General features: G+C 69.8%; 46 protein-coding genes and 5 pseudogenes. 32 read left to right on the forward strand and 19 right to left on the reverse strand.

The features are described from left to right. Window positions 1–257 (forward strand): annotated as a pseudogene (locus ACH4EB_RS35600) (hypothetical protein); the annotation flags it as partial. Between the two features lie 135 nt (window positions 258–392). Here the strand turns inward: ACH4EB_RS35600 and ACH4EB_RS35605 are convergent. Further along, window positions 393–1,748, reverse strand: coding sequence for a hypothetical protein (locus tag ACH4EB_RS35605; protein WP_398352509.1), 1,356 nt, complete (start codon window positions 1,746–1,748; stop codon window positions 393–395). Between the two features lie 409 nt (window positions 1,749–2,157). Here ACH4EB_RS35605 and ACH4EB_RS35610 point away from each other — a divergent pair, with 409 nt between their 5' ends. The 7 genes from ACH4EB_RS35610 to ACH4EB_RS35640 all read left to right on the forward strand — a co-directional run bounded on the left by ACH4EB_RS35610 (window position 2,158) and on the right by ACH4EB_RS35640 (window position 13,931). Then, the gene (locus tag ACH4EB_RS35610) at window positions 2,158–8,430 is read left to right on the forward strand and encodes an acyltransferase domain-containing protein (RefSeq protein ID WP_398352510.1); all 6,273 of its coding nucleotides are present in this window, start codon (window positions 2,158–2,160) and stop codon (window positions 8,428–8,430) included. A 5-nt stretch (window positions 8,431–8,435) separates the two neighbouring features. Further along, a complete protein-coding gene (locus tag ACH4EB_RS35615) occupies window positions 8,436–8,645 on the forward strand; it encodes a DUF5988 family protein (protein ID WP_030602955.1) in 210 nt (69 codons plus the stop codon). Window positions 8,646–8,702: 57 nt separating this feature from the next. Next, the gene (locus ACH4EB_RS35620; RefSeq protein WP_398352512.1) at window positions 8,703–9,554 is read left to right on the forward strand and encodes an SDR family NAD(P)-dependent oxidoreductase; all 852 of its coding nucleotides are present in this window, start codon (window positions 8,703–8,705) and stop codon (window positions 9,552–9,554) included. A 151-nt stretch (window positions 9,555–9,705) separates the two neighbouring features. After that, entirely contained in the window at window positions 9,706–9,957 is a 252-nt protein-coding gene (locus tag ACH4EB_RS35625) for a hypothetical protein (RefSeq protein ID WP_398352513.1), read from the forward strand. A 181-nt stretch (window positions 9,958–10,138) separates the two neighbouring features. Next, window positions 10,139–11,542 carry an ABC1 kinase family protein gene (locus tag ACH4EB_RS35630; protein ID WP_398352514.1) on the forward strand — a complete coding sequence of 468 codons (1,404 nt, stop codon included), beginning with the start codon at window positions 10,139–10,141 and terminating at the stop codon, window positions 11,540–11,542. Window positions 11,543–11,613: 71 nt separating this feature from the next. Continuing rightward, window positions 11,614–12,984 carry a wax ester/triacylglycerol synthase domain-containing protein gene (locus ACH4EB_RS35635; protein WP_398352515.1) on the forward strand — a complete coding sequence of 457 codons (1,371 nt, stop codon included), beginning with the start codon at window positions 11,614–11,616 and terminating at the stop codon, window positions 12,982–12,984. Between the two features lie 83 nt (window positions 12,985–13,067). Continuing rightward, complete coding sequence (locus tag ACH4EB_RS35640) at window positions 13,068–13,931, forward strand: alpha/beta fold hydrolase (protein WP_398352516.1); 864 nt, start codon at window positions 13,068–13,070, stop codon at window positions 13,929–13,931. A 772-nt stretch (window positions 13,932–14,703) separates the two neighbouring features. Here the strand turns inward: ACH4EB_RS35640 and ACH4EB_RS35645 are convergent. From ACH4EB_RS35645 to ACH4EB_RS35655, 3 genes are all read right to left on the reverse strand, one after another. Continuing rightward, window positions 14,704–15,117, reverse strand: coding sequence for a hypothetical protein (locus tag ACH4EB_RS35645; protein WP_398352518.1), 414 nt, complete (start codon window positions 15,115–15,117; stop codon window positions 14,704–14,706). Next, entirely contained in the window at window positions 15,036–15,353 is a 318-nt protein-coding gene (locus ACH4EB_RS35650; RefSeq protein ID WP_398352519.1) for a DnaB-like helicase N-terminal domain-containing protein, read from the reverse strand. The genes ACH4EB_RS35645 and ACH4EB_RS35650 overlap by 82 nt, the downstream gene beginning before the upstream one ends. Before the next feature lie 691 nt (window positions 15,354–16,044). Beyond that, window positions 16,045–16,983: a GlxA family transcriptional regulator gene (locus tag ACH4EB_RS35655; protein ID WP_398352520.1), complete on the reverse strand. Its 939-nt coding sequence runs from the start codon at window positions 16,981–16,983 to the stop codon at window positions 16,045–16,047. Window positions 16,984–17,190: 207 nt separating this feature from the next. On the opposite strand from ACH4EB_RS35655, the gene ACH4EB_RS35660 reads away from it, so the two are divergent. Both ACH4EB_RS35660 and ACH4EB_RS35665 read left to right on the forward strand, forming a co-directional pair. Continuing rightward, entirely contained in the window at window positions 17,191–17,880 is a 690-nt protein-coding gene (locus tag ACH4EB_RS35660) for a DJ-1/PfpI family protein (protein WP_398352522.1), read from the forward strand. 58 nt (window positions 17,881–17,938) lie between these two features. Beyond that, window positions 17,939–18,259 (forward strand): hypothetical protein, encoded by a 321-nt coding sequence (locus ACH4EB_RS35665; protein WP_398352523.1) that lies wholly within the window; start codon window positions 17,939–17,941, stop codon window positions 18,257–18,259. 118 nt (window positions 18,260–18,377) lie between these two features. Here ACH4EB_RS35665 and ACH4EB_RS35670 read toward each other — a convergent pair whose 3' ends face one another. Together ACH4EB_RS35670 and ACH4EB_RS35675 are read right to left on the reverse strand one after the other, a co-directional pair. Beyond that, window positions 18,378–18,878 carry a hypothetical protein gene (locus tag ACH4EB_RS35670; protein WP_398352524.1) on the reverse strand — a complete coding sequence of 167 codons (501 nt, stop codon included), beginning with the start codon at window positions 18,876–18,878 and terminating at the stop codon, window positions 18,378–18,380. Between the two features lie 497 nt (window positions 18,879–19,375). Beyond that, the gene (locus tag ACH4EB_RS35675; protein WP_398352526.1) at window positions 19,376–20,224 is read right to left on the reverse strand and encodes a helix-turn-helix transcriptional regulator; all 849 of its coding nucleotides are present in this window, start codon (window positions 20,222–20,224) and stop codon (window positions 19,376–19,378) included. Between the two features lie 139 nt (window positions 20,225–20,363). Between ACH4EB_RS35675 and ACH4EB_RS35680 the strand changes: the two genes are divergently transcribed. The 5 genes from ACH4EB_RS35680 to ACH4EB_RS35700 all read left to right on the forward strand — a co-directional run bounded on the left by ACH4EB_RS35680 (window position 20,364) and on the right by ACH4EB_RS35700 (window position 24,089). Continuing rightward, window positions 20,364–20,630: an Atu4866 domain-containing protein gene (locus ACH4EB_RS35680; protein WP_398352528.1), complete on the forward strand. Its 267-nt coding sequence runs from the start codon at window positions 20,364–20,366 to the stop codon at window positions 20,628–20,630. Between the two features lie 120 nt (window positions 20,631–20,750). Continuing rightward, window positions 20,751–21,509, forward strand: coding sequence for an SDR family NAD(P)-dependent oxidoreductase (locus ACH4EB_RS35685; RefSeq protein WP_398352529.1), 759 nt, complete (start codon window positions 20,751–20,753; stop codon window positions 21,507–21,509). A 468-nt stretch (window positions 21,510–21,977) separates the two neighbouring features. Continuing rightward, on the forward strand, window positions 21,978–22,712 hold the full coding sequence (locus ACH4EB_RS35690) for an alpha/beta hydrolase (protein WP_398352530.1): 735 nt from the start codon (window positions 21,978–21,980) through the stop codon (window positions 22,710–22,712). A 488-nt stretch (window positions 22,713–23,200) separates the two neighbouring features. After that, window positions 23,201–23,443 carry a hypothetical protein gene (locus tag ACH4EB_RS35695; protein WP_398352532.1) on the forward strand — a complete coding sequence of 81 codons (243 nt, stop codon included), beginning with the start codon at window positions 23,201–23,203 and terminating at the stop codon, window positions 23,441–23,443. A gap of 112 nt (window positions 23,444–23,555) precedes the next feature. Next, entirely contained in the window at window positions 23,556–24,089 is a 534-nt protein-coding gene (locus ACH4EB_RS35700; RefSeq protein WP_398352534.1) for a transposase family protein, read from the forward strand. 363 nt (window positions 24,090–24,452) lie between these two features. Here ACH4EB_RS35700 and ACH4EB_RS35705 read toward each other — a convergent pair whose 3' ends face one another. Next, window positions 24,453–24,941, reverse strand: a complete 489-nt coding sequence (locus ACH4EB_RS35705) for an NUDIX hydrolase (RefSeq protein ID WP_398352535.1) — start codon at window positions 24,939–24,941, stop codon at window positions 24,453–24,455. Window positions 24,942–25,137: 196 nt separating this feature from the next. Between ACH4EB_RS35705 and ACH4EB_RS35710 the strand changes: the two genes are divergently transcribed. The 6 genes and pseudogenes from ACH4EB_RS35710 (at window position 25,138) to ACH4EB_RS35735 (ending at window position 30,467) form a co-directional block, all read left to right on the forward strand. Next, on the forward strand, window positions 25,138–25,380 hold the full coding sequence (locus ACH4EB_RS35710; RefSeq protein ID WP_398352536.1) for a hypothetical protein: 243 nt from the start codon (window positions 25,138–25,140) through the stop codon (window positions 25,378–25,380). 333 nt (window positions 25,381–25,713) lie between these two features. After that, window positions 25,714–26,442, forward strand: a complete 729-nt coding sequence (locus ACH4EB_RS35715) for a DJ-1/PfpI family protein (RefSeq protein WP_398352538.1) — start codon at window positions 25,714–25,716, stop codon at window positions 26,440–26,442. A gap of 151 nt (window positions 26,443–26,593) precedes the next feature. Further along, complete coding sequence (locus ACH4EB_RS35720; RefSeq protein WP_398352539.1) at window positions 26,594–27,295, forward strand: DUF3159 domain-containing protein; 702 nt, start codon at window positions 26,594–26,596, stop codon at window positions 27,293–27,295. A 206-nt stretch (window positions 27,296–27,501) separates the two neighbouring features. After that, a pseudogene (locus tag ACH4EB_RS35725) lies at window positions 27,502–27,672 on the forward strand (transposase); the annotation flags it as partial. Between the two features lie 440 nt (window positions 27,673–28,112). Beyond that, on the forward strand, window positions 28,113–28,886 hold the full coding sequence (locus tag ACH4EB_RS35730; RefSeq protein WP_398352565.1) for a tannase/feruloyl esterase family alpha/beta hydrolase: 774 nt from the start codon (window positions 28,113–28,115) through the stop codon (window positions 28,884–28,886). Between the two features lie 204 nt (window positions 28,887–29,090). Further along, entirely contained in the window at window positions 29,091–30,467 is a 1,377-nt protein-coding gene (locus ACH4EB_RS35735; protein ID WP_398352541.1) for an MFS transporter, read from the forward strand. 207 nt (window positions 30,468–30,674) lie between these two features. On the opposite strand, the gene ACH4EB_RS35740 is transcribed toward ACH4EB_RS35735, so the two are convergent. The 7 genes from ACH4EB_RS35740 to ACH4EB_RS35770 form a co-directional block, all read right to left on the reverse strand. Then, window positions 30,675–30,980: a hypothetical protein gene (locus ACH4EB_RS35740; protein WP_398352542.1), complete on the reverse strand. Its 306-nt coding sequence runs from the start codon at window positions 30,978–30,980 to the stop codon at window positions 30,675–30,677. Window positions 30,981–31,070: 90 nt separating this feature from the next. Continuing rightward, window positions 31,071–31,607 (reverse strand): hypothetical protein, encoded by a 537-nt coding sequence (locus ACH4EB_RS35745; RefSeq protein ID WP_398352543.1) that lies wholly within the window; start codon window positions 31,605–31,607, stop codon window positions 31,071–31,073. Window positions 31,608–31,627: 20 nt separating this feature from the next. After that, window positions 31,628–31,948 carry a hypothetical protein gene (locus ACH4EB_RS35750; protein WP_398352544.1) on the reverse strand — a complete coding sequence of 107 codons (321 nt, stop codon included), beginning with the start codon at window positions 31,946–31,948 and terminating at the stop codon, window positions 31,628–31,630. Then, the gene (locus tag ACH4EB_RS35755; RefSeq protein ID WP_398352545.1) at window positions 31,885–33,009 is read right to left on the reverse strand and encodes a hypothetical protein; all 1,125 of its coding nucleotides are present in this window, start codon (window positions 33,007–33,009) and stop codon (window positions 31,885–31,887) included. Before ACH4EB_RS35755 ends, ACH4EB_RS35750 begins: the two co-directional genes overlap by 64 nt. Further along, window positions 33,006–33,164: a hypothetical protein gene (locus ACH4EB_RS35760; RefSeq protein ID WP_398352546.1), complete on the reverse strand. Its 159-nt coding sequence runs from the start codon at window positions 33,162–33,164 to the stop codon at window positions 33,006–33,008. The genes ACH4EB_RS35755 and ACH4EB_RS35760 overlap by 4 nt, the downstream gene beginning before the upstream one ends. Continuing rightward, complete coding sequence (locus ACH4EB_RS35765; RefSeq protein ID WP_398352548.1) at window positions 33,157–33,483, reverse strand: hypothetical protein; 327 nt, start codon at window positions 33,481–33,483, stop codon at window positions 33,157–33,159. The genes ACH4EB_RS35760 and ACH4EB_RS35765 overlap by 8 nt, the downstream gene beginning before the upstream one ends. A gap of 485 nt (window positions 33,484–33,968) precedes the next feature. Then, window positions 33,969–34,706 (reverse strand): GAF and ANTAR domain-containing protein, encoded by a 738-nt coding sequence (locus ACH4EB_RS35770; protein WP_398352550.1) that lies wholly within the window; start codon window positions 34,704–34,706, stop codon window positions 33,969–33,971. A 328-nt stretch (window positions 34,707–35,034) separates the two neighbouring features. Between ACH4EB_RS35770 and ACH4EB_RS35775 the strand changes: the two genes are divergently transcribed. The 3 genes from ACH4EB_RS35775 (at window position 35,035) to ACH4EB_RS35785 (ending at window position 37,312) form a co-directional block, all read left to right on the forward strand. Further along, window positions 35,035–35,778, forward strand: coding sequence for a GAF domain-containing protein (locus tag ACH4EB_RS35775; RefSeq protein WP_398352551.1), 744 nt, complete (start codon window positions 35,035–35,037; stop codon window positions 35,776–35,778). After that, window positions 35,775–36,503, forward strand: a complete 729-nt coding sequence (locus ACH4EB_RS35780) for an ANTAR domain-containing protein (protein WP_398352553.1) — start codon at window positions 35,775–35,777, stop codon at window positions 36,501–36,503. Before ACH4EB_RS35775 ends, ACH4EB_RS35780 begins: the two co-directional genes overlap by 4 nt. Window positions 36,504–37,183: 680 nt before the next feature. After that, window positions 37,184–37,312, forward strand: coding sequence for an ANTAR domain-containing protein (locus ACH4EB_RS35785; protein WP_398352566.1), 129 nt, complete (start codon window positions 37,184–37,186; stop codon window positions 37,310–37,312). 403 nt (window positions 37,313–37,715) lie between these two features. Here ACH4EB_RS35785 and ACH4EB_RS35790 read toward each other — a convergent pair whose 3' ends face one another. Then, entirely contained in the window at window positions 37,716–38,585 is an 870-nt protein-coding gene (locus ACH4EB_RS35790; protein ID WP_398352554.1) for an alpha/beta fold hydrolase, read from the reverse strand. 151 nt (window positions 38,586–38,736) lie between these two features. Between ACH4EB_RS35790 and ACH4EB_RS35795 the strand changes: the two genes are divergently transcribed. The 5 genes and pseudogenes from ACH4EB_RS35795 to ACH4EB_RS35815 all read left to right on the forward strand — a co-directional run bounded on the left by ACH4EB_RS35795 (window position 38,737) and on the right by ACH4EB_RS35815 (window position 42,902). After that, window positions 38,737–39,600, forward strand: a complete 864-nt coding sequence (locus tag ACH4EB_RS35795; RefSeq protein WP_398352555.1) for a helix-turn-helix domain-containing protein — start codon at window positions 38,737–38,739, stop codon at window positions 39,598–39,600. Window positions 39,601–39,618: 18 nt separating this feature from the next. After that, window positions 39,619–39,993: a cupin domain-containing protein gene (locus ACH4EB_RS35800; RefSeq protein ID WP_398352556.1), complete on the forward strand. Its 375-nt coding sequence runs from the start codon at window positions 39,619–39,621 to the stop codon at window positions 39,991–39,993. A gap of 272 nt (window positions 39,994–40,265) precedes the next feature. Continuing rightward, window positions 40,266–40,498 (forward strand): annotated as a pseudogene (locus ACH4EB_RS35805) (IS5/IS1182 family transposase); the annotation flags it as partial. A 640-nt stretch (window positions 40,499–41,138) separates the two neighbouring features. Beyond that, on the forward strand, window positions 41,139–42,212 hold the full coding sequence (locus tag ACH4EB_RS35810; protein WP_398352558.1) for a fatty acid desaturase family protein: 1,074 nt from the start codon (window positions 41,139–41,141) through the stop codon (window positions 42,210–42,212). A 201-nt stretch (window positions 42,213–42,413) separates the two neighbouring features. After that, window positions 42,414–42,902, forward strand: coding sequence for an Asp23/Gls24 family envelope stress response protein (locus ACH4EB_RS35815; RefSeq protein WP_398352559.1), 489 nt, complete (start codon window positions 42,414–42,416; stop codon window positions 42,900–42,902). Window positions 42,903–43,979: 1,077 nt separating this feature from the next. On the opposite strand, the pseudogene ACH4EB_RS35820 reads toward ACH4EB_RS35815, so the two are convergent. Next, window positions 43,980–44,426: pseudogene (locus tag ACH4EB_RS35820) on the reverse strand (transposase family protein); the annotation flags it as partial. Between the two features lie 296 nt (window positions 44,427–44,722). Between ACH4EB_RS35820 and ACH4EB_RS35825 the strand changes: the two are divergent. Next, window positions 44,723–44,851, forward strand: a complete 129-nt coding sequence (locus ACH4EB_RS35825; RefSeq protein WP_398352560.1) for a hypothetical protein — start codon at window positions 44,723–44,725, stop codon at window positions 44,849–44,851. Between the two features lie 10 nt (window positions 44,852–44,861). Here ACH4EB_RS35825 and ACH4EB_RS35830 read toward each other — a convergent pair whose 3' ends face one another. Both ACH4EB_RS35830 and ACH4EB_RS35835 read right to left on the reverse strand, forming a co-directional pair. Then, window positions 44,862–45,302, reverse strand: coding sequence for a VOC family protein (locus ACH4EB_RS35830; protein WP_398352561.1), 441 nt, complete (start codon window positions 45,300–45,302; stop codon window positions 44,862–44,864). A 219-nt stretch (window positions 45,303–45,521) separates the two neighbouring features. Next, entirely contained in the window at window positions 45,522–46,373 is an 852-nt protein-coding gene (locus ACH4EB_RS35835; RefSeq protein ID WP_398352562.1) for an oxidoreductase, read from the reverse strand. Between the two features lie 204 nt (window positions 46,374–46,577). Here ACH4EB_RS35835 and ACH4EB_RS35840 point away from each other — a divergent pair, with 204 nt between their 5' ends. Then, window positions 46,578–47,450: a helix-turn-helix transcriptional regulator gene (locus tag ACH4EB_RS35840; protein ID WP_398352563.1), complete on the forward strand. Its 873-nt coding sequence runs from the start codon at window positions 46,578–46,580 to the stop codon at window positions 47,448–47,450. Window positions 47,451–48,564: 1,114 nt separating this feature from the next. Then, window positions 48,565–50,102, forward strand: a pseudogene (locus tag ACH4EB_RS35845) (ISKra4 family transposase). 79 nt (window positions 50,103–50,181) lie between these two features. Here the strand turns inward: ACH4EB_RS35845 and ACH4EB_RS35850 are convergent. Beyond that, window positions 50,182–53,535: hypothetical protein (locus ACH4EB_RS35850; protein WP_398352564.1), on the reverse strand; the 3,354-nt coding region annotated here is incomplete at its 5' end.

A 53,535-nucleotide genomic window follows, 5' to 3' on the forward strand; every position in this document is an offset into this window, starting at 1 on the left:
AGTTCGACCAGGACGACGACAAGCAGCGGCACGCGGTCGAGTGCGGGAGCAACCGCCTCAAGCGCCACCGGGCTGTAGCCACGAGGTGGGACAAGCTCGCGGTCCGCTACGAGGCGAGCGTGCTGGTCGCAGTCCGCAACGAGTGGCTGCGACCAGCACTTTCACAACAGACCCGCGTCGATCACGCCATCGGCCGGTCCCGCGGTGGACTGCCACGCAGGTCCATCTCCCAGCCGATGACCGCTGCTGGCCCTTGACGGAAGGACAACGCACGAATGAGTTCCCAAAGTTTCTCAGGTCCAGCACACCGGTCTTTCCCGCTTGGGCTGCGGAGGCGACGAGGGCCTGCGACGAGGTAAATGGGTGGGCATCGGGAGGGTGTTGCGGGTGGTCTATGGGCGGCGTTCACGGGACAGGGACTGCGTACGATCCAGTAGGGCTTTGGCCGGCGGATAGGCGCGATGCGGCAGCAGGCTTTGACGAAGACGAAGCAGGTGCTGGTCGGCGCGCCCTGATTGCAAAGGCCGGTAGAAGGAGAGGAATGTGTGCCAGTGCAGGCATGCGGCGTCCACATCGGCGATGCGTAGCTGAGTGGCGGCGATGTGCGCATGGGTGAGGGCGAGAGAACGGCGGTCGCCGGGGTCTCGGTGTCGCGCGGAGACTTGGAGAGCTGTGAGGGCTTCGGTGCGCTGTTCCAGTGCCTGGAAGACGGCGGCTCGTTGGTAATGCAAAGCGGCGAGCGGGTACTCGTCGAAAGGTTCGGATGGTGCCGAGGGTTCTTCGTGGCTGTTCTCCGCGGCGTGCATCAGTTTGCGTGCCAATGAGGGCTGCCCGTCGTGGGCGGCTGTGAGGGCTTGCTGGATGCGGATATACGCGGTCAGTGCGGGGTGGGCAGGGAGTTCCGCGATGTGGGTGGAGCTTTCGGCGAGAGTGTGGGCGTGGTGCAGGTGTCCGAGCCGGAGAGCCTGGGAGCTCATGGTGCGCAGGGTGATGGCGTAGGTTTTGCGGCATCCCGCGTAGTGGGCGAGGCTCAGGGCGGTCGTGAAGTAGCGGTGGGCCAGGTGGTGGTAACCGGCGTCGTCGGTCATCACTGCCAGGTGGTGCGTGAGTTGGGCGGCGCAGGTGAAAATCCGGTGCCGGTCGGGATGATTGGCGCGGCGATCCAGCAGGGTGCAGATGTCCTCGGCGAGGTAGGCGGCCAAGGCGGTGCGCGCACAACGGCCGCCGTATTGCTGTGCCAGGTTGGTGAACGTATGCAAGATGCTCTGCAGGGCAGCGGTCTCGTTGGTGACGAGGGGGCTGGTATGCGGTGGGGCTGGCGCGGCGGGGAATGTGGTGGGGGTCGTGGCTGCCGGTCGGACCGGTGCGTAGGCGGCGCGCTGTAGCGCTGTGCGCTGCAGGGGGTCGATGTCGCTTCGGGCGAGGGCGAGCAGTTGTCGTACCGGTGTACGGGATGTGGCCTGCTGCGGCAGCTCGGCAGTCTGGGTGATGCTGAGCGGGGTGAGGCCGGTGTCGTAAGGGGTGATTGGGCGGCCGACGCGGCGGCTGAGGGCTTCAGCGGCCAGGGCGGGGACGGGGGCCGGGGGGCGGGATCCGCGGCGCCAGTGGGCGACGGATGCCCGGGAGTAGTTCAGCCCCAGTCCCTGGGCGGTGCCCAGGGCATTGACGGCCCTGGCCAAGGAGGCGTCGGACCAGTCCGCTTCGGCCAGCAAGGCGGTCAGGCGGCGATTGGGCCCATAGGCTGGCATGTCCCCTCCCTGCCCCAGAGCGTGTTCACATGCTCACAAGCGCTGTCCGCTTGATACACGAAGGCGCGTTACGACGTACGCGGGCTGGTGAGTCGTAAGCCTATGCCCACCGCTGACAGGTGCCTGCCCGGGTGTTCCGCCGGAGCTGAGGCATTCGCCGGGGCAGTGCAGCACAGCTCGGGCCCGGAGGGATGGAACAAGCACGGTCGCGTGCCGTCGTGCGCCGGGGCTTGCCTCGCTGTCCGGCAAGGCCACCGAACGACGTGTGCGGCTGGAGCCGTGCAGCGTTCCTGCGTGGAGTGAGCTGAAGCGGCGGGTGTGCGCAGGCGTCGACGGTGAACTAGGAGGCCCAGTGAGTGCAGCGTTGTGCAGGCGCAATGAGGGGACAGGTCCGGAGGAACCGGTGGCGGTGGTGGGAGCAGGTTGCCGTCTGCCCGGTGGTGTCGTGTCCCTGGAGGGGCTGTGGCGCTTGCTGGAGGGCGAGAGGGAGGCCGTGACCGAGGTGCCACCAGGCCGCTGGGATACCAGGCGACTGCATGCAGAGCTGCCGCCGGGCACTGTGGAACGGGTGCGCCGCGGCGGTTTCCTGACTGAGGACATCACTGCCTTCGACCCGGGTTTCTTCGGAATCAGCGGGCCGGAGGCGCGTTGGCTGGACCCGCAGCACCGGCTGCTGCTGGAGGTTGCCTGGGAAGCGTGCGAACACGCCGGGATTCCGGTGGATGCGTTGCGGGGAACGGCCACCGGGGTGTTCACCGGCATGTACGTACCGGACCACCTGGTGCGCTCCCACCGCACACCGCAGGAGACCGGCCCGTACTGGATGACCGGCGCGATGCACGGTGTAGGAGCGGGGCGGCTGTCGTTCCTCATGGACTTGCACGGGCCAAGCCTGGCGACGGACACAGCCTGCTCCTCCTCGCTGGTCGCCGTGCACCTGGCGTGCCAGAGCCTGCGGGCCGGGGAGTGCGATGCGGCGCTGGCCGCCGGGGTGTCGGTGGTCCTCAGCCCAGAGGCGATGATCTCCGAGGCCCGGTGGGACATGTTCTCGCCCACCGGTCACTGCCATTCCTTCGATGCGGCCGCGGACGGCTATGTGCGCTCCGAGGGCTGCGGTGTAGTGCTGCTCAAGCGTCTGAAGGACGCGATACGCGACGGAGACCGGGTGCTGGCGGTCTTACGCGGCTCGGCGGTCAACCAGGACGGACGTTCGGTCCGGCTGACAGCTCCCTCCCAACAGGCACAGCAGGAGGCCGGAGAGATCGCGTTGGCTCGGGCCGGGGTGGAGCCGGCCCAGGTCGGCATGGTCGAGGCGCACGGTGCCGGTACCGCGGTCGGTGACCCCATCGAGTTCGCGGCTTTGAACGCGGTGTACGGCGGGGGCCGGGGCCGGTGCGCACTCGGGTCGTTGAAGTCCAACATCGGGCACACCGAGCCCGCTTCGGGCATCGCCGGGCTGCTGAAGACCATCGTGAGCCTGCGGCACGGCCGCGTCCCGGCCACGCTGCACTTTCGCCGGTGGAATCCGCAGATCGATGCCGACGGTTCCCGGCTGTTCGTGCCCACCGGGTGCCGGCCCTGGCCGGTCGAGGACGGCCCCCGGCTCGCGGCGGTGACCTCCTATGGAGTAGGTGGCACCAATGCGCATGTCATCGTCGAGCAGGCTCCGGCCCCCGTGTCCGCACGGGCCACCGGGCCGGCACGGGAAAACGGGCACCAGGGCGCAGCCTCGGTGCGGCGCACGTTCCTGCTCAGCGGTGGCTCCGGCCCGGCGCTGCGGGCCGCTGCCGGCCGGCTGGCCGACTGGCTGGAGGACGAAGGGGCACGGGTACCGCTGCGCGATGTCGCCCACACGCTGGCGGTGCGCCGCTCGCACGCCGAACAGCGCCTTGGCGTGGTAGCGGGTTATCGTCGCACGTTGGTGCGGCGGCTGCGGGCCCACGCGGCCGGGGAACCGGCGCCGGGCATCGCCGAGGGAAACGTGGGGGGCCTGGGCGCCGGGGCGGTGTTCGTCTATTCGGGCCACGGCTCCCAGTGGGCCGGTATGGGGCAATGCCTTCTGGACACGGATGAACACTTCACGGCGGCGGTGGAGGAACTGGAGCCGTTGCTGCGGGCGGAAGGCGGATTCTCCCTGCGGGAAGTCCTGACCGCGCCAGAAGTGGTCAGCGGGGTGGACCGGGTCCAGCCGGTGATCTTCGCGTACCAGATCGCGCTGACCGCGATGTGGCAGGCCCACGGTGTGCAGCCGGCCGCGGTCATCGGGCATTCCATGGGCGAGGTGGCCGCCGCGGTGGTCGCCGGAGGCTTGAGCTTGGCCGACGGCGTCCGTGTGATCTGCCGCCGGGCCCGTCTGCTGCGGCGCACCGCCGGGCACGGGGCCATGGCGTCGGTCCAGCTCGGCGCGGCCGAGGTGGAACGCGATGTGCGGCGAGCCGGGGCGGATGCAGTCTCGGTGGCCGTGGTGGCCGCACCCCACAACACTGTGTTGTCCGGCGACGCGGAACAAGTCGAACAGATGCTGGAGGTCTGGGAGGAGCGCGGTGTCGGTCTGGCGCGGGTCCGGGTGGACGTGGCCTCGCACTCGGCACAGATGGACCCGATCCTCGACGATCTGTGCGCTGCCCTGAAAGAGCTGTCCCCCCGCAGGCCGAAGCTGCGCTTTTACAGCACCGTGCTTGAGGACCCGCGGGCCGAGGCCGCCTTTGATGCTGCCTACTGGTGCGCCAACCAGCGCCGGCCGGTGCTGTTCTCCTCAACGGTCGCCGCGGCCGCCGGCGACGGCCACGGCCTGTTCCTGGAGGTCAACGCGCACCCGCTGCTGACCCGGGCGACGGAGGCGACGCTGGCCGGTGCGGGCATCACGCACGCACGGACCGTACCGGCCCTGAACCGGGACGAGGATGAGCGCCTGACCTTCGCCACCCGGCTTGCAGCCGCGCACTGCGCCGGCTACCCCGTCGCCTGGCAGCGCTGGCTTGGTGCCGGTCAGCTCGCCGAGGCCCCACCCACCACCTGGGAGCGTCGTCCCCACCGGATCGAGCCCTCGGCACTGACGCAAGGCGCCCCCGAGCGGCCCCACCCGCTGCTGGGTGAGCATGTGACGGACCCGGAAGACGAAGGGCGCCATCTTTGGCAGGGGGCCATCAGCATCGGCCGCCTGCCCTGGCTGGCCGACCACCGGCTTGAGGGACTGGCGGTGCTGCCCGCTGCTTGCTACGGCGAGATGGCCCTCGCCGCAGCCCGCGCTCTGTTCCCCGACCCGACGCATCGGGCCGAGGTCCACGACCTCGACTTCCAGCTCATGCTGGAAGTCGACGAGCACGAGATGCCGGTCGCAGTGACGTGTGAACCGGTCGATGACCACCGGGCCAGTTGGCAGATGCGTTCGCGCCCGGCCAACGAGCCCTGGCAGCTCCACAGCACAGCCCAGCTCGGTCCCTGCGGCCCGGCACCCGAAAAGACAACCGACCTGGCTGCTGTGCGTGCACAACACCCGCACTCAGTGGACCTCACCGCTCTCAGGGACCGCTGGCGCACCTTCCATGCTCTGGAATACGGTCCGGGCTGCCACAGCCTGACGGCCCTCTACCTTGAGGAACAGGGCAGGCGCAGTGGTCTGGCAGAAGTGACGATTCCCGATCCGGCCCGGCCGGGCGCGTCCGGCTACCAATGGCATCCGGTGCTGCTGGACGCCTGCCTGCAGGCGATGCTCGCGCTGTGGCATCACGCCGAAGCCGTGGACGACGGGCACACCTTCCCCCGCGGCATCGGCACCCTGCGCACCTACGGCGGCACCACGGGGGCCCGCTGGTGCCGCGTCCGGCTCGATGACGTCCAGCCGCGGTCGGCCACCGGACGCTTCCAGCTTCTGGACGATGATGGGCTCCTGATCGCCGAAGCCCGTGACGTACGGTTCGCGCACGGCGCCGCAGCCCCGGCGGAGGAACGTTTCAACGCACCGTTGTTGCAACAGCAGTGGGAGCCGGCCCCACTGGCCGCTGCCGTCGGCACCGGTGGCAACTGGCTGCTGGCCGGCGTCCGTGAGGGCGACCCGCAGGCTGTCTCCTTGGCGAGGGCCCTCGAAACCTGCGGCGCCACCGTGCACCAGTTGGCGGCTCCCCCCTCCACGCGCTCTTGGGACCGGCTTCTGAGCGCGTTCCTGCGGGACACCGGCGGCGGCCTTGACGGCATCGTCTTGTGGCTGCCGACCCCGCAGCCAGTGCCAGACGTGCTGGGGGCCGAGCATGCCCAGCAGCACGTGCTGCGCCTGGTGCAGAGCCTGCACGCACTCACTGAGCAGGAAGAAGACGCCCGGCCCCGCCTGACGGTGATCACCCGTGCCGCCCAATGGGCCCAGCCCGACGACTGCCCGCGGCTGGACCAGGCCGGAGTGCGCGGCCTGATGCGGGTACTGACCTACGAGCATCCGGAGTTGCTGCCCACCCTCATCGACGCGGATGACGGCACTCCCGTGATGCGTCTGGCGGCCGAAGTGCTGGCCAGGCCCGAGGAGCGCGCCGACGAAGTCGCCTGGCGCGGCACCACCCGCTATGTCGCCCGCCTCGCGCACGCTCCCCTGGAACCCCACGAGCGACGACACGCCACCTGCCGCTTCGAAACCGATGCTCTGGCGGTGCACTGCCAGCGGGCTCACGACACCGGCTCCACCGAACTGGTGCATGGTGCCCGCTGCGCCCCGGGCCCCGGCCAGGTGCAGATTCACATACAGGCCACGGGGACTGCCGTACCTGCTTCCGCGGGCGGGCGCCCGGGCCCGGTCGCCGTGGAGTGTGCGGGTACGGTCAGCGCCCTGGGGCCCGGCGTGGACACAGTCGGTGTGGGACAGCCGGTGATGGCCGTGCTGCCGCCCGGGGAGCTGAGCAACTATGCCGTCACTCGCGCCGACTGGGTCATGCCCGTGCCCGACGGCACCCGGCCTGCCGAGGCCGCCTGCCTGCCAGTGCCCTACCTGACCGCCTGGTATGCCCTGCGGCACCTGGCCCGCCTCGCCGCCCACGAACACGTCCTGATCCACGACGCCGGGCACGGCGCCGGCCTGGCCGCCATACACATAGCCCGCGCCCGCAACGCCCGCGTCTGGGCCACCTCCGCCACCGACGCCCAACGCCGCTACCTGCACGGAATCGGCGTCACCTGCCTGCCCGATCCGGGCCCGCACGGCTTCTCCGACGTGGCACGGCAGGCCACCGGGGAGGCCGGCTTCCACGTCGTCTTCACCCCCTCGGCCACCGCAGCTCAGACGCTACGGGCCTGCCTGGACACGCTCGCCCCCGCGGGACGATACGTGGCAGTCACCACCCCCGCCGACACGGACGCGAAGCGGTTGGCGTGGTCGGCCTTCGGCAAGGGCATCACCGTCAGCTCTTTCGCCCCCGACCATCTGCTGACGGGCGCCCCCGAGACCGTCGCCGCCCTACTGGCCGAAGTCGGCCACGCCCTGGGCGGCGACCTGCCGGCCTGGCCATGCACCGTCTACCCGATCACCGATGCTGCCGCGGCGCTACGCGCCGCCCCGCACGGCCGGCACACCGGCGCCCTGGCGCTGGCCTGGCCCGGTACCGGGCCGGCCGTCACCGTCGTACCGCCGAAGGACGTACCGATCGTCCGCACGGACGGCAGCTACCTGATCACCGGCGGGCTGGGCGGCCTGGGCATGCTGGTGTGCCGCTGGCTCGCCGAACGGGGGGCGGGCACCATCGTCGTCAACAGCCGCTCGGCGCCCTCCGCCAAGGCCGCGGACATCCTGGACGAGCTGCGCGCAGCCGGCACCCGCATCGAGGTGGTGCGCGGTGACATCGCCGCCGCCGGCACAGCCGAGAAACTGGTGGTGGCCGCCGAGGCCGGCGGGCTGCCGCTGCGCGGGGCTGTGCACGCCGCCATGGACCTCAAGGACGCCACCGCGGCGGGCATCGACGCACCGCTCCTGCAGCGGGTCTGGCGCCCCAAGGCCCTCGGCGCGTGGCGGCTGCACGAGGCCACCTGCGACCGCGAACTGGACTGGTGGGTGTTGTTTTCCTCCTTCACCTCCACCGTCGGCTCGCCCGGCCAGGGCGCCTACGGCGCAGCCAACGCCTGGCTGGACGAATTCGCCTCCTGGCGCCGCGCCCACGGCCTGCCCGCCACCGCGATCAACTGGGGGCCCTGGGCCGAGGTCGGGCGCGGTGCGCAGACCCGGGACCGCGGTTTCGACATGATCAACCCCGACGAGGGCATCGCGGCTCTGGAGCACCTCCTGCGCCATGACCGCCACCGCACCGCATACATCGCCTTGCACCCGCACGACTGGCTGGCGGCCTACCCCGCCACGGCATCGTCCACCTTCTTCAAGTGGCTGCTGGCATCCCCGAACAACACCGACATCCCCGGCGACCTGCTGGACGACCTCACTCGCACACAGGCGCACCAGCGCCTCGACCGCCTACGCGACCACATCGTCGGTGAACTCGCCGACGTGCTGGGCCGCGACGCCGAGCGCATCGATCCCGGGGCCTCCCTGGTCGCCCTGGGCCTGGACTCCCTGCTGACCATCGAGCTGCGCAACCGGCTCCAGCGCACCCTGCGCTGCGACATCCCACGCACCACCCTGTGGACCAAACCCACCCTGACCGCCCTGGCCGACGATCTGCTCGACCGTCTCGCCCTGCCGCAGAAGGGATGACCGCCATGCCCCACACCACCGAAGCCCTGCTGGAAGGGGGCCCGGACCACCTGGCCGGACGCCGGTCCGTGACGCAGACCGACAGCGGCGCCGACCTCAAGATCCCCCACCTCAACCGCTACGAGCACTACACCTTCAGCGGCACCCTCCAGGACAGCGACGGCACCGCCGTACAGGTCTTCCGCTGGACACATCACACCTTCATCGCCGAGTAACCCCCACCGCGCCGGGCGGCCCGGCACTCGCCGCCCGGCCCCGGCCCCAGGAGAGACATGCCGTCGACTTCCCCGCTCCCGACACTGGACGGTGCCAAGATCCTGCTCACCGGCGCTTCCTGCGGCATCGGCCGGGCCACAGCCCAGACCCTCGCCCAGGCCGGAGCCGACCTGGCCCTCAACGGCCGTCAGACAGAGAGCCTGCAGGACGTCGCCGCACTGGTCGGAGCCGAAGGCCGCTCCGCACACCTGCTTCCCGACGATCTCAGGGACCCCGACGCGCCTCGGCGGCTCGTCGAAGCCGCGGCAACCGGCCTCGAAGGGCTCGACGCTCTGATCCACATCGCCGGAGCCTATACAGCCGACAGCGCCGGGCAGTTCCGGCTTGCCCCCTTGCTCACCAGCGAAGGCGAGGACTGGTCCGCAGCCATCGCCGTCAACTTCACCGCGGCTCTGCACCTGTGCCGCAACGCCCATCCCTACCTGACCAAGTCAACGAACCCATCCGTCTTACTGATGTCCTCCGCCGTGGGCCTGATGGGCGCGCCCGCCGGCGAGGCATACGCCATGACCAAGGCCGCGCAGGTCTCCCTCGTCCGCAGTCTCGCCGTGGCCTGGGGCCCGCAGAGCATCCGTGTCAACGCCCTGTGTCCCGGGATCGTGGACACCGGCGCATTCGAAACCCTCGAAGACGACGAGGAGCTGTCCCGCTGGCTGCGCAGCCGCATCCCGTTGGGCCGGTGGGCCACCGTGCAAGACATCGCCCAGGCGGTGCTGTTCCTGACCTCCCCGGCAGCCGGGTTCATCACCGGCCAGGCCCTCGCCGTCGACGGCGGCATGTCCGTGCCCGGCAGTGGCTTCACCGCCCCTGACACCACCGCGACACACACACCATCCCCCTCCCGCTGACCGCACCAGCCAGAGCTTGACCGTGGCGGCCGGCCCTGCCCTGCTCCGGACGGATCCTGACAGTGGCGCCGCACCCGAGATGCACCAAGCGGTCAGTGCCTGATGTTCGCTTTTGAGACCCCCGACAGGTTTGACCGGCAAGGAGACCGATATGGCCAAGAAGAGGATCACTGCGGGCATGGTGCTCGACCAGGTGCTCGACTACGGCAAGGACGCCACCAAGGCGGCGATCGACGCCGTCACCGGAGATCGACGGCGCAAGGCGAACAACAAGACGGACAAACAGCAGCAGCAAGCCCTCGCTGCCCTCACCGCAGAAGTCCGCCACCTGGCACAGCGCCTTGCGGCGGCCGAGACCGGCAAAGCCTCCGGCACCTCGGGCAACCGGCGGGACGGCGAGTAACCGCACCACATCGAGAGCGAAGGAGGGCCGTATGCCACGGGGACGCGCGCGCCGTACGGCGGGCATTGTCGGCCGGACCCTCCGCGCGCAGGCTCTCGATGCCGTTCGGACACCCTCTGGTGACTCCCCGCCTGCGGTACATGACAAGCATCGGCAACGGGCCCGTACCGTCCGCGCCACCTTGGAAGAACTGGGCCCGCTGTATGTCAAGGTCGGCCAGATCCTCGCCACCCGCCCCGACTTCGTACCGCACCATGTACGCCAAGAACTCGCTCAACTCAACGACGAGGCCACCGTCGAGCCATTCACCGCCTTCGAGCCGGTCCTGGAAGAGGAACTCGGGCCCGGCTGGCGTGACCGGTTCCAGGCCGTTGACACCGGTGAACCTCTCGGTTCGGCCTCGCTGGCCCAGGTCTACAAAGCCGTTACCGCCGACGGCACACCGTGCGTCATCAAGGTCCAGCGCCCCGGAGCCCGGACGGCCGTGCGCGACGACATGAAGGTCCTGCGCACAGCCGCCCGTCTGCTGGGCCTGGCCGCTCCCCGCTTCAAAGAAGTCGTCGCCCCTGACGCGCTGCTTGAAGCTCTGTTCACCGTCATGGAACCCGAGCTGGACTTCACCCGCGAAGCCAAAAACATGAACGCGGCTCGCATCCATGTCGCGCGGTTCACGAGGCTGTCGGTGCCCGTGGTCATCGACGCCACCCCCCGCGTCCTGGTGCAGACCCTGGCCGACGGTGTCCCCATCAACAAGGTGAAGCCCGACACGCTGACCAACGAACAGCGCACCGCCCTGGCAGGCGACTTGATCGCCTTCATGCTGCGGTCCTATTTCGTCGAGCGTACCTTCCACGCCGACCCTCACCCGGGCAACATCCTGATCAGCGACACCGGCACGGCCCACCTCATCGACTGGGGCATGGTCGGACGCATCGACCGCAACGCTGGTACCGCCTTCCTGGGGGCCTTCCTGTCCCTCGTGCGCAACGACGGGGCAGGCATGGCCCGGCAATGGATCAATCTCGGTTACGCGACCCCGTGGAGCAACATCAGCGGCTTCATCGCAGACGTATCCAACGCCGTGCCGCACTGGGCCGACGCCTCCCTGGACGAACTGAACTTCGGCGTCGCCCTCACCGCAGTCCTGCGCTTCTCCACCAGCCGCGGCATCCGGATCACTCCGCTGGCCTCCGTCGTCGGCAAATCCGTGGCCAACATCGAAGGATCCGTACGCTGCATCTGCCCCGACCTCAAACTCTCCGACGCACTGCGCGATGCCCTGCCCGACATCGTCAAAGACCTGCTGGGTGAAATATTCAGCGCCGAACAGGTTGCCCAGTCGGCCATCGACGGCCTCACCGCTGCGGCCAAGGTACCCACCCAGGTGGAAGCGCTCCTGGACGACATGGCCGGGCGGCAATTCACCATCCAGTCCCGCGCCGGCCTGACCGATGCGCGGTGGCAGCCACGCACCTTTCTGCGCGGAGTGCTGACCACCAGCCTGGTAACCGCGGCGGCCGTCGCACTGACCCGAAACCGCACCCGGCAAGAGCGTGAAGCCATGCGCCGCACACCGTCGGCTTGATCACGGCGACCACCGCCCGCCTGGCGCCTTCGCTCGCACTGACACCACAGCCGAGACACCGAGGAGTCCTCATGGCCACATCCACACCGCGCCCAACGCTGACAGCAGCACCCGGCACGGACCTCATGAACTGCAAAGACCACCTGACCTGGCGCGTGGAGGGCGGAACCCGCGCCCGGCCCATCATCGTGACCATCATGTTCCTGGAAGACAGGCTGCCATGGGAGCGGTTCGTCGCCTGGCACCAGCAGCTATGCGCAGGTATGCCCCGCATGCGTGCGCACGTCCAGGAATCTTCCTCACCTCTCCGCCGTCCCCACTGGGCAGCGGACCCCGACTTCCGCCTCGGACAACACCTGCAACATGTCACCGTCAGCGGCAAAGGCACCCGCCGAGACGTTCTGGAAACGGCCGCGGCTCTGGCCGAAGTACCCTTCTGCCAGAGCCGCTCCCCCTGGAACGGCTATCTGATCGACGGGTTGGACGACGGCTGTTCCGCCTACCTTCTCAAGATTTCCCACAGCATCGCCGACGGTGTCCGACTGCGCGAGATGTTCCTGCGCCAAGTCGCCGCTGACCGGCCGACCGCCCCCAGCACACCGTCGCCAACAGCCGAATCACCCGCCCCCGCGGCGCACCACCGCCCCCGCCGCAGGAATGCAGTACGGCGCCTGGGCAAAGCCGTCCAGTTCATCACCCAGGCCCTGAACGACATCCGCGACCGGCCCTACCCCATACCGCCGATGAAGACGCGCTTCGCCCGGCGTTACTACACCACCAAGGTCCCCACCGACCCGTTCAAGAGCGCCGCTGTCGCCTGCGGCGGGACCGTGCACGACGCACTCGTCGCCGCGGTCGCCCAAGGCTGCCACCGATACCATCGGTCCCGTGGAACGCAACGCGAGCGTCTGCGCGTCTTTTCCCCCTATGCCGAGCCCCCGCTCACCGCACGCGTCCCCTTCTCCCCAATGGGCAACCACTGGTTCATCGTCCGCTTCCCCCTGCGCGCCGACCAGCCCGATCCACGCCGACGCATTCGTGAAGTCCGCAGCGCCGTCCAAGTGGCCTACCACCGCGACGCCGCCGATTGGATGGGCGCCGTCGCCCGTATCAGCCCTCTCATCCCCTTGCGCTGGTTCGAGGCCGGCTTCCTGCGTCTGTGTGCCTCCCACGACTTCGGCATCAGCAACATGCCCGGCCCCCGCGCGCCGCTGTCCATAGGCGGGACCCACGCCCGGGAGATTTACGCCATCGCGCCGGTCATGGGCTTCGCCGTAGCCGTCACCCTGTTGTCCTACCGCGACCACTGCCACGTCACGGTGAACATCGACCCTGACGTCATCGCGGACCCTGACCTGTTCGCCCGGTACATCCATGACAGCCTCCACGAGATAGGTGAGCTCCACGCCCCGGCACAGCCGGCATCCGGCGATCACACCTGACCGACCACGGCGGGCCCGTCCGGTACCGGTACGGGCCCGCTCTCGTCTCACCGAACACCAGGGCGCGGAAGGAGCCCGCCTCCGTGACTGAACAGTTCGCCCACGCCAACGGCATAAGCATCTGTTACGAGACCATAGGGGCCCCGAGCAACCGTCCCCTTCTCCTGATCTTCGGCATGTACGGCCAGCTCATCTGGTGGGACGACGCCCTGTGCCATCAACTGGCAGCAGAAGGCTTCTACGTCGTCCGCTTCGACAACCGCGACAGCGGTCGCTCCCAGCATCTGCCCAGCCCGCCCCACCTCCTGCGCACCGCACTGCGCCTCACCCGGCCGGCCTACACCCTCGCCGACATGGCCGAAGACGCACTCGGCCTTCTCGACCACCTCCGCCTGCCAGCAGCTCACATCGTGGGTGCCTCCATGGGCGGCATGATCGCCCAAGTGCTGGCCCTCAGACATCCCAGCCGCGCGCTGTCCCTGACATCGATGATGTCGACACCCGGACGCCTCAGGATCAGCCGCTGCACCAAACCTTCGCTCCTGCCCTACCTCCTGCGCCGCTACCCCTCCGACCTCGACGGTTACATCAGCACCAGCACGGCCATGCTGCGTAAGCTGTCCTCCCCTGGCCGGCCCTTCGATGAGCGCGGTACCCAGACTCTGCTTCGCCGCAGCCACGCCCGAAGCGTCGACCCCGACGGCACCCACCGTCAGATGGCCGCCGTCCTGTCCGCAGCCGACCGCACCCAGGCGCTTCGGAACCTGGACCTCCCGGCCCAAGTTCTGCACGGAACCCGTGATCCCCTCCTACCTCTGGCGTGCGCCCGGGCAACGGCGCGCGCCATACCCGGCGCACAACTACGGACCATTCCCGGAATGGGACACCACTTTCCTCCCGAAGGGTGGCCACACTTAATAGAGGGGCTCCATGCGGTAGCGCAATGATCCGGAAGTGGCTCGCCACCTTGCGAAAACCCGTAGGACACTCGACCGATGCCGCCCGCGTTCGCCGATATCGTCCGCTGCACGACGCTCACCGCGCCGGCGCTCATCGGACGAAAGCGCTGAATCCGCGTGCCTCGGCCTCGGAGACAATTGAGGCCGGAAGCATCGGCCTGTCACCGGATCGCCGGCCCCACGCCTCGATAGCACGACTGGCTGGCGCACGGGTCTGCGCCAATAGGTTCTCCTTCGGCCTCCGACAGAACAAGTGCGTCTCGGCCACCAGCAAAGGATCATTCATGCGTCGGTTGTAGCGCACGCAAGGCTTCACCGAAAGCCAACGTGGCCCGCTAATCGGTGAGAAAATGACGGCCGGGCCCTCGGTCCCGCAGTTGTCACCCACGGCGGCGTGCCCCGCCGACTCCGGCGTCGCATCGGCCGCGATCAACACCTCCCAGCAGGTCGTCGGCGCGCTGCGCCAGGTCTTCGTTGTCCCCGCCCGTCAGAGGAGCGACGTCAAGGGCGCGCAGCGCGGCCCGGACAGTTCATTCGTGTGCCCCCCATACGACGCAGGGCCTGCTGGGCAGCGGTCGCGGTCATGGCCGGTGATGTGTCCGCAGTGTCCCGAGGCGGTGTGCGCCTCTTGGCGGGCCGACTATACGGAGTCGCGCAGTCGCGTGAATTTCGCGAGGGGCCCAGTTCTGACATGACCTCCCTGACAAGACCTCCTCGAAGGTTCGCGCGGCCACGGTTCGGCCTGGCCGGGCAGGGTGGGCTATCGGGATACGCGGGTGGTCGGTGAGGCAGCGTTGACCTGCAGGCGGGGCCCGGCGCGGGGAGCGGCCGGGGTGCGAGGCGTGGTGGGAGCGTGGGTGGCGCGCTGCCAGCGGGTGCGCAAGGCGGTCAAGTCGACCAGGGCGCGGCGGCTGCCGGTGGCGAGCTGGTGCGGGGTGTTGGCCGCATCGTCGGTGAACGCCTGAATGCGCACAGCGGTGGTGTGGGCCTGGGCGAGCAGGGCGCGCCGGAGGATTTTCTCGCCCCAGTGTTCGGATGTGCCGGCCGGGGTGGCGAGCAGGCCGATCAGGTCGGCGGGGGAGAAGTCGGCGGTCAGCAGGGCCTGGTGCTGGGCTTCCCACAGACGGTGACCGCGTCGATGGGCTCGCGGCGGTGTACCAGCGAGGTCAGGCACGTAAAGAGCTGGCCGTTCCGGGGCAGGGCGAAGTTGTCGGGTTGCAGCCGGCGCATCTCCCGCAGCCTGGAGGGGAACGCGGTCGCGCACGCGAGCAGGGTCCGTTCCTCCTCCAGGACCTCCTCGTCGGCGGCGCGTCGTGCGGGTGGGGGCTCCGGGGGGGGGAGGGCAGGGAGCCGGGGTGCGGGGCGAACTGGCCGGACAGTGTCTGAAGGAAGTCGGTCAGAGTGTCGCACTGGGCCAGGACGGTGGCGGCCGGGTCGGGCAGCGACATGTCGGTGGCGGCCTGGGCAAGGCGCTCGGCGTGCTCGCGCAGGGTGTGGCGGGCGTGGTCGGCCTGGATCATGCGGGCGTATGCCGTCGCATGACCGGACCAGGGGGATCGTTGCACGAGGGTGTGCAGGTAGGAGGCGGTCATCCCGGGGGCCCGGGGCCGGGCGGCTTCACGCCCCGGCGGGCGGGACCGGTCGGCGCCGGTCCGCCGGTGAGCATCCGTCCCCACGTCGTCAGCGAGATCCGTTAGATCCGTACAGAGGACTTCGCGATGCCTGTGCCGGTGAGTGATGCCTGCGCCGGTGAGGTAGCGCTCGACCGCCGCAGTGTGCGACGCGGGCGGGGCGGACAGAGGTACGACCCGAGCGCGCGGCAACCGAAGCTCCCGAGTTCGGTCACCGGTTCGCTCGTCGTGCCCGCCCCGCCCTTTCGGCACTGCCGCAACAAATGCGTACACCTCGCCCCGGCGCGGCCGGAATGTCCCGCCGCAGGTCACGGTGATCACGGTAGGGGCTCTGCCGCAGTAAATCCGGCACTTACTGCGGCAGCCCTTGACGGGGCATCGGACGACGGGAGTCCGATGAGCCGGCGTCAAAGCGGAACCACTGCTACCGCTACCGCTGTTCGCCGTAGCTGCCGGAGCACAGGGCACAGTCAGATGAAGGAGCGGCGGTAGGTGTGGGGGCTGACGCCGACGGTGCGTTTGAAGCGGTCGCGGAAGGCTGTGGATGAGCCGAAGCCAACCTGGGCGGCGATGCGCTCGATGGAGTGGTGGGTGGTCTCCAGGAGGTGTTGGGCCTGGCGGATGCGTGCGCGATGGAGCCACTGGAGCGGGGTGGTGCCGGTCTGTTCGCTGAAGCGACGGATCAGGGTCCGGGTGCTGACGCCGGCCTGGGTGGAAATGTCGGCGAGGGTGAGGGGGTGAGCGAGGTTGTCCTGCATCCAGAGGAGCAGTGGTTCGAGGGCGGAGCCCTGAGGGGTTGGCGCGTAGTCGTGGACGATGAACTGTGCTTGCCCGCCTTCGCGTTCGAGCGGCATGACGGACAGGCGGGCGGCGTCGGCGGCGACGGCCGAGCCGTAGTCGCGGCGGATCATGTGCAGGCACAGATCCAGGCCCGCGGCCGCGCCCGCTGAGGTGAGGATCTGCCCGTTGTCGACGTACAGCACGTCCGGGTCGACCTCGATGTCCGGGTGGGCGGTGGCCAGGAGACTCGCGGCGGCCCAGTGGGTCGTGGCCCGCAGGCCGGTGAGCAGGCCGGCAGCGGCCAGGGGGAAGGTGCCCGAACAGATGGAGGCGATGCGCGTGCCGTCCGCGGCGGCTGCTCGCAGCGCGTCGCGGACGTTCGGGGAGAGCGGGGCTTCCGGTGCGGCGGTGCCGGGCACGATGATCGTGTCCGCGCCCCGGAGCCCGTCGAGGCCCCAGGGAGCGTGCAGGGCGAAGGCCCCGGTATCGATCTCCCGTCGCTCGGCACACACGCGTATCTGGTAGCCGGGGCGCCCATCCGGGAGGCGGGTGCGGGTGAAGACCTCGATCGGGGTGGAGAGGTCGAACGGGATCACCTGGTCCAGAGCGAGAACGGCGACGGTGTGCATGGCCAGAAAGTACCCCGCCGCCGGACCACGGCTCCGGTTCCGGTTTCCGGATATCTCGACTTCACCGCGGTTCAGTGGCCTCTTCTCAGGCTTGGCTCTATCCCGTTGATATCTGTCACTCCTGCCGCTGGGAGGCGAGGCGGCAGCCGGTTACGTTCGGGGCGTACTCAGCGCAGGCCGCCACTTCCCGAAGCCGAAGGATCCTTCATGCATGCCCAGATCGTCTTGTTCGACGACTTCGATCCGCTCGACGTCATCGCTCCCTATGAGGTGCTGTACGCCGGCGGTACTGCCTCCGCAGGCGCGGTGAGCGTGGAACTGGTCTCCGCCGAAGGGCCACGCGAGGTGGTCAGCGGCACTGGCGGGCTGGCGCTGCGCGCCACTGCCGTCCTCGACCCCGGGCGTGCCGGCCTCATCCTGGTTCCCGGCGCCTCGGGCCGGGTCGGAGAACCCGGCGAGGTTCCTGACCACGATGCGGGGGCCGGGGAGTGGCAGCAGGACGCATTCATCCCCGTACGGCTGGGCCGCACCCTGGCCACCGAGTTGCCCGCGCTGTTGAAGGCAGCGATGGAACATCCCGAGGTGACAGTCAGCGCCGTGTGCGGCGGCTCACTCGTCCTGGCCATGGCGGGCCTGCTGGAGGGACGCCATGCCACCACCCACCACATGGGCCTGGACATGCTCGACGCTACGGGCGTCCACGCGGTGAGCGCCCGCGTCGTCGATGACGGTGACCTCGTCACCGGTGCCGGCGTCACCTCAGGACTCGACCTGGGCCTGTATTTGCTGGAGCGCGAGGTGGGCCCCCGGATCGCTCATGCCGTCGAGGAGCTGTTCGCCTATGAGCGTCGCGGCACCGTCTGGCGACACAGGGGTCCGGAGCCCGTCCGATTCTGACCGTTGCCCCGCCCGTTGCACTGCCCACTGGCACCCCACCGTTAGGAAGAACAACAGCATGCCCGTCGAAGGCACGTGGGACCTGTTCATCTCCACCCCCATCGGTAAGATCAAGGCCGTAGCCGAGTTCCGGCGCAAGGAGGGTGCCCTCGTCGGAACCGCTCACGGGGCGGGAGAGGAAGTACCGCTCAGCGACGTTGTCCTCGACGGTGACCGGCTCACGTGGAAGCAGGCCATCACCAAGCCCATACGGCTGAACCTGGCCTTCGCCATGAGAATCGACGGCGACACTCTGACAGGTACCTCCAAGGCCGGACGCCTCCCAGCCTCGAAGGTCACCGGCGAGCGCCGCACCCTTCAGGCGGCCCCAGAGCACTGACTCTCAGGCGGCCTGGCCGCAGCCGGGTCCTGGCCGCGCAGCAGAGTGAAGTCGACATCGAGTCTGGGGTCGTACGCCTCCGACTGGATGCCGAGCTCGTGCGCGCGGCGATCCCCCCTCAAGGGGCTGGGTGCGCGGAGGTCGTCTCCTGGCGGGCGAGGAGTCCGGAGGCGGTCACCTCTGCTGTGCGGCGCACCAGGTCGGTGAAGCCCATCCGCAGGGCGGCCAGTGCCGGGTCGGAGTCGTAGGCGGCCCGCAGCGCCTTCGAGGGGCGACTGCACGGCCAGGCTGCCATGGCCGTGAGCACGGTCGTCTCCACCAGTCCGGCCGCGCCTTCGGTTCCGAGTTCGGGGAGGTGCCGCTGGACCGGTTCGATCAGGGGCTGCGTGTTCTGCCAGGCCGCGTGCTTGTGCCGTACGGCGGCCTCGGTGGAGATGTGTTCCAGCACCGCGCCCTGCGCGCTCAGCAGGTCACACAGCACCGGTCGCCCGGCCAGGGAGGCGGCCAGAGTCTGTGCCAGCCGGTCCCCGCGCTCGCGCGGTGTGCCGCCGCCCGGAGGAACACTGCGCCCCAGTTCGGCGGCCCAGTCGCGCATCTCGGCCTGCAGCAGCTCCAGCAAGACTGCTTCGCGTGATGCGAAATAGCGCAGCACATTGGATGTGGCCGGCTCTATTCGGCGGCTCAGCTCATTGAGGCCCCGGCCAAAGGCGAGCAGGCGCAAGCGGAGATCCGTGCCGCACACCCCGCCGCCCGGGTGGAGGTCCTGGTGGCGCGGGTGGAGATCCCTTCCGAGAACACCCGGGTCGCCCCGGCCCGGCGAGAGAGTCGAGCCGCGTGTCCGGGGATTGCCGCGCGGTCGAGGCGCGGGCGTACCCAAGCCGGATGTGCAACGGGACTTCGGTGTCTCAGCAGTGATCTTGAAGGATCACCCTGGTCCGCCAGGTCCCGCTGCTGCTCCGGTCCGCTTCCATCTGTCAACGGACCGGAAAACCCAAGGGCCTTGACAGCTACCTGCTGATCCTTGACTTCGTGGCATTGAGTGACCACCAAGGAAACACGCGGGGGCGAAATCGTCCGGGCACTATTGCCGACCCACCTCCATGTTCCGTCGGCTGATCAGCGGTGGGGCCGGGGGTCGGGCCGACGCCGGGTGGCGTGGATGCAACCGAGCAGATTGAGGGACTGGGCACTGGGACTGCCCGGTTCGGCGTGGTAGATGACGAGCTGCTGGCCGGGGGCGTCGCGTACGTCGAAAGCCTGGTAGGTGAGGGTGAGGAGGCCGACGTCCGGGTGGAGGAAGTGTTTGGCGTCCTGGGTCTTGCCGCGCACGGTGTGGGCGTTCCAGAGGCGGGTGAAGTCCGTGCTGTGCTCAGTGAGGGTGCGGACGAGTTCGCGTAGCCGTGGGTTGTCCGGGGCGAATCCGGTTGCCTCGCGAAGGTTGGCGACGGTGGCCTGTGCTGCCCGGTCCCAGTCCGTGTAGAAGTTTCGGCCCGCGGGGTCGAGGAAGGTCATGCGGGCCAAGTTGTCCGCCGGCTCGAACGGGGCGTAGAGGGCGTCGGCCAGGGCGTTGACGGCGAGGAAGTCCAGGGTCCGGCTCATCACGAACGCTGGAGTGTTCGGGTAGCCGTCCAAGAGCTGTCGCAGCGAAGGGCTGACCCGCTCGGCGGCGTGGACGGAGGGCTGGTCGTTCGGCGTGGCCCCGGCCAGCCGGTACAAGTGTGCGCGTGCGTCCGCGTCGAGGCGCAGCGCGCGGCTGAGCGCGTCGACCATCTGGGGTGAGGGGTTGCGCTCGCGGCCTTGTTCCAGGCGGGTGTAGTAGTCGGCGTTCACTCCGGCCAGGACGGCGACCTCCTCGCGGCGCAGTCCGGCGACTCTGCGGGTTCCGTAGCTCGCCATGCCGACGTCCTCCGGCCGCAGGCCGTCGCGGCGTGTGCGCAGGAAGTCTCCCAGGTGGTTGTCGTCCATGTGTTCAGGCTAGGCGGCGGCCCGGTGCGCAGCCTGGGTGTGCCACACCCAGGCAGTACGCGTCCTGGTTGAAAGACGCTGACCTGCCCAGACTCGGTGGAGCAGGAAGGACCACACCATTCGAGGAGAGGAGTCCGCCATGGCCGGGACCGTTGAGGGCGACCACGTCGACGTGGTCGGGATGTGGGTGACCGCGGATGGTCACATCCGTCAGGAGCTGCTGCCGGACGGCCGCTACGACGAAGCCCGCGGCGAGCGGCGCAGCGCGTACACCGGCCGGTACACGGTGGCCGGCAGCCACCTGGACTACGTCGACGACACCGGGTTCACCGCCACGGGCGACATCCGGGGCGGGGTGCTCTATCACGAGCACCTCGTGCTCTACCGGGAGCGGAAGTCCTCGTAGAGGAGGCCGGGCCACGGCCGTCCTGGGCACCGGGGGCGAACCCGCCGTCGGCGGACGAAGAAGTCCCGGCACAGCAGTCAGCCAGTCGGTCAGCAGCAACGAGAACCAGGGACCATATCCATGACAGGACAACGACTTGACGGCAAGATCGCGCTGATCACGGGCGCGACCGGCGGCCTCGGCACAGCGACCGCCGAACTCTTCGCCCGGGAAGGCGCCAGGCTAGTGATCACCGATATCGCCGAAGGCCCCCTGCGGGACCTGTCCCACCGGATCGGGGCACGCGGCGCGGAGGTCGTCGCTGCTCGCCTCGATGTCTCCTCCGCGCGGGAGTGGGATGAAGTGATCACCGTCGTACGCGACCGGTTCGGAACGCTGGACGTGCTCGTGAACCTCGCCGGCATCCTGGACTGGCCAGGTATCGAGGACACACGGGAAGAGGCTTGGGACCGCGTCATCGACGTGAACCAGAAAGGCACATGGCTCGGCATGAAGGCGGCGATGCCGCTCCTGCGTGCGAGCGGCAACGCGTCGGTGATCAATACGTCGTCAGTACTCGGCTTGGTGGGAAGCGGTGCGGCTGCGGCCTACCAGGCGTCCAAGGGGGCCGTGCGCCTGTTGAGCAAGACCGCCGCGGTCGAGTACGCCCGGCAGGGAGTACGGATCAACTCGGTGCATCCCGGGGTGGTCGCCACGCCGATGATCCAGGAACTCCTGGACGACCAGGGCGACCAGCAGCCGGACATCCAACGCACCCCCATGCGCCGAGCCGGCCACGCCGACGAGATCGCACCCGCGATCCTCTTCCTGGCCTGCGACGACTCCTCGTTCGTCACCGGCGCGGAGCTGGTGGTCGACGGCGGGCTCACCGCGCACTGAACAACCCAGCCGTGCGACCTCCACATGGGCCTGCCGCGAATGCGTCAACGGCGCGGCCCACTCGGTCCGCGCACCGCACCACTGGGCCTCTGCCAACTCGAAGACGCAGGTCAAAGGGCTGGTGTGATCGTTGCTCAGGGTGCTCACGCTGGTCATGGGCGGCTGTCTGCGCAGTAGATCGTCCGTCAACGGTTGGTTGCCGGTTTTCCGGCGCTCGAATCGGTGGCGGACGTGCGCTTCCCGACCAGTGACAGGCGTGGCTCCGACGCCGTGGTGTGAGGCCACAGAGCCTCCGCACAAACCCGTTGGCGGAACCACGGCAGCCACTGCTACGTTTCCGGTGGCCGTGCAAGAGAGCGAGGAGGTGGTGCCCGTGAACGTATCGACATGGGTGCTCCCCTCCGGGGTCACGGTCGGGCGATAGGTCGTCCGGGAGCGCCGTTCCATGGCACTCCGAAAGGCACGACCATGCGATTCACTTCTGAACGGCGTCTCGACGACGCTGTCCTTGAGCGCGAATTCACCCTCGGCGAGATCCCCGGCATCCTGTGGACGCCCGCATCCACGTCCGCACCGGCGCCGCTGATCCTGCTCAGCCCCCCTCCTCTCGGGCTGCGCAAGGCGTACCCCCGGCTGGTGGCCCGAGCCCGGTACTCCGCGGCGGACGGCTTCGCCACGGCCACCATCGAGCTCCCCGGAAGCGGCGACCGGCCCCGTTGGCCCGCCGCCGAGCAGGCCCTCGCCGACCTGCGCCGGGCCAGGGAGGCCGGCGAACCGGTCAGCGACGAGATCATCGACGCCCTCATCCTCCCCCTGGTCGACAAGGCGGTCCCGGAATGGCAGGCCGCCCTGGACGCCCTCCTGCCGCTGCCCGAGATCGGCGGCCCGGTCGGGTACTCGGGGGGAGTGATCTCCATCGGGACCCGGCTGGCTGTGGTCGAGCCGCGCATCTCGGCCGCTGTTCTGTTCGCCGGGAGTTTCGTGCCTCGCGCCATCATCGAGGAGGCCCGCCAGGTCACCATTCCTCTGCACGTCCTGCTGCAGTGGGACGACGAAGGCAACGACCGGCAGGCGGCCCTGGCCCTGTTCGACGCCTTCGGCTCCAAGGAGAAAACGCTGCACGCCAATATGGGCGGGCACACCGGCGTCCCGCAGTTCGCGGGGGACGCCGCGGCCCAGTTCTTCACCCGACACCTGAAATGACGCCGGGCCGTCAGGCCACCAGCAGACGGTAGCCGTGTTGGCCAGGATGCTGCTCATCCAGGGACGGGTCCCGGCCCTCCTCGGCTCTCTGCACCACGGGCCCTGCCAGACTCTTGGCAGGGGTCCGTGCTGCCCGAAGCCATGAATTGCTCGACGTCTGCGGAGCTTCGAGTGCTGCCCGAACTCGTGTACAGGTGCTGTCGGCTCGTGAACAAAGCCACTCGATCGCACCCTTTTCCGAAAGACCCCATCAACGGGCTTCTGCGATCTGTGCATGCTGGATCCCGAGCTGCTGGAACGGATCACCGCGCGGCGCGCGGAACTGGACGACATTGAAGAACGGCTGGCCAAGGAGTTGGCGGAGGCGCGGGCTGAGTGGGATGAGCTCGCTGTCGCCGAGCGGGTCCTTCAGCGGGTGTCCGGGCAGCTCGCCGAGGAACGCGCCTCGGACCTGCCGGCGCCCCGGGCAGGTGGCCGGACGAGCGGTGATGCCGATCCCGTGCCGCGAACCGGGCCTGGAGGAGAGCACGCTGCCGTCGGACTATCAGCGCATTCTCACCGTTGTGCGGCAGGCCGCGGGACCGGTCATGGCCCGCGAGGCCGGCGAGGCGGTGGGCGTCGACATCAGAGTGCGGGCCAAGCCGGAACCGCTATGCGGCAAGCTGGTCAGACTCGTCGATCGCGGCTGGCTGCGGAAACTCCCCGACGGCCGGTACACCGCGCGCCTGTGACCAGGGGCACCGCCGCCCGGAGGGTTGCGGCGCGGGCGTAACCAGGGTGCCCACGGCGGCCGTTGGAATTGTATGACCAATATCAAGAAGTGCGCCGAGGACACCTGCCGGCTTGTCTACCAGCGCCGTCTGTCGCTGTCCACGCGCACCGTCAACGATCGACGGCACCCTCATCCGCACCCAGCGCCGCACCGGACCGGCCGACCGGCGCAACTACTCCGGCAAGCACCGCAGCCACGGCCTGCACTTCCTCGCTCTGACCGACGGGAAGGGCCGCCTGATCTGGATCTCCGCCGCCCGGTCCGGCCGCACCCACGACAACACCGCCGCCCGCCACGACCACATCCTGACCCACCTACGCGCCGCCGGCCTCGGTGCTCCGGCCGACCTCGGCTTCCGCGGCCTGGACAACGACATCCGCAACCTCGTGATCATCACCGGCTACACCGCCAACCGTATCCACAAACCCACCGCCGGTCAGAAGGAAGCCAACCGCGTCCTAGCTGTCGGACGCGCAGCGGTCGAGTACGGCTTCGCCCACCTCACGAACTGGCGGATCCTCACCGAACTCCGTACCGATCCCGCCCACGCCACCCGACTCCTGCGTGCCCTGCTCGTCCTGACAAACCTCGAAGTCGACCGCTGACGGACGATCTTGTCCGCAGACTTCCGCCCGCGACCAGCACGAGCACCACGAGAACCGATCACACCAGCCCTATGACCTGCGACCTCAAGTTGGCGGGGGCTCAGTGGCCCGATCACGCCACACTGCGCGACTTGCGCGAACCGCGCATGGTCACGACCAATGCTCGGAAGACAGCCCACGCTCCGGGGAGCCTGGCTGAGGTCGAGAGGCGTGTGGAAGGTCTACGACACGACGACACCGAACTCCTCCGGTGGACCTGGTGACCGTATCGGCCTACTCAGGGTTGGCGGGGACGCCCTGCACCCATTTCACGGCCGTGGTGGAAGCAGTAGCGGTGCCGAAGACCGTGTACTGAAAGCCGATTCACTCGTCCAGGGACCTGCGGCTCCCAAGGGCGCCGCCGGGGGCGGCTCGGCCGTACGTCTCGCGTTCGGCCGGCATCTGGGCGAGCGGTCCAGATGGCAGGAGGAAGCGGCCTTCGGCTGCGGCGGTGAGGGCGTCGTCCATCGGCCACCAGCTCAGCTCGAAGTCGACTACGGTCGGAGTGAGTTCCTGTGGGCCCGGGGTGAGGTCGCGTGCCGCGTACAGGTGGACGCGGGCGGTGCTGCTCAGGATGATGGCGTAGAAGTCGAGGGGGCGCCAGGTGCGGGTGGTGACGCCGGCCTCTTCCCGCAGCTCGCGGCGGGGGCATTCCTCGGGGCTCTCACCGTCCTCGCGGCGGCCGCCGGGCCGGAAGAGGTAGTCGCCGCCGTGCCGGGGGAAGCGTGCGTTGAGTAGCGCGACGTGCCCCGCCGCGTCCTGAGCGGCGACTGCGGAGGCATCGCGGGTCGGCCCACCGTCTGCGCGGCTCACGGCAGGAGCGTAGCGGGCTGACGTGTGGCAAAGGCAGGCGACGACCAGCAGGGGACCCAGTCGCTCCTCTTTCGGTGCCGGCAAAATGCGTGCGTTCACATGGGCGAATCCGGCCCGCTTGAGGTGGTCGCCCCTGGTCTCGGGAGGGTACTGCCACCGCGGGATGGTCAACTCTCGCTCCCGGCCCTCCAGCCACTTGCCCCGCATAACCTGCGGGCCGCCCGAGCGCAAGGCGCGGATGCACACCGACCTGGCGCGCCTGGGGGCGATGTCCAAGCCCGAGCCGGCCGCCGAGGCGCTGCTGCACGCCGTACGGGCCTCGCGCGGCGAAGTCCACGACCGGCCTGCCATCCGCCAGATCGTCACCGACCTGGCCCAGCGCCACCCGCGCGTGACTGGAGTCCGCGAACTGGCGGCTGCCGTCACCCCTTCGCGATAAGGCCCTGGGCAGTCGTACGGGCGGGCTCCAGCTTCGTGTCCGCCGAGTCACGCCCGTGACTGCGGAGCGTCCTGGATATCCTCGCCGCCCCCCGACCCGGCTGACGAACTTCGCCTCGTCGAAGCCCACGGCAAGGCCGCCGCTGTGCTCGGCGCCAGTTCCCACGGTCTCCCGACGTGGCAACGTCGGCCAGCAGGAAGAACCCGCAGCTCATAGCGTTGGCGAGATCCCGTTGGAGACTGTCGATCCAGCCCATGGCCCGCCCCTGCCGCGCTGCTTAGCGTGAGGGGCGCGGTCAAGAGACCGGCAGCCCCAGAAGAAATGAGAAGCGCCATGCTCGCCCAGTTCGTCCTCTTCGACGGCTTCGACCCGCTGGATGTCATCGCCCCGTACGAGGTATTCAGCGCCGCGGGGAATTTCACCGACCAGGTGCGGGTCGAGCTGGTCAGCGCCGAGGGGGCCAGGGAGGTTCCCAGTGGGATTCCCGGCGTTTCCCTGACGGCCGCTGCCCCGCTGGACCCGGGCCGCGCGGACCTGATCGTCGTACCCGGCGCGGCGGGCACGCTGACCCCGGGGACGGACGACCCCGCCGGGGGACCGTCCGGCGCGACCATCCCCGTCCTCCTCGGCAACTCCCTCGCCACGGAGCTTCCGGGGCTGCTGGCCAAGGCTCTCGCCACGCCCGGCACCACGGTGGCCACGGTCTGCGGGGGTTCGCTGGTTCTGGCGATGGCCGGGCTCATCAAAGGCCGTAACGCGATGACCCACCATCAGGGCGTGGACCTGCTCGCCCGGAACGGCGTCACCGTCGTCCGCGCCCGCGTCGTGGACGACGGTGACCTGGTGACCGCCGGAGGCGTCACTTCCGGTCTCGACCTGGCCCTGCACCTGCTGGACCGGGAGATCGGCCCGAAGATCGCTCTGGCCGTCGAGCACCTCTTCGCGCACGAACGCCGGGGTGTCGTGTGGCGTGACCAGGGAGCGGTACCGCAGCCCAGCCCCATCGACACGGCGCAGGGCGCCGCCGCCGGCATGCCGTCGTCCGTGTCCGCTTCGGCCTGACACCTCGCACGCATAGGCGTCCCGCCGTACGTTGCCTGCCACGGCGGGTACGGCGGGGCGCGCCATCCTCCGGCGCGGACCGGGAACCGAGCACGTGCCGTCCCCGGCGGCCCGGGCTGCCCGCCGCCACTGTGGCGAACGGAAGGAAGCCATGAACACACCACACAGCGAGGTCTCGACGGGGAGCGCCCCCCACAGTCTCCTCCCGGGCTCCGGCCTCAGCCCTGGAAAGGCGGTGATCAAACGGTTCGGCGGCGTCTCGGGGCTGGTGGCCACCGCGGCTCCCACCCTCGTGTTCGTCGTCGCCGACCGCCTCGGCGGCCTGCGGCTCGCCCTGGTGTCCACGACGGTGGTGGTGATCGTCGCCCTCGCCTGGCGTCTGCGCGCCAAGGAGCAGGTACGGCACGCCGTCATCGGCGCGCTGGTGGCGGTGGCCTGTGCGGCCGTGGCAGCCGGCACCGGGGAGGCCAAAGGATTCTTCCTGCTGCCGATCCTGGTACCGGCCGTGGCGACGGTGGTCTGTGTCGGGTCGGTGGCCGTCGGCCGCCCGCTGGCCGGTCTGGTCGCGAACCGGTTGGTCGGCGGCCCGCCGCAGTGGCGCTCGTACCGGCCCCTTCGGCGCTTCTACGGGGCGACGACGCTGCTCATCTCGGTGGTGAGCCTCGCGAGCCTGGTGGCGCAGGTGATTCTCTACCGCCAGGCCGAGATCGCCTGGCTCGGAGTCCTGCACATCCTCATGGGGCCGCTGTGGCTCGCCGTCACGGCCGCCTCCATCCTCCTGTCCCGCATGGCCGTGACCCGCTATCGCGCGGCGGTCACGCAGGAGTCGGAGTACGCGGGGGCCGAGGCGTGACTGGATAGGACGCCGCTCTGCTGTACGTCTACAGCCTCCTCGCACCCGCCACCGCCTCGCGCGTGAAGCACGAGTTCGCCGACGTTGTCGACTCACCACAGGGCCGAGCTGCCCAGATGATCGTGGCCACGGAACTGCTCCAGTCCGCCTCCCGCGGCGACCACCCGGAACTCGTACCGCCGCTGCGAGCGGTCATCAAGAAGATCAGCGAACGATTGGGACGCCGCCGGTGGGTCATCGAGCGCACCCTGTCCTGGTTGTCCGGCTACCGCCGCCTCAGCCCCCGCTACGAGCGCAACCCCCGCAACCACCTGGCCTTCCTCGGCCTCGCCGCCGCCCTGTGCTGCTACAAACGCCTTGTCCGCCTCACCACGTAGGACACGGTCTGAGAGGTCCTAACGCAACGTGGGACGCAGGCGTCGCCAGCAGATGAGTGAGCAGGCGGGTTTCAGGAGTGCCTCGTGGATGTCGTCGCGAGTTTCCAGCGGATGCGCAGGCGGCCGAACCAGTGCAGCAGCGCGACGGTGCATGGGTGTGGGCACGGGCCGACTACGACGAGAACCCGGCCTGGTACGGAAGTACCGAGTGCGCGGTATCCCCACGCTGCTCAACATCCAGAAGGGCTGGGAAGCCGGCAGCCGACTCGTGGGCTTCGACGGCCCCGGCCTCGCTGCGCAACTGGCCGAACAGGCTGTAGGTCCGCAGTGCCGCCGCCGTGACAGCGGCGGCGGCACCCCCGGGGCTGACAAACCCCTGAGCTCCCACAATGCCGGAGAGACGAAAGGCTCATCTCCAATGAGGAGGTTCTTGTTGGGGGCTGCGCTGCCCGGGCGGCAAGGACACCGCAGACATCTGTCTGTCGGATCAACAGATCCACGCCGCCGAGATGCTCTCCTCTCCACTGCGATGGAAATACCGCCTGGCCAGCGGCGAAAACAGCTATCCCGGCTTCCCCTTCCTCTCCGGCGCCGACATGACCACCCCACTGCTGGGCATGGGCACCCGCGCCCCCGGCCACCCGATGGCGAAGAACAGCGGCTACGGCCTCCAGTTCTGGGACCAGTGGGTGCGGTACTTCGTCAGCCGCGCCCCGGCGCACAATTCACTGGACATCGACCCCCGCCGTCCCGGCGCCTGGCAGCAACGCATCAGCCGTCTCTCCGCCCTGCAGGACGTCAACGACCCCGACCTGCACCGCTTCGCCGAGGCAGGCGGAAAACTCCTTCTCCTGCACGGCACCGCGGACGAACTCGTCAGCCACCGCTCCACCATCGACTACTTCCAGCGCGTCCAGCAACGTATGGGCCTCCATGCCACCGGCGCCTTCGCCCGTCTCTATCTCATCCCCGGCGCCAACCACGTCAACGTCGACGCGTCCTTCGCGGCGAGCTACGACTCGCTGAGTGCCCTGGAAGACTGGGCGGAAGACGGCAAGGCGCCCTCACGGCCTGTCGTCACCGACGCCGGCCCCGCCGAAAACGCCCGCACCCGGCCGCTGTGCGCCTTCCCCTCCTGGCCGGAATACCGCGGCCACGGCAACCCCGCCTCCGCACACAACTTCACCTGTCACGGCGCGCGGCCACGGGCATGATCCCGTCCGGTCGCCCCTTGACCACGGGGCGCTCAGCGGCACAGTGCGCTGCGCAGCGACCACGCACGATCCGGTATGGCTGCGGTGAGGACATCATCGCAGGACCAATGTTCGCTCCGCACATGACGGATGGCGGGGCGCGGGTCCCACTCTGGTGCAAGACCGCAGACAACTTCGGCCACCGTCCCGAAAGTGGTGCTTCACATGCCGTCTCCACCTCCAGTACAGTCCCCGGCCCCCAGGGACCTGAAGAAGATTGTGGCCGCCAGCCTCATCGGCACCACCATTGAGTGGTACGACTTCTTCCTCTACGGCGCCGCCTCCGCACTCGTGTTCAACAAGCTTTTCTTCCCCGATTCCGACCCTCTGGTCGGCACGCTCCTGTCATTCCTGACCTACGCCGTCGGCTTTGCCGCCCGCCCCATCGGCGCCCTCGTCTTCGGCCACTTCGGCGACCGCCTGGGCCGCAAGAAACTCCTGGTGTACAGCCTGCTGATGATGGGCGGCGCGACCTTCCTGATCGGTCTGCTCCCCATCCACGCCATGGTCGGCTCGGCCGCCCCCCTCCTGCTCACCGTGCTGCGCCTGGCCCAGGGCTTCGCCCTGGGAGGTGAATGGGGCGGCGCGGTGCTGTTGGTGGCGGAGCACGGAGACGCCCGACGGCGCGGCTTTTGGGCCTCGTGGCCGCAGACGGGGGCGCCGGCCGGGCAACTGCTGGCCACGGGCGTCCTCGCCGTGCTGACGGCGACACTGTCAGACGCGGCGTTCCATTCCTGGGGATGGCGGGTGCCGTTCCTGCTGTCCGGCGTGCTGGTACTCGTCGGACTGTGGATCCGGCTCTCCGTCGATGAATCGCCCGTGTTCACCTCCGCCCGTGCAGCAGCCGAACGCCGTAAGGCCGAACGAGCCACCCGCGAGAAGCCGCCCATACTCGCCGTCCTGCGCGACCACTGGCGCGATGTCCTCATTGCCATGGGCACCCGCATGGCGGAGAACATCTCCTACTACGTCGTCACCGCATTCATCCTCGTGTACGCAACCGAGCACGCCGACACAAGCAAACAGACCGCACTCAACGCCGTCCTGATCGCATCCGCCATCCACTTCGTGACCATCCCCCTGTGGGGCGCCCTCTCCGACGAGATCGGACGTCGCCCCGTCTGCCTCATCGGCGCCCTCGGCATGGGAATCTGGATCCACCCGTTCTTCACCCTGGTCGACCGGCAGTCCTTCACGGCGATGACCACAGCCGTCACCGTGGCCCTGCTCTTCCACGGCGCGATGTACGCCCCGCAGGCGGCATTCTTCTCCGAACTGTTCGCCACCCGCATGCGCTACTCCGGAGCATCGATCGGCGCTCAGTTCTCGTCCGTGGCCGCCGGCGCCCCGGCGCCGCTCATCGCCACCGCCCTGCTCGCCGAGTACGACAGCGCCGCGCCCATCGCCCTCTACGTCATGGCCGCTGTTCTGCTCACCGTGATCGCCCTCGGCTGCGCCAACGAGACCCGTCACCGAGATCTCTCGGACCCGTACGAAACCGAGCCGGCATCTGCCGGTGACCAACCGGTTCGTACGGCGTGAAACCCTGGCGGGCAGCATGCCGTCGTACACGTGGAGGCCGTCGCGAGGCCGGTGATCTCTTCCAGCCCCGGCGTCGCCTCGGCCAGCACCTGCCTGGCCGGCCCGGGGCGCGCCGAAACTCGTCACGGACTTCCACCTCGAAGCCGCTCATGACGCGGCCCCGGAGGCACGGGTGACGCGGTCGGCCGACGGAGGCAGCGGGCGCTGTCAAAGCGGCACGGGCCTGGTTGGAGGACTCACGCCGATTTCGTCGGGGACCAGCCGGTGCAGGAGTGGCCGACCCAGGTGCAGCGGCGTGGACGCGAACCGGTGGTCCGGGTTGAGCGCGTCATCGCGGTTGTTGCCGGAGGAGACGCGCAGGATGGGGATGCCTGCCGGTTCGGGTATCTCGTCCAAGCGGTCGAGATGATCGTAAACGGCCTTCGGCTCCCTGCCGGTGTCGGTGAAGATCGCGTAGTCGACGCGCGGAAGGATTCCCTCGGCGGACAGGGCGAGCAGGGCGCTGGACCGCACACCGGCGCCAAGGGAGATGGAACGGAATGTGGGGGGTGCGGAAATGAGGGACCTTTCGGTGTACGGAGGCCGGCACCCGTAAGGGTGCTGTCAGCGCCGGACGGGGGTGGTGCGGGGGATGGCGGGTGCCGGCGGCGGAAGCGGGGCGGCCGGGGCCTGCGGCGAGGCAGCGAACGTGGGGCTCACGTCGTCGAGGCCGTCGGCCAGGTGGCGGGTGGTGTCGGTGGCGTCGCGTAGCCACTCCCAAGCGGGTTCGGGCAGATGCCGCCAGTGGGCGTTGCCGCGGACCCATTCGAGGATCTGGGCGGCGTTGCGCAGTTGTTCGGCGGGCTGGGCCAGCACCGCCTGCTGCTGGTCACCGTCGCTCACCGTCCCGAGGGCCTGCCAGAGTTCGTCGAGGGCCGTGGGCAGCGGCGGGGGAGTGTCCGGCAGGCCGTACAGCCGGGCGTGCAGGGACCGGGCCACGACGGTCACCGGGCCGCCGGAGCCCCGGTAGCCGAGGCGAGGGCCGGCCTGGCGGCGCACGCTGAAGCTGACGACCACGTCGCGGGGCGCGGCGTCCGGACGGATCTGGGCGGCAAGGGCGAGGGCGATGTCGTGCGGAGTGGGTGCGTCGTCGGTGGACATGAGGTCTCCCGGGGCGGGGCTCAGCGAGAGCGGCTGATGGTCGCTTTGGGCGCTGGTGCTGGGGCCGGGCGGGTGGCGGACCGCGCGGGGGCCGGGGGCCGGCCGAAGGTGGCGGCCAGGTCACGGCGGCCGTCGGCGCTCAGGTCCCCCCGCGCGTCGTGGAGCCACAGCGGGCAGTCCTCGCGGGCGATGAGACCGCGGGACTCCAGCGAGCGGAGGGGGCTGTCGGCGATCCGCAGATCATCGCGGCGCAGGTACGGCTTGCCGTCGACGATCGTCACCGCGCCGCGCGCCACCGCGCGCAGCGCGGCCTCCTGCGCCGTGTTAGGGGCGAGTCCCAAGCGGTGCCAGCATCGCCGGTTGGGGCCCGTCGGTATTCGGTGACGCACCTTGGGGAGTGCGTTCTCATCCTTGGGAGGGCGGTAAAGGGCTCCTGACCTGATTTTTTGTATGTGCGCACAATGTGCGGTGTGGGCGTTACGGGAGAACTCTTGACGATGAAATGACGCTCGTGACACTCGTTCTGATGGGGCGACAGGCTTCTTGTCGGGCAGGTCGGGCAGGTCGGGCAGGTCGGGCAGGTCGGGCAGGTCGGGCAGGTCGGGCAGGTCGGGTCAAGGCGGCGAGCATCCACGGGGCGGGCGAGGAAGTCCGCGACGAGGGCGGCGGCCGCTTCGCTGTCGATGTCCTCCAGAGCCGGGGCCGTGCCCAGGGGCTCGGCGCGCCAGTGGGCGTAGGAGACGGCGTGGGCGAGGGCCCGTGCGGCGGTCGTCGGATCGGCGTATGCCGGAACGGCGGCGGCACCGCCCTGGAGCAGATGTACGGGAACGTCCTGGTCGAGCAGAACCGCGGCGATCGGCCGGGGCCTGGGCGCGGACGGCGGGACGAGGGCCCGTGTTGCCGGGTCGTCCCCGGTCGCGGCGGACAGGGCAGTGGGCACCAGTGTCACGAGCACGGCGTCCACGGCACCGTGCCGGGCCCCGGGAACGGTGGCGGTGGTGTCCACCGGGTTGACGGCCCGGGCTCCGGGCGGGAGGACCGCGAGCAGATCGGCGATGAGCGGCCCCGGAAGCTCCGGGACCGTCAGCCCGGCTTCCGCGCAGGCATCGGCCGCCAGGACGGCGGCGTCGCTCGCGCTGCTGACCACGACGACGCGGGCACCGGCCGGCAGCGGCAGGGAACGCGGCAGGGCCGCGGTGGAGACCCGTCGCGCTCGGCGTAGAGGATGACCGTTCCCGGGACTGGCGAGCCCCGGGACCAGCACGGCCAGGTGAGGTTGTAGGGAGCCGCGGAGGTGGCCGGGTCCGTTGAGTTCTTCACCGCACTCCACGTCGGTCAGGGGAATGTCCTGGGTGATCCACTGGCCGGTCAGGGTGTGCTGGGTCAGGTAGCGGTGGTTCACACCGGGCCCTCGGTGAACTCCACATAGCAGACGAGGGGAGCCCCATCATCGGACGACAGGTCGCCCTTCATGCTCATGGCCACCCGCGCTTCGAGACGCAGGAGGTGCGCGTGGGGTGTACCGCTGGGCCGGGAGGGCGATCGCGGATCACTCATTGCCGGCCTTCCCCCGGGGGGGGCCAGGGGAAGTTCGGGCCGGTACCAGCCGCAGGTCCGCAAGCATCTGGCCGACGACCGGAGTGCGGCTGTGGAGAACCAGGCGCCGGCCGGGCCCCAGCACTTCGGTGTAGGAGACCAGGGCGTGTGGGGTGGTGAAATTCATGAACGTCATCTCGCGCAGGTCCACGGTGACATCGGCGGGCGCCCCGTTGACGGCGAGCGGGTGGCCCATCAGCGCGGTCTGGTGGGTCAGGCCGATCTGGTCGGACAGCCGCAGGCGGTGGGTCGTCGGTGTGCCAGATGCGCAGCAGCGCATCGGTGTAAGCGGGGAGGCGCACGCTGAGCCTCTTCCCCCGCGCACCCGGCGCCGGGCTCCCAAGGCTGCACACGGCGGCTGATCGTGGTCGTCCGGGGGCCAGGGCCGGTACGCGATGAGGTGGGGAACCGGCCGCCCGGGTCCGGGAAGTACCCGCCGACGGCATGGCCTGCCCTCCCTCGACAAGGCCGCCGGATGCCACCGTCAGCATGGTGATGGGGCCGCCGGAGGCATCCCAGGGATGCCCGTCGAGCGTACGCTGGTCCGGCGGCGCAAAGCGGGCGTCGGCCGTGCTGATTCTCTGAACGGCTGCGGTGTGGCAGACGTGTGCCGGCCCACGGCTTCGCGGACATCAGGTGCACGGAGTACACGGCGAGCGCCCCACACCGTTGCTGCGCCTGGTGTCTCGCTTGATCACCTTCAGACGGGTCGTCTCACCGCGCCGAGGCGAAGGTCCGTCGTAGTCAGGTCATCGGGAAGGTCTGTCAGATGTCGGTGGGGCCGGTGTCGGATGGGTCGGGCAGGTGCAGGTCTTCGTGGACGATGGCGTGGGCGAGGTTGGTGAGGTCGGTGTCGGTGGTGTGGGCGTGGGCGCGCAGGAGGGCGAGGGCCTGGCCGGTGGTGAGGGTGTGGCGGTAGCTGATGATGCCGGTGGCCTGGTGGACGACGGCGTCGGCGGGCAGGAACCAGGCGTCGGTGAGGCCGTCGTCGGTGGACTGCGGGGTGGCCAGGAGCAGCAGCTCCGCGGCGTCGGTGTGGACCTGGGCGGTGTGCAGGTCGGCTGCGGGGAGCGGGCCGGGCTGGTCGCGGTAGAGGGTGAGGGCGAGTCCGGACTGCTGGGCGGGGTCGGGGCCGTTGAGGGCGGGCAGGGCGAAGACGGCGCGGATGTCGTGGGCCAGGGCCTGTTGGGCGTAGACGGGCCACTGGCGTGTGAGGTGGGGGTCGTTGAGGTTGTCGGCGAGGACCGGGGTGCCCTGGTTCAGGGCCTGGACGCAGGGGCCTTCGCCGAGACTGACCTGCAGTCTCTCGGCGTGGTCGGCCAAGGGGCCGGCGGCGCACAGGGATACCCGCTGTGCCAGGGCGGCGTCGGCGGCCAGTGTCAGGCCCACCGAGTAGATGTAGTCAAGGGCGGTGCGGCATGCCTTGCCCAGGTGGCGGGCTGGGTGGTCCTCGTCGGCGTAGCGGGCGGCCAGAGCAACGGCCTGTGCCCGGGTCGCGCTCACCGCGGGTTCGGGGCGCTGGTGGGCGGGCGTTCGGTGGGGTAGGCACACATGAAGGTGTTCCGATCTCCGGCATTCACCGCCGACGCTGCCGTGATCGGAAGCCAATGTCAGTGTGAGAACCGCGTCGTTGTCCTTCGGGCAGCTACACCTTCACCCTACGCCCCGGCCGGGCGGTCCATCGGGCTTGCGAGTATCCGGGGGGCTGTGTTGTGCGCCCGCAGAATTGTTGAGGGCCGTGCGCTCTAGACTTAAGGCCCGCCGGGAGTGCGTCCCTGCCCCGCAATGGCCGTCCTTCCAGCAGGAGGACCGCGCCGGGAGGTGAGCAGCGGTGAGTGGTGATCATGACCTGGCCACCGTTCTGGCCAGCCTGCGCCCTTCCTCCGCCGATGCGGGCCTGGTCGGCGCCGATGCGCAGCGGTGTGCCCGGGCCTTGGACGTGGACGGTGTCGCCGCCGCCGTACTCACGGACGGTGGCCCGAGTGAAGTGGTGTGGTGCTCCGATGACGTCAGCGCACGTCTGGAGGAGGCGCAGTTCACCCTCGGCCAGGGGCCGGGCCTCGAAGCGGGCGTGAGCTGTGCGCCGGTGCTGGTGCCGGACCTGTCGCGGGTGCCGGGCGGGCGGTGGCCGGTACTGCTGCCCGAGATCGCGGCGTTGGGCGTCGGTGCGGTCTTCTGCATTCCGCTGGCCGTCGGGGGCGCCTGCCTGGGCACCTTGACCCTGCAGCGTACGGCGCCGGGCCCGCTTTCGGACGCCGCGACGACCGATGCGTGGCTGGTGGCCGACGCGCTGACCGCCGTGCTCTTGGAGGGCGGCCCGCAGCGCGACGCCTTCGCCGCCGCCGAGGAGGGCACGGGCTTCTTCCACGCCGTCGTCCACCGGGCCAGCGGCATGGTCAGTGTGCAGGCCGGGGTGCCCGTGGCCCAGGCCCTGCTGCGGCTGCGGGCCCACGCCTTCCGCCACGGGCGCCCGGTGGCCGAGGCCGCCGGGGACGTGGTGGCCAGACGGTTGAGCTTTCGAGATGATGAAAACGGGCCGGACACCACTGCCGGCGAAGGGACTGAAGGGTCATGACACGTGAGGAACACCTGCTGACGGCCATGGTCGAGGCCGTCGACACCCTGGTGGACGACTTCGACCTGATCGACTTTCTGCACCAACTGTGCGACCGCTGCAACGCCCTGCTGGATGTGTCGGCCGTCGGTGTCATGCTCGCCGACCCCAGCGGCAGGCTCCACCTGATCGCCGCCTCCGACGAACACACCCGGCTGCTGGAACTGTTCGCCCTGCAGACCAACCAGGGCCCCTGCGTGGAATGCCACCGCAATGGCACCGCCCACCTCAACATCGACCTGAGCTCCCCCGCGCAGACCGCCGCCTTCCCCCGCTTCGCCGCCCGTGCCCGACAGGAGAACTTCACCACCACCCACGCCCTGCCGATGCGGCTGCGCCAGCAGGTGGTCGGGGCACTGAACCTCTTCGACACCCGCGCCCAGCAGCTCAGCGACACCGACGCACGAGTGGCGCAGGCGCTGGCCGATGTGGCCACCATCGCCATCCTGCAGCACCGCACCCTCGTGCACGCCAACATCGAGCGCGCCCAGCTCAAGGCCGCCCTCTCCAGCCGCATCGTCATCGAACAGGCCAAGGGCATCCTCGCCGAACGCTGGAACACCGACTTCGACACCGCCTTCGACGCCCTGCGCCGCCACGCCCGCGCCCACCAGATGCCCCTGACCCAACTCTGCCGACAGGTCACCGACGGCATCCTGGACACCACCGCCATCCAACGCCCCTGACCCAGCCTCCAGCCCGCGCCGGCCCGGTATCCGCCCCAGACCCCGGCGGAAGGACATGTCCCTTTCGCCACTTGCCCGGCACCCACCTCGTTGTAGGGACACCCCGTGGCCAACGACCACCACGTCGCGGCATGGCAGTGCATCGCCGCCAGCAGCCTCACCGGCGGCTTCGGCCTCACCACCGTCTGCCGGGCCAGCGCCGATGATGCGGGTGCCGACTTCGCCGGCGCCTCCCTCGTCGTCGCCGGAGAATTGCGCCTGCTGGCCGCGGCCACCGACGAACGTGCCCGGCTCGTCGAGGACGCTCAGATGGTCACCGGCGAAGGGCCCTGTACCGAGGCCCACGCCCAAAATCGCCCCGCCGAAGCCGCCGACCTGCACCACACCGCTGCCCGGTGGCCCGCCTTCACCCCTATCGCCTGCGCACAAGGCACCCGCGCCGTCCTGCCCCTGCCCCTCGCCGCCCTGCCCATCGGCGCCATGGACCTCTACCGCTGCGAACCGTCCCCTTCCCCCCGGCACAGACGAAACGTGCCGCCGCCTAGGCCCGCATCCTCGCCCACCTCGCCCTCACCGCCCTGGACGAACATCCCCACCTGCTCACCCACCAGCCCCGAACGCCCCGGGCTGCCCGGCGCGGCCTCCAGGGCTACCCGCCCACCGTCCACACGGCCGCCGGCATCCTCGCCGAGAAATACCAGCTCACCCTCGACGACGCCCTCGCCCGCCTGCGCGCCTACTCCTTCCGCCACAACCAGCCCCTCCTGCACACCGCCCAGCACGTCCTCGACCACCATCGCCTCGACTGACCACACCGACCCGGCCGACGAGCCTGCCAGACCGGCAAGAACAGCGGCGATACCGGCAAAGGCCAGGACGCATCCCCGTCTCGGCCACAGCACAGGAGAATGAGGCCCCCGGCCAGAACAGGGACCTGCCCCTGCACGCACCCGCCCAGCAGACGAACGGCCGCAGATAGGTGTAGCTCCCTCTGAGGGAGTGCTACATCCACTCGGGTAAGGCCGCTGCTCGTGGCAGGACGACTGACGTTCTCGTGGCGGACGGCAGACGGCAGACGGCAGACGAGCGGGCTGCAGACGTCTGGTCGTCAGAACGCGTCGCCGTAACGTGGGACTTTCGTTGTCGGTGTAGAGGTCATCTGCGGTGCGGTACGCCTCGTACGGCACCCAGGCGCCGCCCCGCCTCCGTGTGTCATGTTTTCGGCGTGCCGGTGAGGAGGGAGCGGACCGGCGTCGCGCAACCGGCGGCGTCTTCGAGCCATGGGTTGTGACCGCCTGGCACGACCGCCAACTGGGCTTGGGGGATCTTCGCCACGCTTGGCCGCCCCTCTCGGAGGGAGCAGAACACGTCCTGTTCGCCCCAGATGAAGTGCAGCGGCGCTGTGATACCGGCCAGTTCGGTGTCGGTGAGGATGTTCTCCCGGCGTGCGGCGCGTCCGTGCATCAGGCGGCGTAGCAGCGCGCGGTAGGAGGCGGCCTGCCCCGGCAGGCGGAGTGGGAGGCGGTGCAGGTCGAGCAGATCGTTGGTCATGCCGTGCGCCGCGTTGGTTCCGATGGCCTCGGCGAGGGCCGCGCGTGCCAGCGCCCTGGGTGACGGCGGTCGCATCGACCACTGGACGAGTGGGCCGCGTACCGGGGAGGCCAGTGCCGCCATCGAAGCGGTTCCGCGGATCGTGGGCAGTGCTGTCGCGGGCGTGCCGATGATCGCTGCCCGGGATATGCGAGCCGGTGCGTCGATCGCCGTCCACAGGGTGAACAAGCCGCCCAGGGAACTGCCGACGAAGGCCGCCTGCTGGAGTCCGAGCGCGTCCAGAGCTCCTGTCAGTACACGGACCGCCAGGTCGCGAACGGGTCGGCCCTGCCAGCGGTAGGGCGGCGCGAGACTGTGCCCGGGCAGGTCGAGCAGGACGTGGCGGTGGCCGGGCAGTTGGGCGATGAGGGGGGCGAAGCCCATGGCCGGAACCGCCAGACCGTTGACGTGGATCACGGGTGTGCCCGAGCCGGTGGTCAGAGCGCGTAGCCGGACCGGCGGATCTTCGAGCATAATGGGGTGTTCGGTCATCGTCAGTCCGTAGGCGGCGGCGACGTGCCTTTCCGCCGTCCGGATCCGTTTCTCAAGCCTCGTGGCAGCATGCATGACTCCACTGTCACCGTCCCCGCGCGCCGGTTCTTGGACAAATGTTCCTGCGGTCTTCGGCGCGTAGTATGGGGAGATGCGATCCACCGTGCACGAGCAGGATGCTGTGACCGGGTGGGATGTCGCGCGGCCCTCGCGGCCCGGCCGGATGTCGGGTGTCAGCATGGCCGGGTTCCGCGACCGGGGTACGGGTCCGGTCGATCTGCGGGCGGTCCCGCACCCGGCCGTCACGTTGGTGGTGGAGTTCGGTGAGGGCTGGCTCGTCGTGGACGACGCCACCGGCCGGCAGCAGCGGGGAAGCGTCGTCGCCGGGCTCACGCTGGGCGAGCTTCGTACGCGGGGCGAGAACATCGAGTGCGTCGAGGTGCACCTGTCCCCGGTGGTCGCGCGCACCGTGCTGGGCGTCGGCCCGGTGGAACTGGACCGCGCCGTGATCGCCCTCGACGATCTGTGGGGCCGGGACGCGTCACTGCTCCGGGAGCAACTGAGGGATGCCCCGTCGTGGGAGAGTCGTTTCGCGTTGACCGACGCCCTGCTCGCCCGTCGATGCGAGACGGGGCCGTGTGTGGCGCCGGAGGTGGCCCGGGCCTGGGACCGGATCGTCGTCAGCCGTGGCCGGGTGCGCATCGATGATCTGGCCCTCCAGGTCGGATGGAGCCGAAAGCGCCTGTGGTCCCGGTTCCGGTCGCAGATCGGTTGCTCTCCCAAGCGCGCTGCGAAGCTGGTCCGCTTCAACCATGCCGCCCACCACCTGGCCACGGGCACGAGTGCGGCCCGGGTCGCGGCGGAGGGCGGTTACGCCGACCAGTCCCATCTCCATCGGGAGGTGAGGGCGTTCACCGGAGTGACTCCGGCGATCCTGGCCGGTGACCCAGGGCTGGCGGTGGACGGCACCGCGTGGGCGGGTCAGGGACCATTCGTACAAGACCGGCGCCCATGAGGCCGTGAAGGTGGGGACATGAGCAAACACGACCCCCTCGCCGTCGCCAGGAAACTCGCACCGTTCGACTTCCGGGAACTCGCACCGTTCAACGGCGCCCCGCTCTGCGTGTACTACGGCGACCGGCTCGGCCGGTCCGACTGGGAACTGCACCCCGACACCGACGAGTTGCTGATGGTCCTGGAGGGCAGTGTCACCCTCGAAATCCTCACCGGTACCGGCCGCTACCGCGTACCACTGACGGCCGGCCAGTTCACGATCGTGCCCCAGGGCCACTGGCACCGGCACACCGAGGTGCGCGACGTCATCGAGTTGTTCTACACGCCGGGCACCACCGAGGAATCCACAGCCGACGATCCCCGCGTTTCCGCTTCGGCTCCAGCAGATGTATGAGGCCGGCCCGCAGAAGACCCACGACAAGGAGCCGGCCGGCCACGGGAGTCGCGGCAGCGGACGACCGCCGCCGACCATGCGAACGGACAGCCGACGGTGCCGCATCCTCCTCCGGCCGCTGCCCGGCTCCCACCCGCCGCAGGCGCTACCTCCGACGGACCGGTGTGAGGGCCTGGACGGACCGTGGAACGTGTGGCAGAGGTGGCCAGCCCGGTTCCAGGCAGGCCCGGTCCGGCCAGCGGCACGAGTGCGGTTCCGGACGGGGGGGAAGGCCGGTCGGCCGGGTGGCCGCCCGGCCGACCGGCGCGGTTGCCGCGGACAACGCCTGTTCGTCCCGCGACAACTGTCCCTACCTGCGCAAACGCAACAGCGAAGCGATCATTTCGGAGAAGAAGGACCAGGCTGCCCACCGGAAGAAGAAGGCTCCACGGGCGGGCGGCCCGTCCGCCACGACATCGGTCTCTGCACGAAGCGCGACACCGTCGAGCGCCTGATCAGCAACCTGGCGCGCATCGCACGGCTCCGGTGGGCGGACAGCCCGTCCCGGACCAGTACTACGCGGTCACCGCCGTAGAACGCCTTGGCCTGCTCCAGAACCTCGATCAGTGCGGTGGTGTCGTAACTGCCGGGCTTGAGGTGGAAACACAGGCGCGGACCGAGAACGGGGTCGGTGGCTTGGTAGCCGAGGGCTGCAGCCCACGGCGCCCGTTTCCAGCCCAACCGGTGCCGAAAGAGCGGAGTGCGTCTGGGGCGTAGGCGCGGCGGATCCGAGGCAACAGCGAGACGCCTGATTCGTCGAGGAACACGATCCAGCATGTGTGTTCACCGCCCCTTTTTTGCCACGTGTGCGTACATGGCTGGAGTCGCATCTGTTCAAGGAGGGCGGGGAGGGGTACGGTGAGCACAGAGGCCCCAGCCCCCGGTCGCGTGAGGATCCGCCCGGAGGGCCAAGTGCCCCACCACCGACACTCTGTCCACAAGTTCACGGACCTCGCTCAGCGTGGTGACCCGTCTTCCGGTGCGTCTGCGGCACGTGTCCATGGGGCTCGCCGCCGGTGCACCATGGCGTCGCACCGCGGGCAGCGTCCGGCCCTGTCGTCTTCCGTGAGCACAGCCGGCCCATTGGGGCCGGCGAGATTGGCTGTATGAGTTCTTACCTCCCGCTGAACCAGGTTCTGCCCTTGCCCCGGCGTAAGGGCGGCAGCGACTTCGCCCGGCTCTCCAAGAAGATCGCGGAGGCCGGCCTGCTGGAACGGCGGCCGACCTACTACGCAGTGCGGGTCGCCTCGGTGGCCGTGCTGTACGCCGTCGGTTGGGCCGCTTTCGTCCTGGTCGGTGATAGCTGGTGGAGCCTGGCCGTGGCCGCGTTCCTGGCCTTGGTCTTCGGCCAGGTTGCCCTGGTCACCCACGATGTGGCGCACCGCCAGGTGTTCCGGCTGCGCCGGGCCAGTGAACGCTCCGGCCGGGGGGCTGCGAATCTGGGCATCGGCATGGGTTACGGGTGGTGGCAGGACAAGCACACCCGCCACCACGCCAACCCCAACCATGAAGAACTGGACCCGGACGTCGTCCCGGACCTGCTGGTCTGGTCCCAGACCCAAGCACGCGCCGCCACCGGACTTCCCCGGCTGCTCGGCCGCGCCCAGGCGTTCCTGTTCTTCCCGCTGATCCTTCTGGAAGCCTTCAACCTGCACGTGGCCGGCGTCCGGGCACTGGCCAACCGCTCGCTCAAGCGCCGGGGGCTGGAAGGAACCTTGCTGTTCGCGCATTTCGCGCTCTACCTGACGGCGCTGTTCTTGGTGCTCCCGCCCGGTATGGCGGTGGCCTTCCTGGCGGTTCACCAGTGTCTGTTCGGCGTCTACCTGGGCTCCATCTTCGCTCCCAACCACAAGGGCATGCCCACTCTGACCGGCCCCGAACGCCTCGATTTCCTGCGCCGCCAGGTCCTCACCTCCCGCAACGTACGCGGCGGTTGGTTCATCGACATCGCACTGGGCGGCCTGAACTACCAAATCGAACACCACCTGTTCCCGAACATGCCCAGTCCGCATCTGCGCAAGGCGCAGCCCATCGTCCGCCGGTACTGCCAGGAGGCAGGCATCGACTATCTGGAGGCCGGCCTGTTCGCCTCCTACCGGCAGGTTCTCAAGAGCCTGCACCACGCCGGCACCCCGATCCGCCAGGGGACCCGGGCCGCCCCTGACGCGCCCACCGGGTAGTGGTGACTCTGTCGTCCGGGGACGTCATGAACAGCGGGCCGACCTCACAGCCGGCAGGTGCCCCGGACGGGGGCGCGAGGCTACGGAGACATCGTCAACCAGTCCGTGCAGTTGCTGAGTTGGCCGGTACTCGCGGTGTACGGAACAGCCCTGGCCGTTGGAGTATGAGAGCCGGTGGACCACCTGAGGAGGTGGCTTCGCATGACGGAGCCGATCAGCCCGAGCACGCACAAATCCGCTGAGCCCCGCCGCCCGGACAACGCGACGACACCATCCGGGCGGACCGGCCCCGCCCAGTTGTCCTCGCCCCGGGGCAAGACCACCATCGCGGACGGCGTGGTGGAGAAGATTGCCGGAATGGCAGCCCGTGAAGTGCCCGGCATCCACGCACTGGGCGGCGGCCTCGCCCGTACCTTCGGTGCGATGCGTGACAAAGTCCCCGGCGGCGGCTCGAACTTCAGCCGCGGGGTCAAGGTCGAAGTCGGTGAACGGCAGACAGCCATCGACCTGGCCGTGGTCGTCGAGTACGGGGGCAGCATCCCCACCATCGCCGCCGACGTCCGCGACAACGTGACCTCAGCCCTGGAACAGATGACGGGCCTGGAAGTCGTCGAGGTCAACATCTCCGTCAACGACGTCCACCTGCCCGACGACGACACCACGGAAGACACCGAAGACCGAGTCCACTGACAACCGGTATAGAGTTCCGCTACGGAGAAACGTTCCGTCAGAAGGCGGAGCCGAAGACCTCCCGTCCGTCGCCGCTCTCCAGGACGTCCGGTACGCGGGACGCCAGGCCCGCACCACGTCCTGTTCGACGGGCGGCCCAGCACGCTCGTGCCCGACACACACGAGTTCGCCATCACCATCCGGGCGCGCGTCTCGGCCGGCGCGCGGCAGTTCCCCACCCCGACGGCTGCCCCCACCAGGGGCGCTCCGTGACAACCGGCCGCGGGCGTGTCGTCGGGCACAACTCCGTGCCGCTCGTGACCGACGCCGAGGGCCCCGGTCGGCTCGGGATCCGTCACCACCGCCATCCCGCCAGGCCACTGGCCGAGGGCCGCCAGCCAGCCGACGACATCGGTGGGGGACAGGGGGCGGAAGTCCAGCGCGTCCGCGGTCTCCAGTTGCGCGGTGACCTCCTGGGCGGGCTCGGCTCCGGTCAGGGCCGCCGGCAACGGGTGTCCGGCCGCCCTGACCAGCACCACGAGTTCAGCGGCCGGACTGGTGATCGTACGGAAGTTCGCGCCGCGTACCTGGTCGGAGGCAGGCAGATGTTCGCCCGACCGGGGCAACGGCACCGAGCGGCCCGGGCGCAGCGCCAGATGCTCCTCCACGTGCGCCTCCAGGACTCCTGTGTCGACCGCGTCCATGGTGTACTCCCATGCCTCCGGCGCGGTGATCCAGTCCAGCGCCCGGACCGAGGGCCAGTCGGGCATCGGACGGCGCGCGTCGAAGTCCTCCAGCACTGCCCAGCGCAGCCGGTTGACGAACTCCTTCTTGCGCAGGCCCAGATAGGTGCGGAGCGCCTCTTCGTGCTCGGCGGCGTGGCTGACCGGGCCCAGGGACGGGCTCATCGCGCGCAGCGTGTCGTTCAGCTCGGCGGATCCGATGCCCAGGGCGCGCCGCAGTTCGTCCGTACCGCGGGCCGCGCGGGCCTTGGCGGTGAACTCGGATACGGGGACCGGGAGCTGGGCGGCGTACTCCGCGAGGTGAGTCTGGAGCTCCCGGATGTCGCCCGGCGGCGGGAACAGCGAGTTCGCCGTCTCCGTGCCGAGCAGGTGGACGAGGAAGAGCCGGCAGCTCTCCAGGACCACGCCGATGGCCCCGTCGATCCGGCGCGGCCTGGCCGGGATGGTCGCGGCCCAGACCCAGGTAGCCGTCATCGAGCACAACCTCGACCAGGTCGAAGTGGCGAAAACAGCCGGTGATACCGGCAGCGCGAGCTGCGGTCACATCGTGCCTCCGCCCTGGCCGCAGAGCATCCGTCCACAGGGTGCGGCCTTTGCCGTCCGCGATGACGGTGGCTTTCATCGTGTTCTGCTTCTTCTTGCCCGACACGAACGCCCGCCTGCCCCCGCGGTCGGCAGCGGGCCGGCGGACCTGCACCTCGGTAGCATCCAGCCGCAGTTCGACACCCTCGGCCTGGACGCAGGCGAGCACGTCCTCCAGCGTACGAAGCCGCAGGCCAGGCCGGTCGGGAACAGTGAAGCCATGTCGGTTGTGGTCACGGCAGGGCAGTGCGGGGGCTCCCTGGCTCCCCTCAGTTCGAGCACGTCCTGGGGAAGGTTCGCGTGCCCTACATCGGCGCCGGGCAGGCCGCCCCGCACCTGAACCGATCGCATCCCCGCCGACAAGGCGCACGCATCCCGGAAGAACCATGCCTACCTGCGTCGGCGCGGGATCCGCTGCCCCATGCCGGCCAAGGCCGAACAAGCCCGCAACCGCAGGAGCCCCGGCGCGAAAGGCGGCAGGCCGCCGAAGTTCGACCCGGAGGAGTACACGGCCCGGTGCGCCGTCGGGTGCGGCACCAATCGCCTCAAGAGGCACGGCACCGCGCCGTGGCCTGGAGATACCACAAGCTCGCCGTCGGCTACGCGGCGACCGTCCGCATCGCGGCCATCAACGAGTGGCTATGACGCGAGGCTGTCAGTCGCCGAAGGCGATCAGCGCACCACGCCCGTCAAACCTTGCGGTGGCCGCCCACGCGATCTCCCAGCGGTTGCCTTCCGGGTCAGCGATATACGCAGAGCGGCCACCCCAGGGGCGGTCCACCGGCTCGGCCACAGCCATGGCACCGGCCGCCACCGCGGCCTCGAAAGCCGTGTCCACCTGCTGCGGGCTTTCCACATTGCAAGCAAGCGTGATGCCCGACCAACCGGTGGGAGGCGGAGAACCATCCGCCGCCTCGGCGGCGAGCTCCTCGACGGGATACAAAGCGAGCAGCACACCGCCGAGCAGAAAGCCCGTCCAGTCGTCGTCACTGGACGGGATCTGCGTCCACCCCAAATTGCAGTAGAACCGGCGCAGCCTCGGCAAATCCCGGGCACCGAGCGTCACCACAGACAGACGAGAAGGCAGTTCAGACATGACCAAGACCATGCATCTGACACACGGCACCCGACAACAGGACGGTCACATTCACTTTCGACATAAGCCCTGGTTTGACTCTTAACCTCCACCCGGTTGTCAGGGGGCGCTGGGCGTGAACGGCTGTGAGCAGGTCCGGCTGTGGTGGACCAAGAGCGGCCGGCTTGGTGATGACGGCCGCCGTCGCGGCCCCTCGCTGGGGCCCGGCAGCGAGTGACGTCAGGCGGACCGGCTGAGGTCGTCGAAGTCGGTGGAGGCCGACAGCTCGGCCCATGCCAGCATCTCGCGCTCGAAGGCGTCGCGGCCGGCCTGGACGAGCCGAAGCGCGTCGGTGCCGAGCAGCAGGCGCGTCGGCGGCTGGTCGGCCGCCACGATGCGCAGCACCGCGGCCGCGGCCTTGTCCGGGTCGCCCGGCTGGGTCCCGCTACCGTTGATGCGCCGGGCGCGCAGCGGCTCGAACAGCTCGTCGTAGTCGGCGATCGCACGGGGTGCGCGGACCATCGAGCGGCCGGCCCAGTCGGTCCGGAAACTGCCCGGCTCGACGGCGGTGACATGGATGCCGAAATCGGCGACCTCCTTGCCGAGTGTTTCGAGGATGCCCTCCACCGCGAACTTGCTGCCGTGGTAGAAGCTCAGGCCCGGCATCGTGATCAGCCCGCCCATCGAGGTGACGGCGATGATGTGGCCCGAACGGCGCTCCCGCATGTGCGGCAGCACGGCCTTGATCACCGCCACGGTTCCGTAGACGTTCACCTCGAACTGACGGCGAAGATCATCCATCGACGACTCCTCGAAGAGGCCGTCATGGCCGTACCCGGCGTTGGCGACGAGTACGTCGACCGGGCCCAGGACGCGCTCGGTCTCGTCCACGACCGTGTCCACCGCGCCATGGTCGGTCACGTCCAGGATGCGGGCGTACGCGTCGCCGGCGAGCGCCTCAAAGGCCCGTGCGTCGGCGGGCGTGCGCACCGTGCCCACCACCCGGTGGCCCGCGGCCAACGCCGCGCGCGCGAGTGCGCGGCCCAGGCCGGTGCTGACGCCGGTGATCAGGAATGTCTTGGTGTCCGACACAGGAGTTCCCTTCGTGCGATGCGAACAGAGGCCGACCGGGGCGTTGGGCCCCGGGCGGTCTCGGCACGTTCCACTTCAGCACCGGAATCGGCTGCCGAACGTCTTTTGGGGAGCCCGCCTCGCCCCGGGGACAGCCGGACCGGGGGACTGCCAGTCCCCCCTTCGCGGGCCGTCGGGGCGATCTGGGGCCCTATCGTGGACGGCATGGACCGCAACACAGCTCTCGGCGAGTTCCTCCGCTCCCGGCGGGCACGGATCACCCCGCGCCAGGCGGGCCTGCCCGACGACGGCGGCCCTCGGCGCGTGCCAGGACTGCGCCGCGAAGAGATCGCGCAACTGGCGGGCGTGAGCGTCGACTACTACGTACGCCTGGAACGCGGACGCCGGCTGAACGTCTCCGAGACCGTGCTGGACGCCATCTCCCGCGCGCTGCGCCTCGATCCCGTCGAACGCACCCACCTGTTCCAGCTCGCCAAACCCGCCGCGGGCAGGCCCCGCCGCACGGTGACGCGTCCGCAGCCGGTCCGTCCGGGACTGCGCGACCTGCTCCGGACCCTCGAGCACACCCCCGCCCTGGTGCTGGGGAGACGGCTGGACGTACTTGCCTCCAACCAGATGGCACGTGCGCTGCTCACCGACTTCGACGCGCTGCCGCACCGCGAGCGGAACCTGGTGCGGTTCATGTTCCGCGACGAGACCGCCCGCTCGCTGTATACCCACTGGGACACCCACGCCCAGGACATTGTCGCCTCGCTCCGGCGCGACGCCGGACGCCATCCCCACGATCCGCTGCTGGCCGAACTCGTCGGCGAGCTCTCGATCGCGGACGAGGACTTCCGCCGCTGGTGGGCCGACCAGAACGTGTATCGACACACGCATGGCAGCAAACACTTCCACCACCCGATCGTCGGCCCGCTCACCCTCCATTACGAGTCCCTCACCCTGCCCGCCGACCCGGACCAGCGGCTGAGTGTCTACACCGCCGAGGCAGGCTCCAGCTCCGAAGAGGCGCTTCGGCTCCTGGCCGCGTGGATACGGCAGCCCGAGACTTCGCACGAGCAGTACACAGATCATTAGACGCCCGTCGCCCGCGAAGAGCGGTCGGCCATCATGACTGGGGCCCACGAGCCGGGATAAGTGACATGAAACCCGGTCAGGCCTTGCGCCCCACCGGCCGGTGACCAGAAACCCTCGTCGAGGAGGGTGAACCGGTCGCCGAGGCCCACAGGCGCAAGGCGACGGGTCCGGTGATCCGGGCGGCGGGCAGGGTGTGGTGTAGGGCGAAGGTGACGGTGTCGCCGGGCGCCTCGAAGTGGTGGTGGCGTCTGTGGCGGACGGAGTGCGGAAGAGGGTGTGGGTGGTGGCGTCGTGGTGGAAGTCGGCCCACTGGGTGCCGGTCAGCGGGCAGATGGTGTTGTCGTGCCAGCGGATGCCGTCGGGGTGGTGGACGGCCACCCGTACCGGGGGCTGGTGCTGCCGGCCGGTGTCTTCGCCTTTGGGTGCGGATCCTCTCGGGGGATGGCTGAGCTGGGAAGACGCTGATTGGTGTGGGGTGGCGCCGTCCCACTTCTACCGTGGCGGGGTGGAGGTGGGGCGCCATGGTGTCTTTGCCGGAAGAGCTTCAGGCGCGGGAGGCCGCGGCTCGACAGAGGGGGGAAGAACCACAGGCTGAGGCTGCGGAGTTGGCTGCCCGGCTGGAGAAGGCGAGGGAGGATCTTTCGCGGTGGGAGATCATGCGGGAGACCGTCGCGCAGGTGCTGGCGGAGCTGTCGGCCGCGGAGGCCGAACCGGACGTTGCGGCGGAGGATGCACCGGAAGCGGACAAGCCGTCGGCACCTCACGGCAGCGGGGTGACGATGGTGCCGCCGTGGCGGGAGGGCCTGGTGGTGGTGGTGCTGCCGGATGGGTACCGGGACATTGTGGAGAGCATTGCCGATGCGCCGGGACCGGTGCAGGGCAAGCAGATCGTGCCGCGGATCGGTCTGCCGACGACGACCGGGAAGATCGAGGGGACCAGGAGCAAGCTGAAGCGGCTGGTGGAACGGGGGTGGAGGAGGACACGCCGGGACGGTTCACCCTCGCCCAGCGAGGCCCGGGGCGGAGCCGGGCCAGCTCCCAGTGACCACGGGGCTCTTCCTCGTGGATTCGAAGGTGCCAACCGAAACGAACCATTCCCGGGGAAGAGCCCTCGATGGAACCGTACGACGCCTTACCCCAGCCTGATCCGTACTCCGCCTCCCGTGATGCCTTCGAACACCTCATCTGACGCTGGCCGGCAGCCCGGCGGCACGCATGTCCCATGACGAACTGGAAGGGCAACTCGAACAGCTCGGACGTGAACTGCTGCGGCATCTGATGCAGGACCACCTCGATCGGCGTGCCGGCAAGGAGGAGACGGCGGTGGCAGCCGACGCAGGACGACGCGTGGTACTCGGTCCGGAAGGACAGCCGCGGACCTGGCGGGAGAGGAACCACAGTCGCCTGCTGACCTGCGTGTTCGGACCAGTGCGGGTGACCCGGATCGCCTACCGCGGCCGAGGTGTGCCCAACGTGCACCCAGCCGGTGAGCACCTGTCGCTGCCCGTCGGCCGCCACCCGCGCGGTCTGGCCCGGCTCGCGGTCCTGGAAGCGGTCCGCGGCTCGTTCGACCAGGCCGCCGCCGCGATCGAGCGACGATGCGGGAAAGTGCTGGGCAAGCGCTGTCTCAAGGAGCTGGTCCTGGCCACCGCCGTCGATGTCGCCGCCTACTATGCGGCGAAGGTCCCCACCCCGTGCACCCGCGAGATGCCGCTGGTCATCCAGGTCGACGGCAAGGGCGTGGTGATGCGTCCCGAGGCCCTGCGCGAAGCCACCCGCCGGGCCGCGGCCAAGACCGCGGCGGCCGGGAGGCGCGGACGCCTGGCCCCAGGGGGGGAGACCCAACCGCAAGAGAATGGCGACGATGGCCTGCGTCTTCGACGCCACTCCCGCACCACGCCGGCCGCACGACATCGTGCACCCGCCCGGCGGCCGCAGCGAGCTACGACCGCCGTGGCCGGGCCCGAAAGCGGAGCGGAAATGGTGCACCGCCTCAGTGATCCATCCGCCCAGCAGGTAGTCGCCGACGCCTTCGCCCAGGCCGAAGCCGGCGACCCGCAGCATCTGCGCGACTGGATCGTGCTCGTCGACGGCCCCGCCACCAACTCGGTTTGATCCCATGCCGAAGCCGCCCGCCGCGGCAACCACCCGAACGTCCTGCTCGACTTCGTGCACGTCGCCGAGTACTGCTGAACGGCCGCGCACGCCTTCCACCCAGCAGGCAGCCGCGAGGCCGAGATCTGGGCCGGGGACAAACTCACCGCGGTCCTTGCCGGACATGCCGATCGCGCGGCTACCGAGATGGCCGCCCAGGCCGCAGCCGGACAGCTTCCCGCCGCCAGCCGCGAGGCCGTCACCACCTGCCACCGCTACCTCACCGGCCACCTCGACCAACTCCGCTACGACACCGCCCTCAAGAAAGGCTGGCCCATCGCCACCGGCGCCGTCGAAGGCGCCTGGCGACACCTGATCGCCGACCGCCTCGACATCACCGGCGCCCGCTGGGGGCTCGACGGCGCCGAAGCCGTCCTCCAGCTCCGAACAGTGATCACGAACGGCGACTTCGAGGACTACTGGATCTTCCACGCGGCCCGCGAACATCAACGCCTCTACCCCAGCCCTGACCAGCAGGACTACAGCCTCACTGCTTGATCCCGACCATCACTTCAGAGGATCCGCACCCAAAGGACGATTAGGCAACCGGCTGCCGGGCCAGAGGCTACGGACGAGCTCAGGGGCACAGGTCCTGCACCGGCTGGTGCGGCAGGAGCCTGGACCAGTGATGGAGCGTGCTGAGGCGGCACACACGTGTCGCGACGTATTCGGCGTCGGTGCTCCAGAGGTGGGTGGTGCCGGAGGCCGTGATGGTCGCCAGCGCGCGTCCGGTCGGGGAGAAGTGAATGCTGCTGCCGGCCTCGGCACCGGTGAGGGCGGCGCGTAGGCGGCGGGTGCGGGTGTCCCACAGCCGGATGGTGCCGTCGGTGGCCGTGGTGGCGAGGGTGGAGCCATCGGGGCTGAAGGCCATCGCGCGCGTCAGGCCGTCGTTTGTGCTGAGCGTGGCCGTGACGCGGCGGGTGGCGGCATTCCATATCCGCACACTGTTGCTGGTGTTGCCGACAGCCAGGGTGCGGCCGTCCGGGCTGAAGGACAGGATCCTGGTCGCGTCTTTGGGGCCGGAAAGGGGTGTGCGGGTCTGCTCGGAGCCGATGGTCCACAGCCGTGTGGTGCCGTCGGCGCTGACGGCGGCCAGAGCGCGGCCGTCAGGCCGAAGGGCCAGGCCAAGCACCGAGACGGGTGCATACAGGACCGCGGTGGGCTGCTGGACACCGGCGTCGACGTCCCATACCCGGATGGTGCCGTCGTTGCCGGCGGCGGCCAGGGTGTGCCCGTCAGGAGTCATCGACAGCTGCCACGTGGTGGTGGCGGCCGTGGCCTGGGGCAGTGCCGCGAGGAGTTTGCCTGTCAGCAGGTTTCGCACGCGTATGACTCCATCATTGCCGACCGTGGCCAGCGTTCGGCCGTCTGCGCTGGCCACCCTCACTTTGGCGGGCTGAGGGCGGCGCGGGGACGGTGGGTCGGTACGTGGTGGAGTCGTGGACCAGCGGGTTACCAGGTTGTCGTGATCGACGGTGAGAAAGGAGTAACGGTCCTCGAAGGACGTGTCGGCAGTGGTGGTGCCGGTACGCCCGGTCAGCGTGGCGGGGCGGCGCCTCGCCACGTCCCACAGGAGGGCGGTGGAGCCTGTGCCTGTGGACGCAAGGCTGTGGCCGTCGGGCGAGAACGCGAGGGCGGAGACGGGTTGTGTCACGGTCAGCGTGGCCAGGGCGGTGCGTGCTCGCGGGCGCCACAACCGTACGGTGCCGTCCAGGCTCGCACTGGCCAGCGTGCGGCCGTCCGGTGAGAACGCCACCTCCTGTATCTCGTCGCTGTGGCCGGTCAGTGTCGCGAGCAGGCGGCGGGAACGTACGTCCCACAGCTTGATCCTGTGGTCGGTGCTTCCCGTGGCGAGTGTGCGGCCGTCGGGAGCGAAGGCTACGGCGTTGACCGCGCCGGTGTCTCCGGCCAGCTCGGCGGAGGGCTTGTGGGTGGAGGTGTTCCACAAGCGGGTGGTGCGGCTCATGTCAGCGCTGGCCAAGGTGCGGCCGTCCGACGAGTAGGCCAGCCGCATTACTGCGTCGGTATGCCCGGTCAGAGCGGCGCGTTCCCGGTGAGTGCGCACGTTCCACAGGCGGACCGTGCGATCGCTGGCGGCGCTGGCCAGTTCCTGGCCGTCGGGCGAGAACGCGACGTCTTCGACCGTGTTCGTGTGGCCGGTCAGGGTGGCCAGGAGGCGGTGGGAGCGGGCGTCCCACAGCTTGATGCTGCGGTCGTTGCCGGCGCTGGCCAGGGTGTGACCGTCCGGGGAGAATGCCACCGTGTTGACGAGGTCGGTGTGGCCGGTCAGGGTGGCCAGGAGGCGGTGGGAGCGGGTGCCCCACAGTTTGATGGTGTGGTCGACGCTGGCCGTGGCCAGGGTGCGGCCGTCGCGTGAGAAGGCCGTGCTGCTCACCGGCCTGCTGTGGCTGGTGAACTGGTTGGCGTAGAAGCGGGCGTAGGCGCTGAGCAGCCCGCCTCGCGCTTCTGCTGTGGGGGCCTGGCGGTACCCGTCCAGGGCGAGGAGCATGGCGGCCTCGGGGGATGAACCGCTCAGCCGTAGAGCTCGGTCGGCGAGTTGGCGCGAGGAGGCCAGCCGCTGTTGTGCGTCCGCCACTGACGACTTGCGTACGGCCACCGCTGTTGCGGCCACCGCGAGGACCAGCAGCACACTGACGGCTGCCGTGAACTGACGGCTGCGGCGGGTGCGCTGCTGGGCGGCACGGACGGACTGGTGCAGGAAGCTCCTTTCCAGCGCGGACAGTTCTGCCATCTGTGCGGGAGTATGAAAGGTGTCCTGGGCCTCTGCGAGTGCGGTGCCGCGCAGCAGCGCCCCACTGTCACGGCGGCGTTCGTGCCAGTTGCGGCTGGCATCGGTCAAGCGCCGGTGGCGCCGCAGGCGCTCGCGGTTGTCCTCGAGCCATTGGTACAGCCGGGGCCATGCGGTGATCAGCGCTTCGTGCGCGAGGTCGACGGTGGTGCCGTCCAAGGTGACCAGCCGAGCACGAGCCAGTCGCTCCAGCACGGTGTCCGGGGCCGCGCCCGGGGCGGCGCAGTGTGCCGTGGCGAGCTCGGCCCGGTCGATGGGGCGGCGGGTGTCAGCGGTGCCCTCTCCCGGGGTGATCAGGCGCAGCAGTATGTGCCGGGCGGCCTCCGCCTGAGGCGGGGTGAGCCGGGAGTAGAAGTCCTCGGCGGTCTGGGCGATGGCGCCGTGGATGCCGCCGGCGGCTTCGTAGGCGTCGAGGGTGAGGGTACGGCCGCGGCGGCGGCGCCAGGTCTCCAGCAGGACGTGCGACAGCAGCGGCAGACCGCCCGGCTCCTGGCCGGCCTCTTCGATGAGGCGGGCGGTCAGCGCACGCTCCACGACCAGCCCCTCCGCGGCTGCGGGTTTGACGATCGCTGCACGCAACTCGTCCGGCGTCATCGGGCCGACCGGCAGACTCGCCTCCTTGAGGACCGCCGCCAGTGCCTCGTACTCAAGACAGCGGGCATAGAAGTCCGCCCGTACCGCCACGCATATCCGCAGCCGGCTGCCGGGATCGCGGGCCGACGCCAGCAGGCGGACGAACTCCGATCGTTCCGCCGCATCCCGGCAGAGCGTGAAGGTCTCCTCGAACTGGTCTACCACCAGCCAGGTGTCTCCCGCTCCAGGGGCCGGGGTGAACAGCTTGCGGTGTTCGTGCACCGGCCGGGGGCCGGGCGTGAGGATACGGATCGCCGCCGGACGCAGCGCCGTGTCCGCGGTGGTCTGCAACCGGGGGATGAGCCCGGCGCGCAAAAGGGAAGACTTTCCGCTGCCCGACGGGCCGAGCACCATGACGCACCGGTGGGTTTCGGCCAGGTCGGTGAGGTCTTCCGTCAGGCGGGTCCGGCCGAAGAACCGGGCATGGTCGCCGGGTTCGAAACGGGCCAGGCCACGGTAGGGAGGGTCCGTCAGCTCCTCGTCCGGGTC

Origin of the sequence: Streptomyces sp. NPDC018045, from assembly GCF_044327445.1 — a bacterium.
Taxonomy (GTDB): Bacteria; Actinomycetota; Actinomycetes; order Streptomycetales; family Streptomycetaceae; genus Streptomyces.

What these genes read in the sequence shown, in the direction of transcription:
- ACH4EB_RS35605 (WP_398352509.1), bottom strand. Translation starts at nt 1,748, where the DNA reads ATGCCAGCCTATGGGCCCAATCGCCGCCTGACCGCCTTGCTGGCCGAA.
- ACH4EB_RS35615 (WP_030602955.1), top strand. Translation starts at nt 8,436, where the DNA reads ATGCCCCACACCACCGAAGCCCTGCTGGAAGGGGGCCCGGACCACCTG.
- ACH4EB_RS35620 (WP_398352512.1), top strand. Translation starts at nt 8,703, where the DNA reads ATGCCGTCGACTTCCCCGCTCCCGACACTGGACGGTGCCAAGATCCTG.
- ACH4EB_RS35625 (WP_398352513.1), top strand. Translation starts at nt 9,706, where the DNA reads ATGGCCAAGAAGAGGATCACTGCGGGCATGGTGCTCGACCAGGTGCTC.
- ACH4EB_RS35635 (WP_398352515.1), top strand. Translation starts at nt 11,614, where the DNA reads ATGGCCACATCCACACCGCGCCCAACGCTGACAGCAGCACCCGGCACG.
- ACH4EB_RS35655 (WP_398352520.1), bottom strand. Translation starts at nt 16,983, where the DNA reads ATGCACACCGTCGCCGTTCTCGCTCTGGACCAGGTGATCCCGTTCGAC.
- ACH4EB_RS35660 (WP_398352522.1), top strand. Translation starts at nt 17,191, where the DNA reads ATGCATGCCCAGATCGTCTTGTTCGACGACTTCGATCCGCTCGACGTC.
- ACH4EB_RS35665 (WP_398352523.1), top strand. Translation starts at nt 17,939, where the DNA reads ATGCCCGTCGAAGGCACGTGGGACCTGTTCATCTCCACCCCCATCGGT.
- ACH4EB_RS35675 (WP_398352526.1), bottom strand. Translation starts at nt 20,224, where the DNA reads ATGGACGACAACCACCTGGGAGACTTCCTGCGCACACGCCGCGACGGC.
- ACH4EB_RS35680 (WP_398352528.1), top strand. Translation starts at nt 20,364, where the DNA reads ATGGCCGGGACCGTTGAGGGCGACCACGTCGACGTGGTCGGGATGTGG.
- ACH4EB_RS35685 (WP_398352529.1), top strand. Translation starts at nt 20,751, where the DNA reads ATGACAGGACAACGACTTGACGGCAAGATCGCGCTGATCACGGGCGCG.
- ACH4EB_RS35690 (WP_398352530.1), top strand. Translation starts at nt 21,978, where the DNA reads ATGCGATTCACTTCTGAACGGCGTCTCGACGACGCTGTCCTTGAGCGC.
- ACH4EB_RS35695 (WP_398352532.1), top strand. Translation starts at nt 23,201, where the DNA reads ATGCCGATCCCGTGCCGCGAACCGGGCCTGGAGGAGAGCACGCTGCCG.
- ACH4EB_RS35715 (WP_398352538.1), top strand. Translation starts at nt 25,714, where the DNA reads ATGCTCGCCCAGTTCGTCCTCTTCGACGGCTTCGACCCGCTGGATGTC.
- ACH4EB_RS35720 (WP_398352539.1), top strand. Translation starts at nt 26,594, where the DNA reads ATGAACACACCACACAGCGAGGTCTCGACGGGGAGCGCCCCCCACAGT.
- ACH4EB_RS35735 (WP_398352541.1), top strand. Translation starts at nt 29,091, where the DNA reads ATGCCGTCTCCACCTCCAGTACAGTCCCCGGCCCCCAGGGACCTGAAG.
- ACH4EB_RS35745 (WP_398352543.1), bottom strand. Translation starts at nt 31,607, where the DNA reads ATGTCCACCGACGACGCACCCACTCCGCACGACATCGCCCTCGCCCTT.
- ACH4EB_RS35760 (WP_398352546.1), bottom strand. Translation starts at nt 33,164, where the DNA reads ATGAGTGATCCGCGATCGCCCTCCCGGCCCAGCGGTACACCCCACGCG.
- ACH4EB_RS35765 (WP_398352548.1), bottom strand. Translation starts at nt 33,483, where the DNA reads ATGCGCTGCTGCGCATCTGGCACACCGACGACCCACCGCCTGCGGCTG.
- ACH4EB_RS35780 (WP_398352553.1), top strand. Translation starts at nt 35,775, where the DNA reads ATGACACGTGAGGAACACCTGCTGACGGCCATGGTCGAGGCCGTCGAC.
- ACH4EB_RS35790 (WP_398352554.1), bottom strand. Translation starts at nt 38,585, where the DNA reads ATGACCGAACACCCCATTATGCTCGAAGATCCGCCGGTCCGGCTACGC.
- ACH4EB_RS35795 (WP_398352555.1), top strand. Translation starts at nt 38,737, where the DNA reads ATGCGATCCACCGTGCACGAGCAGGATGCTGTGACCGGGTGGGATGTC.
- ACH4EB_RS35800 (WP_398352556.1), top strand. Translation starts at nt 39,619, where the DNA reads ATGAGCAAACACGACCCCCTCGCCGTCGCCAGGAAACTCGCACCGTTC.
- ACH4EB_RS35810 (WP_398352558.1), top strand. Translation starts at nt 41,139, where the DNA reads ATGAGTTCTTACCTCCCGCTGAACCAGGTTCTGCCCTTGCCCCGGCGT.
- ACH4EB_RS35815 (WP_398352559.1), top strand. Translation starts at nt 42,414, where the DNA reads ATGACGGAGCCGATCAGCCCGAGCACGCACAAATCCGCTGAGCCCCGC.
- ACH4EB_RS35830 (WP_398352561.1), bottom strand. Translation starts at nt 45,302, where the DNA reads ATGTCTGAACTGCCTTCTCGTCTGTCTGTGGTGACGCTCGGTGCCCGG.
- ACH4EB_RS35840 (WP_398352563.1), top strand. Translation starts at nt 46,578, where the DNA reads ATGGACCGCAACACAGCTCTCGGCGAGTTCCTCCGCTCCCGGCGGGCA.